The sequence below is a fragment of the Streptomyces sp. SYP-A7185 genome, from assembly GCF_046103685.1.
In the GTDB taxonomy this organism is placed as follows: Bacteria; Actinomycetota; Actinomycetes; order Streptomycetales; family Streptomycetaceae; genus Streptomyces.
The window spans coordinates 6,836,988-6,894,428 of sequence record NZ_CP122310.1 but is presented as its reverse complement, the minus strand read 5'-3'; the positions used below and the strand labels follow the sequence as shown (position 1 = coordinate 6,894,428).

Sequence of the window (57,441 nt, the reverse complement as noted above, 5' to 3'; positions counted from 1 at the left end):
CCAGTGGGACTCCTGGCGCCGTGACGACGGCACGTGGGAGGTCCTCCTCGTCTACCGCGTCGCGACCGAACCGCACTCCGCGAGCTGGACGTACGACCCGCCCAGGCGGCTCGTGCAGGCCGTGGACGACGAAGCCCGCTCGCTGATCGGCGAGACGGACGACATCGCCGCGCCCGAGCCCAGCTTCCCGTTCGTGCCGCGCATCGCCCGGCTGCCCCGGGACCGGCCCTCGCTCGACCGGCCGCTGGACCGCGCCCTGGACCGGCAGTTGGAGCGCCCGACCGCGCCGCTGCCCCCGGAGCCCTCGGAGGACGGCGTGTCCACCGCCGCGACCACCGCCGTCTCCGAGTCGGAGCGGGACTCGCTCACCAGCCTCCTGGAGGCGGTGCCGAGCTTCCGCGGCGACATGATCGTGCCGGAGCGCCCCGCGCTGCCGGCCACGGACCTGCCGCCCGCCGAGGATCCCGAGCAGGACCCGGAGGCCGAGGAGCCCCCCGCGGCTTCGGCCGGCGCGGGTGCCGCTTACGCGGACGTCCTGATGCCGCGCTCGGTGGCCAGCCACCGCGACCGTCTCGTCGGCACCACCGACCGCCAGGCGGAGGCCGACGGCGTCCGCCCCGGACGGCGCGCCGCGGTGCCCAGCTGGGACGAGATCGTCTTCGGCACGCGCCGCAAGAAGCAGGAGTAGTCCGGCCAAGAGCAGTTCACCGTCGTACGGCGTCGGGGCCCCGCACCGGGCAGGTGCGGGGCCCCGACGGCGTTCCGTCGGCTACTGCGGGTCCGGGCCCTTGGCCACCGGGCGGGAGGCGTCCGACGACCACTCCGACCACGAGCCGACGTACAGCGACGCCGGGATGCCCGCCACCGCGAGCGCCAGCACCTCGTGGGCGCCGGAGACGCCCGAGCCGCAGTAGACGCCGACCTCGGAGGTGTCGGCGGCGCCCAGGGAGTTGAAGCGGTCCGCGAGTTCGGCGGCCGGCTTGAAGGTGCCGTCCGCGGTGACGTTCTCCGTGGTCGGCGCCGAGACCGCGCCCGGGATGTGGCCGCCGACGCGGTCGATCGGCTCGACGTCACCGCGGTAGCGCTCGGCCGCGCGGGCGTCCAGGAGCAGCCCGGAGCGGGCGAGCGCGGCCGCCGCGTCGGCGTCCAGGAGGTCCGTGGTGTTCGCCCGGGGCACGAACGAGCCCTCGGCCGCCGGACGCTCGTCGCCCTGCTCCAGCGGGCCGCCCCAGGCCGCGAGCCCTCCGTCGAGCACCCGGACCGAGGGATGCCCCGTCCAGCGCAACAGCCACCAGGCGCGTGCGGCGGCCCAGCCTTGTCCGCCGTCGTACACGATCACGTCCCGGTCGGCCGAGACGCCGGCCGCCCGCATCACCGCACCGAAGTGCTCCAGATCCGGCAGCGGGTGCCGTCCGGCCGCTCCCGCGGAGCCCGCGAGGTCGGCGTCCAGGTCGACGAAGACCGCTCCCGGGATGTGCCCCTTCTCGTACGCGGCGCGCCCGTCGAAGGCGGGGGCGCCCGCCGCCTTGGCGGTGCTGAGCTGCCAGCGGATGTCCAGGAGCACTGGCGGGTTCTCGCCCGCCAGGTCGCTCGCGAGTTCGGATGCGGAGATGATGGCATTCATGGCCCCATCCTTGCGCACGGGGTGGCCGTGTCGGCCGGGTCCGGCTACCCTGCTCCGCCGTACGACCGACGAACACGTGGCGTACAGAACCGGGCACGCCGTGTACTGCCGAACGACACCACCGAGCAATCGCGCGTTAACGGATGAGAAACGGCAAACCGGGCATCCTCTGGGCGGAGCCGGGACGAGCGACGCGGCCGGGGCGCGCGGCGCCGCGGGTGGTGCGAGCATCTGCACGGGCGGGCAAACGCACGGCATAGGTACGTGTGTTCGAAAGCGGAGCCGAGCGGCCACCATGACGGGCCGAGGAGAGAGTGACGATGACGGAGGCACGGGGGTCGACGGGTCAGCGTGACGGCTCGGGGGCCGTCCGCCGCGCGCCCGGCACACCCACCTGGGTGAGCCTGATGGCGCATGGCCTGGCCACGACCCAGGAGTTCTACGGAGCGTTGTTCGGCTGGGAGTTCCGGCCTGGCCCGGAGCAGCTCGGGCCGTACGTGCGGGCGCTGCTCGACGGCCATGAGGTCGCCGGGATCGGGCAGCTGCCGCCCGACCACCACTTGCCGATCGCCTGGACGCCGTACCTGGCGTCGGACGACGTGAACGCGACCGCCGAAGCCGTGCGGCACTGCTGCGGCACGATCGGCGTCGGCCCGCTGGACGCGGGTCCGGCCGGGCGGATGGCCATCGCGGTGGACCCCGCGGGCGCGGTCTTCGGGATCTGGCAGGCGGCCGAGCACCTGGGCGCCTCCCTCGCCGGGGCGCCCGGCACCCCGGCCTGGAACGAACTGGTCACGCAGGAGACGGCAGGCGTCGTCAAGTTCTACCAAGCGGTCTTCGGCTACACCGAGGAGGCGGTCGTCTCGGCCGACTTCGACTACGTGACGCTCCAGGCCGACGGCCGGCCGGTGGCCTCGGTGCACGGCGTGGGCCAGGCGCTGCCGCGCGACCGCGGGGCGCACTGGATGACGTACTTCGAGGTCGCCGACGTGGACGAGTCGGTGGCGCGGGTCGTCGAACTGGGCGGGCACGTCGTGCGGCCCGCCCGGGCGGGCACCCATGGGCGGGTGGCCACGGTCGCCGATCCGGAGGGCGCGGTCTTCACCCTCGTGCGCTCGGAGAGCTGACTCAGACGCGGGACGCCGTGTCGACCGGCAGCACGTCGGGCGACAGGGCGCCCGCGCGCGAGGTCGCCGCCGTCATCCGGCGCCGGTGGTGACGACGGCACAGGACCTCGTAACCCACCTCGTCCGCCGCGTGGTTGACGTCGCCGACGACGACCTGGGCGCCTTCGACGACCATCGCGCCGTTGATGGTGCGGGCGTTGTGGGTGGCGCGGGCTCCGCACCAGCACAGCGCCTCGACCTGCAACACCTCGACGCGGTCGGCGAGTTCCACCAGGCGCTGCGAGCCCGGGAAGAGCTTGGAGCGGAAGTCCGTGGTGATGCCGAAGGCGAACACGTCGAGACCCAGGTCGTCCACGACGCGCGCCAGCTGGTCGATCTGCCCGGGAGCGAGGAACTGCGCCTCGTCCGCGATCACGTAGTCCGCGCGGCCGCCCTGCGAGAGGTGGTCGACCAGATGGGCGTAGAAGTCGAAGTCGTCGGCGGCCTCGATCGCGTCCGTGACGAGCCCGAGCCGCGAAGAGAGCTTGCCCTCGCCCGCGCGGTCGTCACGGGTGAAGATCATCCCCTTCAGACCGCGGGCCGAGCGGTTGTGCTCGATCTGCAGAGCCAGCGTGCTCTTTCCGCAGTCCATCGTTCCGGAGAAGAACACCAGCTCGGGCATGGGGGGTTGAGGCCTTTCGAGACGTACGAGGGGACGGGGTCGCCGGGCGTCCGGTCAGGAGCGTACTTCGACGAGCGGCACGAGCTGCTCGACGGGGGTCATGGAGCCGTGCATGCCGACCAGGGCCGACTCCTTCGGTTCCTTCTCCGTGGCGATGATCGCCACGTCGTCGTGGGCCGCCGCGATGACGTCGCCGAAGCGCGCGTACACCCGCTCGTCGACGGCGCCGGGCGGGCCGAACCAGCCCGCCGCGATGGCCTCGTCCCTGCTCGCCACCCAGAACTGCTCGCCGAGCACCTCGCGCCAGACGGTCAGGACGTCGTTCTCGGCGCCCGGCACCGCGTACACGTGGCGCGCGCGGCCCTCGCCGCCGAGGAGGGCGACGCCGGCACGCAGCTCCCAGTCCTCGTCGAAGTCGATGCGGGACCGCTCGTCGAAGGGGATGTCGAGCATGCCGTGGTCGGCGGTGACGTACAGGGCGCTGCGCGGCGGGAGCTGTTCGGCCAGGCGCTGGACCAGCCGGTCGACGTACATGAGCTGGCCGCGCCAGGCGTCGGAGTCGACGCCGAAGCGGTGGCCCTTGCCGTCCACCTCCGCGTAGTACGTGTAGACCAGCGAGCGGTCGCCCGCGCCCAGTTGCTCGGCCGCGAGGTCCATGCGGTCCTCGCCGGAGAGCTTGCCGCGGAAGCTGCCGCCGCTCAGCGCGATCTTGGTGAGCGGGGTGTTCTGGAAGGTCGGGGACGACACCTGGGCGGTGTGCACGCCGGCCGCGTGGGCCTGCTGGAAGACCGTGGGGTACGGCTGCCACGCGCGCGGGTCCGTCCAGGGCTGCCAGCGGAGCTGGTTCATCAGCTCGCCGGTGGCGGGGTTGCGCACGGTGTAGCCCGGCAGGCCGTGCGAGCCCGGGGGCAGGCCCGTGCCGACCGAGGCGAGGGAGGTCGCGGTGGTGGCCGGGAAGCCCGCGGTGATGGGACGCCCCGTGCCGCCGCGGGACGAGCCGATGAGCGAGGTCAGGAAGGGCGCCTCGTCGGGGTGGGCCCGCAGCTGCTCCCAGCCGAGGCCGTCGATCAGGAAGACGCAGTTCCGGTCGGCCGGCGCGAGTTCCGGGATGAGGGGCGAGAAGCCCTCGACGCCCTGGTGGGCGACGAGCGTGGGCAGCAGGTCGGCGAGCGAGCCCACGCCGTACTCGGGCACCGGCGCGGAGTCGAGGGAGAGCGGCTGTACGTCGTCCCAGGCGGGCAGGGACATCAGCGGGCGGTGTCCGCGGTCGCCTCGGACAGCGCCTGCGCGAAGGCCAGGGTCTGGCGCACGGTGTCCGGGCCGTCGCCGGCCTCGCTGACCCGGAGGCTGAGGTCGTCGGCGGTGGAGCTGCCGGTGTACCCGTGGTCCGCCTCGCAGTTGGGATCGCCGCAGGCGGCGGGCTCCAGGTCGATGCGCGACACGGCGCCCCAGCCGATGGTCAGGACGACCTCGCGGGGAAGCGAGCCCGGGACGTACTTCTCGGGGTTGGCGACGACGCGGCTGACGACGACCGATGAGATCCGGCCGATTTTGACCGACTCCGTGGAGGTCGTCGCGTACGGCGTCGGGGAGGTGCTGTCCGCCGCCTGCTCGTCCGTGTGGCTGACGATGAAGCGGGTGCCGGTCAGGACGAGGACCGTCACGTGCCGGCGCACTTCGTTCGCGTCGAACGTGGTCTCCTGGTGGACCAGGTAGGACCCGATGGGCTCGCCGCCGATCGCGGCCTCCACCGCCTCGGCCACGAGGGCCGGGTAGTAGCCGCTGCGCTCGATCGCGGCGCGCAGCCCCTGGGTCGTCGTACCGGTCTTTGCCATGGAGTCCATCCTACGACCCGACGGAGGGCGCACGGTGCCCCAGTGGCCGCCTCAGTACCCGGGCAGTGCCCGCGGGCCGAGGTCGTTGCGGGCCGGCGGCGGCGCGAGCCGCACGGAGGCGCCGAGGACGGACAGGCCCCGCTGGGCGACGACCACGGGCTCCAGGGACACGGCGACCACCTCGGGGTGATCGTCCACGAGGCGCGAGACCCGCTGGAGCAGCTCCTCGAGGGCGGGGGTGTCGACCGGTGCGGAACCGCGCCAGCCGAAGAGGAGCGGGGCGGTCCGGATGGACCGGACCAGGGAACCCGCGTCGCGCTCGGTGACGGGGATCAGCCGGTGCCCCGTGTCGCCGAGCAGCTCGGAAGGGGCGCCCGCGAGCCCGAAGGAGAGCACCGCTCCGGCCGCCGGGTCGATGACCGCCCGGACGACGGTGTCGACGCCGCGGGGCGCCATCGCCTGCACGACGGGCCGCAGCTCGGCGGGCTTGCCGAAGGCCAGGGTCAATTCGGCGTAGGCCCTGCGCAGTTGTTCCTCGTCCGCGAGATCGAGCCGTACGCCGCCGAGGTCGGCGCGGTGGCGCAGGTGCGGGGCCGTCGTCTTGAGCGCCACGGGGTAGCCGAGCGTGCGGGCCGCCGCCACCGCCGCGTCCGGGTCCGGCGCGGGCAGGGCGTCGCGTACGTCGATGCCGTACCGCCCGAGCAGTTCGCGGGCGTCGTCCTGGGCGAGGGTGGCGCCGCGGGGATCATCCTGCTCGGCGAGCAGCTCGTCGATCCGCCGGGCGGCCCCGCTCTCGTCGATGTCCTCGTACTCGTGGACCTTCCCGGGCTCCTTGGCCTCGCGCCGCCACTGGGCGTACTTCACGGCTTCGGCAAGCGCCCGGACGGCACGCTCGGCGGCGGGGTAGGCGGGGATGCGGTGGGGGTGGGCGGCGCCGCTCCCGGCTGCTTCAGCCTCGGGCAGGTGTTCCGCGGCGGGATCGGGGGCTCCCCCGCCCGTACGCGGTGGGGTGCTCGGGGAAGGGGCGGCACCGCGCTCGGCGCCGGGTGCCGAGGAGACCGGGGCCGGGGCGTCGGGGCGGGTCCGGCTGGCCGCGGCCAACGCTTCGGCGAGCCCGCCCAGTTCCACGTGCACCACGGCCACGGGCTTCGCGGGGCATCCGGCGGCCGCCGCCCGCAGCGCGGCGGCGAGGTCCTCGCCCTCGGGGGACGCGGTGGCCCCGTCCTCCCCCACCCAGGGGATCGCCGTGACGATCACCGCGTCGCAGGCGTCGTCCGACAGGGCGTCGGCCAGCGCGGCCCGGAAGTCCGCGGGCGTCGCCCCCGTGGTGAGGTCCCGCGGCGGGAGCGGCCGGAGCCCGTCGGCGACACACGCGTCGTACGTGAGGAGCCCGAGCGACTCGGAGTTCCCGAGGATGGCCACCCGCGGCCCGGCGGGCAGCGGCTGCCCCGCGAGGAGCAGCCCCGCGTCCACCATCTCGGTGACGGTGTCGACCCGGATGACCCCCGCCTGGCGCAGCAGCGCCGACACCGTGGCGTGCGGCAGGCGCGTGGCCTGCACGGCGTGCCCCGTGGGCGCGATCCCGCTGTGCCGGGCGCCCTGCACCACGACCAGCGGCTTGGCCGTCGCCGCGCGCCGGGCGAGCCGGGTGAACTTGCGCGGGTTGCCGATGGATTCGAGGTACATCAGGGCGACGTCGGTGTCCGGGTCCTCGTACCAGTACTGGAGGACGTCGTTGCCGGACACGTCCGCGCGGTTGCCCGCGCTCACGAAGGTCGACAGGCCCGCGCCCCGCCGGTGGAGCCCGGACAGGAGCGCGATGCCGATCGCACCGGACTGGGTGAAGAGGCCGATCCGGCCGCGCTCGGGGGGATGCGGGGCCAGCGAGGCGTTGAGCCGCACGTCCGGCGAGGTGTTGATGACGCCGAAGGCGTTCGGGCCGAGGATGCGCGTGCCGTACGACCTCGCCTGCCGCACCAGTTCGCGCTGGCGCTCCCGCCCCTCGGGGCCGCTCTCCGCGTATCCGGCGGAGATCACGACGAGCCCGAGCACCCCGCGCTCACCGCACTCGGCGACGGCCTGCGGCACCCGCTCGGCGGGCACGGTGACGACGGCGAGCTCGACGGTCTCGTCGATGTCGCGCACGGAGCGATGGGCGGGCACGCCGTCGACCTCGGTGCCCTCCTCGAACGCGCTGTTCACCGCGTACAGCTGGCCCGTGAAGCCCGCGCCCCGGAGATTGCGGAGCACGCTGCGCCCGACCCCGCCGGCCGTGCGCCCGACGCCGATCACGGCGACCGACTTCGGCGTGAGCAGCCGCTGCACCGAGCGCGCCTCGGCCCGCTGTTCACGGGCGCGCTGCACGGCGAGCGAGCGGTCGGTGGGCTCCAGATCGAATTCGAGCCGTACGACGCCGTCCTCGAAGCTGCGCTTCTGCTGGTACCCGGCATCGGTGAACACCTTGATCATCTTGGTGTTCGCGGGCAGCACCTCGGCGGCGAAGCGGCGGATGCCGCGCTCCCTGGCGACGGCGGCGATGTGTTCCAGGAGCGTGGAGGCGACCCCCCTGCCCTGGTGGGCGTCCTGCACGAGGAAGGCGACCTCGGCCTCGTCGGCGGGCGCACTGGCGGACATGCCGCGCTCGTCGATGCGGTCGAAGCGCACGGTGGCGATGAACTCGCCGCCGACGGTGGCCGCAAGACCCACCCGGTCCACCTGGTCGTGATGGGTGAAGCGGTGTACGTCCTTGGCGGACAGACGGGGGTAGGGGGCGAAGAAGCGGTAGTACTTCGATTCGTCCGAGACCTGCTCGTAGAAGCTGACCAGGCGGTCCGCGTCCTCGGCCGTGATCGGCCTGATGCGGGCGGTGCCTCCGTCACGCAGCACGACGTCGGCTTCCCAGTGGGAGGGGTATGCGTGCCGGTCCGACGGGGTCTGCATGGGCCCAGGGTACGGGTCGCGGGGGCGCTCCCGCCGGGGCAGGCTAGGAGACGTCGCGGGGCGGGACGAGGGTCCGTGGCACGAGGACGTACGGTCGACGGAGCACGGACCATCGGCCGGCGCCGTACGGACCAACGGCCGGTGGAGCACCCGCGACGGCATGAGACACTGGTCTAGACAAGTGCGAGACACCTGGAAGGGCAGCAACACATGGCTGAGCGCCGCGTCAACGTCGGCTGGGCCGAGGGCCTTCACGCCCGACCCGCCTCCATCTTCGTCCGCGCGGCCACCGCCGCCGGCGTCCCCGTGACGATCGCCAAGGCTGACGGCAACCCCGTGAACGCCGCCTCCATGCTCGCGGTGCTCGGTCTGGGCGCGCAGGGCGGCGAGGAGATCGTGCTCGCCTCCGACGCCGAGGGCGCGGACGCCGCTCTCGACCGTCTGGCGAAGCTGGTCGCGGACGGCCTCGAGGAACTCCCCGAGACCGTCTGACGACGACCGGCACGCATTCACGCGCATTCACCGAAGGGCCCGCCCGATACCGGGGCGGGCCCTTCGGCGTTTCCGCGCCCGCCGCCCACGAAATACTCAGGGGAATTGTTCTGCATTCGGGCAGCAGAATTCAACCGTCCGCCGCCCGGCCGAATAGCACTTATTTGTATACGGCGCTTCTGTTAATACCGGAGGCCCGTCGTGTTGACGGCGTGTTGCCAATGCCTCACACGATCACGGCACGCACGGCGTTCGCGGCACCTCTGGCATTCATGGCGCCAGCGGTGCTCGCGGCGCCCGCTGCGCGGGGAAAGCGCGGCCGGTGCGCGGCCGTCGACCGCTCCGCGTGCGACGCGGTGAGCGACCTGGCCCGCTCGGCGTCCCCGCGCGCCACCGCGTCGACGATCGCGGCGTGTTCGGCCCAGGCCTCCGCGGGGGCGGCCGACGTCTCCAGCACGTACATCCAGGCGATCTTGTGCCGGAGCTGCGTGAGCAGGGCCGTGAGGCCCGGGCTGCCGGACGCCTGGGCGAGCGTCTCGTGGAACCAGCCGCCCAGGGAGCGCAGATCCTCGCTCCGGCCGTGCCGCGACCGCTCCTGGCCGAGCCGCACGAGGCCGCGCAGGACCTTCAGATGGGCCTCCGTGCGGCGCTGGGCGGCGCGGGCGGCGCCCAGCGGCTCCAGGAGCGCGCGGATCTCCAGGAGGTCGGCCGCCTCCTGCTCGGTGGGCTCCGCGACGCACGCGCCCGCGTGCCGGCGCGTGACGACGAACCCCTCGGCCTCCAGGGTGCGCAGGGCCTCGCGCACGGGGACGCGGGAGACCCCGTAGCGGCGCGCGAGCAGTTCCTCGGTGAGCCGGCCGCCCCGTTCGTAGACACCGGAGACGATGTCGTCCCGGATGGCCGTGCATACCGAGTGCGCGGGAATGCGCATGACTGACCTCCGCCTTAATCCCCGCGAAACGCGGTCGATCGACGCCTGCTCCGCGACTCTATTGCAGAACGGCCGAATTTCCGACGGGCGGCCGAAATCCAGGGATACTTTTGGCCAAAGGAGATACGGGAACGGCGAAAGCCCCGGCTCTCGACGAGCCGGGGCTTTCGGTGAATCGGTGCTCTGCGGCGTCCGCCGGGATCAGTGCCGATCAGGCGTCGACCAGGCCTCTGTCAGGCCCGTCAGGCGTGGATCAGACGTTGACGCCGTGCGAGCGGAGGTACGAGATCGGGTCGATGTCCGTGCCGTAGTCCTCGCCGGTGCGGGCCTCGAAGTGGAGGTGCGGGCCGCTGGAGTTGCCCGTGGAGCCGGAGAGGCCGATCTGCTGGCCGGGGGTGACCGCCTGGCCGACCGTGACGCCGAGGGACGACATGTGGCCGTACTGGGTGTAGGTGCCGTCGTTCATCTTGATGACCACGTTGTTGCCGTAGGCGCCGCCCCAGCCGGCCTCGACGACGGTGCCGGAGCCCACCGCGTGGACCGAGCTGCCGGACGCGGCGTGGAAGTCGATGCCGGTGTGGCTGCCGGAGGACCACATGGCGCCGCCGGTCTGGTAGCCCGTGGAGACGTACGAGCCGGAGATCGGGGCGACGTAGGTGTTCAGGCGCTTGCGCTCGGCCTCGCGAGCGGCACGCTCCTTGGCCTCGCGCTCCTTCTTGGCCTTAGCCTTCGCCTCGGCCTCGGCCTTGCGCTTGGCCTCCTCGGCCTTCTTCTTGGCGGCCTCTTCGGCCTTCTTGGCGGCCGCGGCGGCGTCGGCGGCCTGCCGCTGGGCGGTGGCCTGCGCGTCGATGCTCTCGGCGAGCGAGTCGCCCACGGAGATGGCCTGGGTCAGACCGGTGTGTTCGAGGGCCGCCGCGTCGTCGGCGGCGAGCGCCGGAGCGGCCAGGCCTCCGATGACACCGGTGGTGGTGAGGGCTGCGACGCCCGCCACGTTCGCGGTCGTACGCGTGAGGCGGCTCGGGCGACGGTGCTTCCCGGTGGCACGGGTGAACGCCATGAAGCGGCTGATCCTTTCCTTCCTTCTCGCCTACCGGGTTAGCTGACGGGTTCGGAGCAGGAAGGTCTCCTACGGATCCCTCACCTCTCGGCAAGGTTCCCGATTCACCCCAAGGGGACATGTGGGTCCCCGGCTCCCCTGGCTCGCGCCGTACGGGGACTCGGCGATGACTGTCCGGTGCCGCGGGCGCGGCGTACTGCATGACGAACAGCCGGGATGACGCTAAGCGGGCCGTCTTTCAAACGACAAACGGATCAGAGCATTTGTAGCGCACGCCACAGGTCAGACACGCAATCTCCATAGCAATTCGGACATATGAGAACCCCAGGAGCAAAATCCAGCCACTGGGGTCCCCATATGTCCTGACTGACACTCAGCCGGTGACCACACTCACTTCACCGATGCCGAGCGCCCTGACGGGCTCCTCGATCCGCGCGGCGTCACCGACGAGCACCGTCACGAGACGGTCCACGGGGAAAGCGCTCACCACGGCGGCGGTGGCCTCCACGGTGCCGGTCGCAGCCAGCCTGCGGTACAGCTGGGCCTGGAAGTCGTCCGGCAGGTGCTGCTCGACCTGGTCGGCGAGGGTGGCCGCGACGGACGCCGCCATCTCGTACTTGAGCGGGGCGACGCCCACCAGGTTCTGCACGGCCACGTCGCGCTCGGCGTCCGTGAGGCCGTCGGCGGCGAGGGTGCGCAGGACCTTCCACAGGTCGTCGAGCGCCGGGCCCGTGGACTCGGTGTCCACGGAGCCGCTGATGGCCAGCATCGCGGCGCCGGTGCCCTCCGGGGTGGAGCGCAGGACCTGGGCGAACGACCGTACGCCGTAGGTGTATCCCTTCTCCTCGCGCAGGACGCGGTCCAGGCGCGAGGTGAGGGTGCCGCCGAGGCAGTACGTGCCGAGCACCTGCGCGGGCCAGACGCGGTCGTGGCGGTCCGGTCCCACGCGGCCGATGAGCAGCTGCGTCTGGACGGCTCCGGGGCGGTCCACGATGACGACACGCCCGGTGTCATCCGCCGTCACCGGAGGCACCGGACGCGGCTCGGCGGTGCCGCCCGTCCAGGCGCCGACGGTGTCGGCGAGGACGGCGTCCAGGTCGATGCCGGTCAGGTCGCCCACGACGACGGCCGTCGCCGTGGCGGGCCGCACGTGCTTCTCGTAGAAGGTGCGCACCGCCGCCGAGTCGATGGCCGTGACCGTCTCCTCGGTGCCCTGGCGCGGGCGCGACATGCGCGAGGTCGCCGGGAAGAGCTGGCGCGAGAGCTCCTTGGCGGCGCGGCGGCCCGGGTTGGCGGCCTCGTGCGGGATCTCGTCCAGGCGGTTGCGCACGAGGCGCTCGATCTCGCCGTCCGCGAAGGCGGGGGCGCGCAGGGCGTCGGAGAGCAGGCCCATCGCCTTCGGCAGCCGGGAGACCGGCACCTCCAAAGAGACACGGACGCCGGGGTGGTCGGCGTGCGCGTCCATGGTGGCGCCGCAGCGGTCGAGTTCGGCGGCGAAGTCCTCGGCGGAGTGCTTGTCCGTGCCTTCGTTGAAGGCCCTCGCCATGATCGTGGCGACGCCGTCGAGGCCCTTGGGCTCCGCGTCGAGCGGCGCCTCGATGTGGATCTCCACGGCGACGACCTGCTGGCCGGGGCGGTGGCAGCGCAGCACCGTGAGGCCGTTGTCCAGGGTGGCGCGCTCGGGCGCGGGGAACGCCCACGGCCGTGCGGTGCCCGCCTGGGGCTGCGGGTGGAACTGCATCGTTGCGGCCTCGCTCACTTCGCCGCCTCCTCTTCGTCCTCGTCGGTGGCTTCGCCGGCCTCGGCGGCCGCGTTGCCCTCCACGGGCTCGTACACGAGCACCGCGCGGTTGTCGGGGCGCAGACGGGCCGCCGCGGCCGCCTTGACCTCGTCCGCGGTGACGTCGAGGACGCGCCCGACGGCGGTCAGGGCGAGCTGCGGGTCGCCGAACAGGACGGCGTACCGGCACAGTTCGTCCGCGCGGCCCGCCACCGTGGCGAGCCGGTCGAGCCACTCGCGCTCCAGCTGTGCCTGGGCGCGCTCCATCTCCTCCTCGGTGGGGCCCTCTTCCGCGAAGCGGGCGAGCTCCTCGTCCACGGCGGCCTCGATGACCGGGACCTCGACGTCGCCGGACGTCTTCACGTCGAGCCAACCCAGCGAGGGGGCGCCGGCGAGCCGCAGCAGGCCGAAGCCGGCCGCCACGGCGGTGCGGTCGCGGCGCACGAGGCGGTTGTAGAGCCGGGAGGACTCGCCGCTGCCGAGGACCGTGAGCGCCAGGTCGGCCGCGTCGCACGCGCGCGTGCCGTCCTCGGGCAGGCGGTAGGCGGCCATCAGGGCGCGGGCCGGGACCTCCTCCTCGACGACCTCGCGCAGCTCCTTGCCGATGATGTCCGGCAGCGAGCCGTCGCGCGGCGGCTGCTTGCCGTCGTGCGAGGGGATCGACCCGAAGTACTTCTCGACCCAGGCCAGGGTCTGCTCCGGGTCGATGTCGCCGACGACGGACAGGACGGCGTTGTTGGGCGCGTAGTACGTGCGGAAGAAGTGCCGCGCGTCCTCCAGCGTCGCCGCGTCCAGGTCGGCCATGGAGCCGATGGGGGTGTGGTGGTAGGGGTGGCCCTCGGGGTACGAGAGGGCGGTCAGCTTCTCGAAGGCGGTGCCGTAGGGAACGTTGTCGTAGCGCTGGCGGCGCTCGTTCTTCACGACGTCGCGCTGGTTCTCCATGGATTCTTCGTCGAGCGCGGAGAGCAGCGAGCCCATGCGGTCGGCTTCGAGCCACAGGGCCAGCTCCAGCTGGTGTGTGGGCATGGTCTCGAAGTAGTTGGTGCGCTCGAAGCTCGTGGTGCCGTTGAGCGACCCGCCCGCTCCCTGGACCAGTTCGAAGTGGCCGTTGCCGTGCACCTGCTTCGAGCCCTGGAACATGAGGTGCTCGAAGAGGTGGGCGAGGCCCGTACGCCCCTTGACCTCGTGGCGCGAGCCGACGTCGTACCAGAGGCAGACCGCGGCGACCGGGGTCAGGTGGTCCTCGGAGAGCACCACGCGCAGGCCGTTGGCCAGCCGGTGCTCGGTCGCTGTCAGGCCGCCGGAGCCGGCCTCGGCTGTGGCCGTGTGACCCATGGGCATGTACGTCCCTTCGATCGCGAAAAACTGGAAATTCTGCCAGTCCTGCCACTGTATGCAAGCGTGCCGACAACCTGTGAAGTTCCCGCTCCGCGCTCGGCGTAGTCGGCCCCGAAGTCCGGGTCGTGGTCGGCGTTGTCAGTGGGACAGTCCACAATGGTCGGCGTCAGATCCCGTTGAAGCCCTGGCAGACACCGTGAAGGAGCCGCAGCAGCGATGGCCCGCCGCAGCACGAAGACCCCGCCGCCCGACGAGTCGTTCGAGGAGAAGATCCTCGACATCGACGTCGTCGACGAGATGCAGGGCTCCTTCCTCGAGTACGCGTATTCGGTCATCTACTCGCGCGCCCTGCCGGACGCCCGCGACGGCATGAAGCCGGTGCACCGCCGCATCGTCTACCAGATGAACGAGATGGGCCTGCGCCCCGACCGGGGGTACGTGAAGTGCGCCCGTGTCGTCGGCGAGGTCATGGGTAAGTTGCACCCGCACGGCGACGCGTCGATCTACGACGCCCTGGTCCGTATGGCCCAGCCCTTCTCCATGCGCCTGCCGCTGGTGGACGGCCACGGCAACTTCGGCTCGCTGGGCAACGACGACCCGCCGGCCGCCATGCGGTACACCGAGTGCAAGATGGCCGACGCCACGTCCCTGATGACGGAGTCGATCGACGAGAACACCGTCGACTTCGAGTCGAACTACGACGGCCAGGAGCAGGAGCCGGTCACCCTCCCGGCGGCCTACCCGAACCTCCTGGTGAACGGCGCGTCGGGCATCGCCGTCGGCATGGCGACGAACATGCCCCCGCACAACCTCGGCGAGGTCATCGCCGCCGCCCGCCACCTGATCAAGCACCCCGGGGCCGACCTGGAGACGCTGATGCGTTTCGTGCCGGGCCCGGACCTGCCCACGGGCGGCCGGATCGTCGGCCTGACCGGGGTCAAGGACGCGTACGAGTCGGGGCGCGGCACCTTCAAGATCCGCGCCACGGTGGCCGTGGAGAACGTGACCGCGCGCCGCAAGGGCCTGGTCGTCACCGAACTGCCCTTCTCGGTGGGCCCCGAGAAGGTCATCTCGAAGATCAAGGACCTGGTCGGCTCGAAGAAGCTCCAGGGCATCGCCGACGTCAAGGACCTCACGGACCGCTCGCACGGCCTGCGCCTGGTCATCGAGATCAAGAACGGCTTCGTCCCCGAGGCCGTCCTGGAGCAGCTCTACAAACTGACGCCGATGGAGGAGTCCTTCGGCATCAACAACGTCGCCCTGGTCGACGGCCAGCCGCTCACCCTCGGCCTCAAGGAGCTCCTCGAGGTCTATCTCGACCACCGCTTCACCGTCGTGCGCCGCCGCAGCGAGTTCCGCCGCGGCAAGAAGCAGGCCCGGCTGCACCTGGTCGAGGGCCTGCTGGTCGCCCTTCTGGACATCGACGAGGTCATCCGCCTCATCCGCTCCAGCGACAACTCCGCCCAGGCCAAGGACCGCCTGATGGAGCGCTTCTCGCTGAGCGAGGTCCAGACGCAGTACATCCTCGACACGCCGCTGCGCCGCCTCACCAAGTTCGACCGCATCGAGCTGGAGTCCGAGCGCGACAAGCTCAACGCGGAGATCGAGGAGCTGACCCGGATCCTGGAGTCGGACGCGGAGCTGCGCAAGCTGGTCTCGGGCGAACTGGCCGCGGTGGCGAAGAAGTTCGGCACGGACCGGCGCACGGTCCTCCTGGAGTCCTCGGGCACCCCGGCGCCCACGGTGTCGTTGCAGGTCGCGGACGACCCGTGCCGCGTGCTCCTGTCCTCGACCGGCCTCCTGGCCCGCACGGCGAACGGCGAGCCGTTCGCCGAGAGCGACACCAAGCGCGTCAAGCACGACGTGATCGTCTCCGCCGTCCCCGCGACCGCGCGGGGCGAGGTGGGCGCGGTGACGTCCGCCGGGCGGCTCCTGCGCCTGTCCGTGGTGGACCTGCCGCAGCTCCCGGAGACGCACGCGGCACCGAACCTCTCCGGAGGCGCGCCGATCTCGGAGCTGCTCTCCCTGGAGGCGGACGAGAAGCTGATCTGCCTGATGACGCTGGACGAGTCCTCACCGGGCCTCGCCCTCGGCACCGAGCAGGGCGTGGTCAAGCGGGTGGTCCCGGACTATCCGTCGAACAAGGACGAGCTGGAGGTCATCACCCTCAAGGACGGTGACCGGATCGTCGGCGCGGCCGAGCTGCGCACCGGCGAGGAGGACCTGGTCTTCATCACGGACGACGCCCAGCTCCTGCGCTATCAGGCGTCGCAGGTCCGCCCGCAGGGCCGCCCCGCGGGCGGCATGACCGGCATCAAGCTCGCGGACGGGGTCAAGGTCATCTCCTTCGTGGCGGTGGACCCGGCCGTGGACGCCGTGGTCTTCACGGTGGCGGGCTCGCGCGGCACGCTCGACGACTCGGTGCAGACGACGGCCAAGGTGACGCCGTTCGACCAGTACCCCCGCAAGGGCCGCGCCACGGGCGGTGTGCGCGTCCAGCGCTTCCTGAAGGGCGAGGACTGCCTGAGCTTCGCGTGGGCGGGCCCAACACCGCCGCTCGCCGCCCAGCGCAGCGGCCTGCCGGCGGAGCTGCCGGAGATCGACCCGCGCCGCGACGGCTCGGGGGTCTCGCTGTCGAAGCCGGTGGCGGCGGTGGCGGGCCCGGCCTAGGCCCTACTCCGCGGGCTCCGGTTCCTGCACGTACCGCAGTACGCCCCACATGCTGTGCTCATCGGCATCAGCGTGCGGGGCGTACGCGCGTGATGCCTCCAGCTCCTTCTCCAGGCCCGGTACGTCGACGCCTGACCCGATGAGGACGAGCTGGGTGAGCCGGGGCTCGCCCGGGGCCCACGGCTCGGGGTAGAAGCGCAGGAACCGCCCCACGGCGTGCACGGCGTACTTGTTGCGCGGATCGGCGGCGCCGAAATCGACGTACCCCTTGATGCGGTAGAGCCCGGCGGGCCGGCTGTCGAGGAGGGCCATGAACGGGCGGGGCGCCATCGGCACTTCGGAGGAGAAGGAGAGGCTCTCGTAGGCGGAGTGCAGGTGGTCGTGATGCCCGCCGCCCTCCTCCTCCTTCTCCTCCTTCTCCTCGTGATCGTGCAGGTCGTCGAAGGACAGTTGCCCGGTCCTCTCCCCCACGGGCTTCCGGTCGAGAAGCAGCTCCACGTCGACACGCCCGTACGAGGCGGGGACGACGGCCGCCCGGTCGGTGAGCCCGCGGACGAGGGCGAGGACGCGCTCCCGCTCCTCCTCGGGCACGCGGTCGGTCTTGTTGACCACGACGAGGTCGGCGATCCCCAGATGCCGGTCGACCTCGGGGTGGCGCTGCCGGGTGGCGTCGAACTCGACGGCGTCGACGACCTCGACCAGCCCTCCGTACACGACGTGCGGGTTCTCGCTGGCCAGGACCATCTTCACGAGCTCCTGCGGCTCGGCGAGCCCGCTGGCCTCGATGACGATGACGTCGATGCGGGCGGAGGGCCGGGCGAGCCGCTCCAGGTACGCGTCGAGCTCACTGACGTCCACGGCACAGCACAGACATCCGTTGCCCAGCGAGACGGTGGAGTCCCCGAGCTGCCCGGCGACGGCCATGGCGTCGATCTCGATGGACCCGAAGTCGTTGACGACGGCGCCGATCCGGGTGCCGCCGCTGCGGTGCAGCAGATGGTTGAGGAGGGTCGTCTTGCCCGACCCCAGGAAGCCGGCGAGGACGACGACCGGGATCTGCCCGGCACACGGCTGAGTCAACGTGCGACCCCTTTCACACGGACGCGTGCACCGGCGCGAGCACCGGCTCTCGTACGAAGAATGAATTCCGCCCCAGGATACGAGCGCGCGGAAACACCGCGAAGTGAACGATTGTTAGCGGCGCAGGCGGGGCACACATCTGGCACGGCGTCGGGACATGCGACCACAGCTGCCTTCCGTGCGCCTCCTCTCCGCCTCCCCGCCGATCAGAGCCGCTCGGCATCCTGGAAGGCGGCAAGCGCACCGCCCATCGCTCGCCGGTCCTCACCCTGTCGACCCGCACCGACGACCGGCGGGCGGTCGCTGATCCGGGGGATGACATGGCCACACAGACTTTTGGAATACGCGCGATGAGTTCCGCCGTCGGGGCGGGACTCGCCTTCGCGTTCGGGGCCTTCGCCCTGCTCGCCGCACAACAGCGGCGTTACGCCGAACTCCGGCTACAGGTCGACAAGGCCGAGCAGGCCGACCGGCGCCGCACCATGATGGCCGAGCAGCACGAACTGCAGCTCTATCTTCTGCGCAAGGCGATCGACGATCCGGACCTGGCTGCCGTGTTCAGCATCGCCGAGGCGGAGTCTCCCGCTCAACAGCGGCAGTTCCTCTTCGCCAACGCGCTCTACACGAACGCCCTGCTGGCCTACCGCATCGGCGTGGTCAATTGGGAAGAACTGCACGGGCATGTGCGCGTGATGTGCGCGAACCCCATCTTCCGCCAGTACTGGCAGGCGACACGCCATCAGCGGGCCAGCCTGAAGGACTCCTCGGACGAGGCCCGGGTGGGATACATGACGGACATCCTCATCCGTGAGCTGGAGGAATCCGAGTCCGACGAGTGGTGGGTGGTGGGGGAGCCACCGGCCGAGGACCAACCACCGGCCAAGGAGCGGCCGCCATCCGAGGGTCAACCACCCGGCGGGTAGCGGGAAGTTGGTCGCGGCGCGCGGAGATTCGGGCTAACGGGAGGCTACCCTTACCCCGCTAAGACCCTCTTCAATCCTAAGGACCGGGATCCTCTTGAAGATCGTGCGCCGCATCGGTGCGTCTCCACGCCAACGTGGCAGTCTCACCGGCGACACCTGCCCCGACATTTTCGAGCTCAGCGACGGCAACTTCGCCGTCATCGGGACAGAGGCCACAGCATCTCTCGACAGCGAGCTGCCCTCGGACGCCGCTCGCGCGGACTACGAGCGCATCGTGATCATCAGCAGGGAGACACTCATCCGCGCAAAAGCGGACATCCCCAGCGTCTGAGGCGGGGGCGCAGTGCTGAGACAGGCACCCGCCCTGGCCTGCCCGTCGAGGTCGGTGCCCCGGTCACCCCGTTGAGGCCCATCTCCGGAAAGCACGGCCCGCCTTTCGCGCAGAGGGGGTCTCACCCTTCCCTCTCTCCGCCCATATTCGCCACGTGAGGTCCGGCGCCAGACCGGTGCCGGACTCCGCGCGCGTGAGGGGCCCCTCGTGCGTGTCAGCCCTCGTGCACGTCAGCCCCCGTGCACGTCAGTCCCCGTGCACGTCAGCCCCCGTGCATGTCAGACCGGCACCGGCACCGGCGGCACCGCCCCCACGTAGCGGGCCGCGGGGCGGATGATTTTTGAGTCTTCCGCCTGTTCCAGGACGTTGGCTCCCCAGCCCACCACCCTCGCCGCGGCGAACGTCGGCGTGAACATCTCGCGCGGCAGACCGCACAGCTCCATGACGACGCCCGCGTAGAACTCCACGTTGGTGTGCAGCTCGCGCCCCGGCTTCAGCTCGGCCAGGATCGCCTCCACCTGCCGCTCCACCTCGACGGCGAACTCCACCATCGGCCCACCGAATTGCTGGGCGATCCCCCGCAGCATGCGCGAGCGCGGATCCTCCGTGCGGTAGACGGGGTGGCCGAAGCCCATGATCCGGTCCCCCGCGAGCACCCGCTCGCGGATCCACCCGTCGATCCGGTCGGGCGTCCCGATCGCGTCGAGCGTGTCGAGCGCACGGCTCGGCGCCCCACCGTGCAGCGGACCCGACAGCGCTCCCACGGCCCCCACCAGACAGGCCGCGACATCCGCACCGGTCGAGGTGATCACCCTGGCCGTGAACGTCGACGCGTTGAAGCCATGGTCAATGGTTGAGATCAAGTACTGCTCGATGGCCCTCGCCCGCTCCGGCTCGGGCTCCGAACCCGTCAGCATGTAGAGGTAGTTGGCCGCGTACGACAAGTCGTCGCGCGGCTCCACGGGTTCGAGCCCCTGCCCCAGCCGGTACAGCGCCGTGAGCAGCGTGGGCACCACGGCGGTCGCGGCGAGGGCATCGGCACGGCGCCGGTCGGCGTCGATGTCGTACACCGGGCGAAAACCCTTCGCCGCGCCGAAGAGCGACAGCGCCGTCCGCAGTCCGGAGAGCGGCCCCGACAGGGCGCTGGCGCGGGCCACCGCCGGCAGCGCGGCACGCACCTCCTCCGGCAGCCGGCGCAGGGCAGCGGTCCGCGCGGTGAAGGCGGCCCGCTGCCCGGCGTCCGGCAGCTCGCCGTGGAACATCAGGTGCCAGACATCCTCGAAGCCGCGGGTTCGCGCGAGCTCGACCGCCGAGTACTGGCGGTAGTGGTAGAAGCCCTCGTGTCCCCTGACGTCCCCGAGCCGGGTCTCGGTCACGACGACGCCCGCGAGCCCGCGGGGAACCTCCACGGGGCCGGTGGGGGTGGTGGTGGAGCCATTGATCGGCATGTTTCTCCCTCGACTTCCTTCCACGACGTACTTCCTGCACTTACTCCCTGGATTTACTCCCTGGACTTGATTTGACTGTCCATGCTTGACTCAATACCTGTCAATATTGATCCAATCAATGTAGGCCCAGAGTGGATACGGTGACGCCCATGACGGATCAAGAGGCCACCCCGAAGGAAGGCCGGCGCCTGAGCACCCGGGAAGCCGCGGAACTGCTCGGCGTGAAGCCGGAGACCGTGTACGCCTACGTGAGCCGCGGCCAACTCAGCAGCCGCCGCGGCCCCGGCTCCCGGGGCAGCACCTTCGACGCCAAAGAGGTCGAGTCGCTCTCCCGCAAGAACCGCCGGGAGCCCGCCGCCACCTCCGCGAGCGGCGAACTCTCGGTCCGCACGCGCATCACGCTCATCGACAAGGACCGCTACTACTACCGCGGCGTCGACGCGACGGAGCTGAGCCTGGCCCACTCGTACGAAGAGGTCGCCGAGTGGCTGTGGACCGGCGTCCTGCGCCCCGGAATCCGCTTCACCGCCCCGGAGGAGACCACCCGCGCCGCCCGCCGCGCCGTCGACGCGCTCCCCGAGCACAGCGGCCCCACCGACCGCCTGCGCGTGGCCGCCATCGCGGCCGCCGCAGCCGACCCGCTCCGCTTCGACCTCGCCGAGGAAGCCGTCGTCGGCACCGCACGCACCCTCATCCCCACCCTCGTCGCGGCGCTGCCCCCGGTCACCCGCGACCACCGGGACGAGGGCCCGCTCGCCCGGCGGCTCTGGGCGCGCCTCAGCGGCCGGGCGCCTCACGAGGCCTCCCTGCACGCCCTGGACACCGCGCTCGCCCTGCTCGTCGACCACGACCTGGCCGCGTCGACGCTCGCCGTCCGCGTGGCCGCCTCCGCCCGCGCCCATCCGTACGCCGCGGTGTCGGCCGGTCTCGGCGTCCTGGAGGGCCCCCTGCACGGCGCGGCCAGCGGCCTCGCGCACCGCATGCTCCTGGACGTCCTGGACCGGGGCAGCGCGGCCCCCGTGGTGGCCGACGAGCTCCGCGCGGGCCGCCGCGTCCCCGGTCTCGGCCACCGGCTCTACCCCGGCGACGACCCGCGCGCGGAGGCCCTGTTCGCCCTCCTGGAAGTCATCCCCGAGGCGGGGCCCGCCCTGGCGGCGGCCCGCGACGTGGTGGCCACCACGGCCCGCCACACGGATCTGCACGCCAACGTCGACCTGGCCCTCGCCGTCCTGACCGCCTCGTCCGGGATGCCCGCCGAGGCAGGCGAGACGATCTTCGCCGTGGCGCGCACGGCCGGGTGGATCGCCCACGCCCTGGAGGAGTACGAGGAATGCCCGCTGCGCATGCGCCCCAGCGGGCAGTACGTGGGACTGCGCCCGCCCCAGCCCCTGCCCGTGCCCACGCCCACGCCACCCCAGGGAGGATGAATCACCCCCGGAGGTGAGGCAGGTTAGGCTCACCTCTGTGAGTAAGTGCGCCACCGCTTCGCGGGATCTCGACGAGCCTCTCGCGGGGACCGCCGCCACCGCGAAGACCTGGCTGCTGCTGGAGCAGCCGGGCCCGTGGGGCGCCAAAGCGCTCACGGCGAGCCACCTGGATCCGGAGGTCGGCCGCGCCCTGGAGGCCGCCGCCGAGGGAACAGGCGTACGGGTCGCGCTCATCCGCCGCCCCGGCCGCCACGCCGACAGCCACCCCTCGGCACGCCGCCGGGTGTATGTGGCCCACACCGTGCCCGGCAACACCTGGCTGCGCGGTCATGTCACGGACCGGCCGCAGGAGTTGCTCGACCTCGACTTCGCGGCGCTCGGCGCGGGTGACCACGGCGGATTCGGCACCCCGCACACGGGCGACCCGCTCGCCCTGGTCTGCACGAACGGCAAGCGTGACCGCTGTTGCGCGCTCCTGGGCAGGCCGCTCGCCGCCGAACTCGCCGCGTCCGGTGAAACCGGCGCCTGGGAAGTCACTCATCTGGGTGGTCATCGCTTCTCCCCCACGCTACTGGTCCTGCCTTACGGCTATGCGTACGGCCGCGCCGGGCAGGCCGCCGTCAAGGAGATCCTCGACGGGGTGCGGACGGGCCGCGTCGTGACCGAGGGCTGCCGGGGCAGCTCCGCCTGGGACCGCCCCGGACAAGCCGCCGAGCTCGCGGTGCGCACCGCGACGGGCGAGGACGCCGCAGGCGCGCTGAGCGTCGTCGGGACCGACGGCACGGCCCCGCGCTGGGACGTGACGGTGGCCCACGGCGACGGACGCCGCTGGCGCGTGACGGTCACCCAGGGGGCAGCGCTGCCGCCCCGGCCCGAGAGCTGTGGCGCGGCACTGGCCACCCCGGCGCGCATGGACGTGGTGGCGGTACGGCCGATCACGCGGGGAGCCGTACAGGAGATCCCCGCCACAGTGACTTCGGAGTAGCCCTCCGCTCGCCGTACCGTTCGTACACATGAGCCCGACCTCCCCTGCCCGACGACTGCGCCTCGGTCTGCCGCGGCGCGTCTTCTCGCAGGTGCTGCTCATGCAGCTGGCGATCGCCGCCGGGGTCGCCGTGCTCGCCACCGGGCTCTTCCTCGCGCCGCTCAGCGACCAGCTGGACGACCAGGCGATGCGCCGCGCGCTCGCCATCGCGCAGACCACGGCGGCCCAGCCGCAGATCGCCGAGGACCTGCGCGCCTCGAAGCCTTCCGTCGGCGGGCCCGTGCAGGCGGAGGCGGAACGGATCCGGCGCGCCAGCGGCGCCGAGTACGTCGTGATCATGAACAAGGACGGCGTGCGCTGGTCCCACACCGACCAGGACCAGATCGGCCAGGTCGTCTCCACCGACCCCAGCGACGCGCTCGCCGGAGACGAGGTCATGGAGATCGACGACGGCACCCTGGGCCGCTCGGCCCGCGGCAAGGTGCCGCTGCGGGACCTCGACGGGAAGATCGTGGGGGCCGTCTCGGTGGGCATCGAGTACGACAGCGTCCGCGCCCGGCTGATCCATTCGATCCCCGGGCTCTTCGCCTACGCGGGCGGGGCGCTCGCCGTCGGCGCCCTCGCCGCCTATCTGATCTCGCGCAGGGTGCAGCGGCAGACCCGTGACCTGGCCTTCTCCGACATCTCGGCGCTCCTGGCGGAACGCGAGGCCATGCTGCACAGCATCCGGGAAGGCGTGGTGGCCCTGGACCGCGCCGGCCGCGTGCGCCTCCTGAACGACGAGGCCCAGCGCCTCCTCGGCCTCGGCACGGAAGCCATCGGGCAACCGCTCGACAGCGCGCTCGGCCCGGGCCGTACGACCGACGTCCTCGCCGGCCGGGTCACCGGCACCGACCTGCTGACCGTGCGCGGGCAGCGCGTCCTGGTCGCCAACCGCATGCCCACGGACGACGGGGGCGCCGTCGCCACCCTGCGCGACCGCACCGAGCTGGAGCAGCTGGGCCGCGAACTGGACTCCACCCGCGGTCTCATCGACGCCCTGCGCGCCCAGGACCACGAACACGCCAACCGCATGCACACCCTGCTCGGCCTCCTGGAGCTGGAGATGTACGAGGAGGCGGCGGAGTTCGTCGGCGAGGTGGCGGGCGCGCACCGGGTGACCGCCGAGCAGATCACGGAGAAGATCGGCGATCCGCTGCTGGCCGCGCTCCTGGTGGGCAAGGCCACGGTCGCCGCCGAGCGCGGGGTCGTTCTCGCCGTCCCGCGCGACACCGCGCTGCCCGACCGGCTGATCGACCCGGGAGGCCTGGTCACCATCGTCGGCAATCTCGTCGACAACGCGCTCGACGCGGCGGCGGGCAGCCTCCACGCGCGCGTGGAGGTCGATGTAGGCACCGAGGGGCGCGCCGTCGTCCTGCGGGTGAGCGACACGGGCCCCGGGGTGCCGCCCGAACGACGCGAGACGATCTTCACGGAAGGCTGGTCCACCAAGGAGCCTCCGGCGCACGGCAAGCGCGGCATCGGGCTCGCCCTGGTCCGCAGGCTCGCCGAGCGGCAGGGCGGCAGCGCACGGGCCGACGCGTCGCCCGACGGAGGCGCCGAGTTCACCGTGGTCCTGCCCGAAGCCCTCGCCCAGTCCGAACTGGCCCCCGCGACCGGACCAGCTTCCACGTCCGAGCAGAGCCCCACGGAGGAGACACGATGATCGAGGTGCTCGTCGTGGACGACGACGTGCGCGTCGCGGACGTCAACGCCGCCTACGTGGCGAAGGTCCCCGGCTTCCGGGTGGCCGCCAAGGCCCACAGCGCCGCCGAGGCACTGCGTCTCGTCGGGGAACTCCCCGTCGACCTGGTGCTCCTCGACCACTATCTGCCGGACGAGACCGGCCTGGCGGTGGTCCGTACGCTGCGGGAGCGCGGCCACCAGACCGACGTGATCATGGTGACCGCCGCGCGCGACGTGGCCACCGTGCAGGCCGCGATGCGCCACGGCGCCCTCCAGTACCTGGTCAAGCCGTTCGCCTACGCGGGACTTCGCGCCAAACTCGACGCGTACGCGACCCTGCGCCGCACGCTCGACGGCGGGGGCGAGGCCGAACAGGCCGAGGTCGACCGCATCTTCGGCGCACTCTCGGCCACTCCGGCACCGGAGCTGCCCAAAGGCCACTCCCCCACCACGGCCGAACTGGTGCGCAGGGCCCTGATGGGCGCGGAAGGCCCGCTGTCCGCACAGGAGCTTGCGGACCGCACCCGGCTGAGCCGCCAGACCGCCCAGCGCTATCTGAAGCTCCTGGAGCGCTCCGGCCGGGTCCGGCTCAGCCTCAAGTACGGCGACACGGGCCGCCCGGAGCATCGCTACGAGTGGGCCTCCAGCGCCTCCTAGGCTCCCGCCTTCTCGGCCCCCCTGCGGGCAGGGGGCGTCACGCGGCGCCGGCCCCGGTGAGGGAGCGCACCTCGGTCTCCGCGTGCTTGGCCTCGTCGGCGGGCTCCGCCGAGGTGACGGTGCCCAGCCATCCGGCGAGGAAGCCCAGCGGGATGGAGACGAGCCCCGGGTTCTCCAGCGGGAAGTACTGGAAGTCCATCCCCGGGAAGAGCGAACTCGGCTCTCCGGACACCACGGGTGACAGCACGACGAGCACCAGGGAGGGCACCAGGCCCCCGTAGACGGACCAGACCGCGCCGCGCGTGGTGAAGTTCCGCCAGAACAGCGAGTAGAGCAGCACGGGCAGATTCGCGGACGCGGCGACCGCGAACGCGAGGCCCACCAGGAACGCCACGTTGAGGTCCCGGGCGAGCAGACCCAAACCGATCGCAACCACCCCGATCCCGGCGGCCGCCAGGCGCGCCACCGCCACCTCGCTGCGCGGCTTCGCGTGCTTGCGCCGCAGCGACGCGTACAGGTCGTGGGCCACGGACGCCGAGGAGGCGAGCGTGATCCCGGCGACGACGGCGAGGATGGTGGCGAAGGCGATCGCGGCGACGACGGCAAAGAGAACCGTTCCGCCAGTGGAGTCCGCTCCGCCGCCCAGATCGAGCGCGAGCAGCGGCACCGCCGTGTTCCCCGCGGCATTCGATCCGCGCACGGCGTCGGAACCCACGATCGCGGCGGCACCGAAGCCGAGCACGATCGTCATCAGGTAGAAACTGCCGATGAGCCCGATGGACCAGACGACGGACCGGCGGGCGGCCCGCGCGGTCGGCACCGTGTAGAAGCGGGACAGGATGTGCGGGAGCCCGGCCGTGCCGAGGACGAGCGCGAGCCCGAGGCTGATGAAGTCCAGGCGCGAGGTCCAGTCGCCGCCGTACTTCAACCCGGGGGCGAGGAACTGGCTGCCGTGCCCGCTGCGGTCGGCCGCGGTCCGCAGCAACTGGTCGAAGTCGCCGTGGAAGCGCACCAGCACGAGCACGGTCAGCGCGATCGCCCCGCACATCAGCAGGACCGCCTTGACGATCTGGATCCAGGTGGTGGCCCGCATCCCTCCCAGCGACACATAGACGACCATGAGCGCGCCGACGCCGATCACCGTCCAGGACTGCGCCGCCCCGCTCGTCCCGCCGAGGAGCAGCGCCACCAGAGAGCCCGCCCCCACCATCTGCGCCACCAGATAGAGAACGGACACGGTCACCGAGGACGTGCCCGACGCGATGCGCACGGGCCGCTCCCTCATCCGGGAGGCCACGACGTCGGCGAGCGTGAACCTGCCGCAGTTGCGCACCAGTTCGGCCACCAGGAACAGCACGACCAGCCACGCGACGAGAAAACCCACCGAGTACAGCAGCCCGTCGTACCCGAAGAGCGCGATCAGTCCGGAGATGCCGAGGAAGGACGCGGCCGACATGTAGTCGCCCGCGATGGCGAATCCATTCTCCATCGGCGAGAAGAGCCGCCCTCCGGCGTAGAACTCCTCCGCCGAGCCGTGCCGGTTGCGGCTCACCCAGGTCGTGATGGCGAGCGTGACGGCCACGAACACGCCGAAGAGCAGCAGCGCGAGCGTCTGGTGGTTCCCGGTCATCGCTCGCTCCCCCGGGCCGTCTCCTGCTCGGTCCGCCGGTCGTGTTCCCGCTGCTCCAGGACCCGTTTCTGGTCCTGCTCGCGCTTCTGCTCGAAGACGGCCCAGCGCAGATCGAGCGCCGCGCGATCCCTCCTGAGCCGGGCGTGCCGGGCATACGCCCACGTCAGCAGAAAGGTGGAGAGGAACTGCCCGAGTCCGGCGAGCATCGCGACGTTCACCGCTCCGGCCACGGGCCGCGCCATCAGCCCCGGCGCGGTCGTCGCCGTCACGACATACGCGACGTACCAGGTGAAGAAGACGGCCACCCCGGGGACGACGAACCGGCGGTACCGCCCGCGCACCTCCTGGAAGGCAGCACTGCGCTGGACCTCCAGATAGATGTCGGCCGCGGTCGCGATCCGCTCCGGCGCGGCTCGGGGCGGCACCACGGGCGCCGGCGCCCCCGTGCCGTCCAACTCGCCCCAGCCGGACGCAAGCGCGTCGTACCAGGGATCCCTCGGATCACCGGTCCGCGCCTGCCCCGCATCGCGTCCGTCGTGCTTGTCCACCGAACTCTCCTTGTCCGCAGCCTTGTTCGGCCGCGTGCCCAAGGATGGACAGAACGGGAAGATCCCTGACTCTTCTCTCCCAGCTCTTCACCCCATCAGGTGAAGGACCGACCCAAACACCCCCACAAGACCCCCACTCACCCAGGCTTCGCCGTCGGCGGCTTGGCGAGTCCGTGCCCATAGGCGTAACGGACCGCCTGCGCACGGTCCTTGAGACCCGTCTTGGCGAACAGATTGTTGATGTGTGTCTTCACCGTCGCGGTGGAGACGTGCATGGCGCGGGCGATTTCCTGGTTCGTCATCCCCTCGGCGATCAGGACGAGCACCTCGGTCTCGCGCGTGGTGAGACCGTCGGGCGGTTCCGGTGCGGGCGCGGGCTGCTCGGGCTCCGCAAACCGCTCCAACAGCCGCCGCTGGATCCGCGGCGAGAGCCCCGCGTCCCCCGACAGCACGTCCTCGACGGCACGCACGATCTCGTCCCCGCCCGCGTCCTTGGTCAGATAGCCGCGCGCACCGGCTCGCAGCGCGGGGAAGAGCGAGTCGTCGTCCGCGAAGGTCGTCAGCACCACGACCTGCGTCCCGGGGTACTCCGCACGGATGCGCCGGGTGGCCTCCGCGCCGTCGACCCGCGGCATGCGCAGGTCCATCAGGACCACGTCAGGGGCCAGCTCCGCAACGAGCCGCACGGCCTCCTCGCCGTCACCCCCGGAGCCCACAACCTCGATGCCGGGCAACAGCCCCAACAGCATCACGATGCCCTCGCGCACCACCGTCTGATCGTCGACCACGACCACCCGCGCCGGCGCCTTGGCACGGCCCTCCGGCATGCCGTCCCCCGCCGTCATGTGGGCACCTTCAGCGTCACGATGAACCCCTCCTCACCAGGACCCGCCGCCAGTGAACCGCCCAGCAGCTCGGCCCGCTCCCGCATTCCGATCAGACCGTATCCGGCCCCGGACGCCGCCAGTTCGCCCGGCGTCCCGCCGGAATCCCGTACGTCCAGGGTCACTTCTCCCTCTTCGTACGCCAGTCGCACGAACACCTCCGCGCCCGGAGCGTGCTTGCGGACGTTCGTCAGGGCCTCCTGCGCGACGCGGCGCACCGCCTGTGAGGCCTCGGCGGGCAGCGCGCGCCGCTCCCCCGTCACGGACACCGAAGCCTTGTCCGAGAAGACCAGCTCCCGCAGGAAGTCCTCGACGGGCGTCATCTCGCCGCGCAGGGCGGAGAGCGCCTGCCGGGTCTCCGCGAGCCCTTCGCGGGCCATGGACCGCGCCGCCACCACGCGCTCGAGTATCTGGTCGCGCGACGCGTCACCCTCGATCAGCAGCCGCGCCGCCTCCAGATGGACGAGCTGTGCGGAGAGGCTGTGCGCGAGCACGTCGTGGATCTCCCGGGCGATGCGGGCCCGCTCGGCCAGGGCGGCCGTCTCGGCCTCCGCGGCGCGGGCGGCCCGCTCCTGGGCGAGCAGCCGCCGGGCGTTGCCCCGGGCGTCGGCGTCGAGCCGCAGCGTGTAACCGGCCAGTGCGAGCCCGACGACGATCAGGGCTGTGGTCAGCCAGCCGTCGTCGTTGTGCACCGCGAACGCGGCCAGCGCCACGGGCATACAGACCCCGGCCACCACCAGCGGCAGCCGCTCCAGGGCCAGGAACGCCGAGCCGCACCAGAGGACGAGCGCCAGCACGCTCCAGTCGCCCGCCTGAGCGGCGTACCCCGCCCCCATCAGCAGAGCCAGCAGAGTGACCGAAGGCCACAGCCGACGGGCGAACGACATCCGCAGAAACGCCCACACCAGCCCGCCGCACAGCACGACCAGGCCGACCCCGGCCACCAGACGCCAGCCTCGGTCGTCACGGAAGGCGTTCCACAGCAGGCTGCCGCCGATCACCACCCTCAGGACCCTGACGAACCACAGCCGGGCGGCGCTGAGTCCTTCCCGCGTGAGCCCTTCCCGGGAGGGCCAACTCATCCACCGGTCCGAGATCACACGGGTCCACCGGTCCGAGATCACACGGGGTCCTTCCGCATCGGCTGGTACGCCGCGTCCGCAACACCGTACGCCGGGCGCAGCAGGCCGGCCCGCTGCGCCAACAGGCCGCTGCGCACCAGGAGCGTGGCCGCGAGCGCCAGCATCAGCGCGGCGCCGCCCTGCCGCACCCCCAGCAGCGCGCCGATGCCGAACAGAGCGAGCCGCAGCGCGATCCCGGCGCCCCATACGACGGCGGTGGCCTTGGTCCCCTTGCCCCACACGGCGCCGTCCGGGGCCGCCCACACATGCGTGGTCCGCGCCCAGCCGAAACCGATGGCCAGACCGACGAGAAGTTCCACGGCGAGCAGGGCGCCGGCCGTGGCTCGGTGGTGAGGATCGAGCAGATCGGGCTCGCGCACGGCCAAGAAGACCAGCACGGCTGGTATGACCCACCAGCGCCCGTCCGCGGTGATCTGCTGCGCCTTGAACTGGCGCGCGATCACCCACGCGACGACGGCGCAGACCACCAGAACATTGGTGAGCCCAGACATGTCGGCCTCCGAGGGGCGAAGAAGAGCGGAGCCGATCCAACGAGGATCGACGCCTTCGACGCTACGGAAATGGCCTGGTCAGGACATCGGAGCAGGGGTGGAACGTGGGTGGAGCCACGGGCTCCACCCACGGGTGGAGTGCGGCCCGTGACCAGACCGATGGGGGCAGCCCGTGGGCCAGGACGGACGAGCTTGCCCCGCAGGGGCCGGCGCGTCCCGCGAGGCTGGCGCGTCCCGATCGAACGGAACGCCCCGGCCCCGCGAGAGCAGAGCGCTACGCGTCGATGCGCGAACGGTCCAGCGTCGCCGCGGAACTCGTGATGAATTCCTTGCGGGGCGCCACGTCGTTGCCCATCAGCAGATCGAAGACCTGCTCGGCGGCGTCCAGGTCGCCGATGTTGACCCGCCGCAGCGTGCGGTAGCGGGGGTCCATGGTGGTCTCCGCGAGCTGGTCCGCGTCCATCTCGCCGAGGCCCTTGTAGCGCTGGATGGAGTCCTTGAACCGGATCCCCTTGCGCTGGTACTCCAGGAGCGTCTCGCGCAGCTCGTTGTCCGAGTACGTGTAGACGTACTTGTCCTGGCCCTTCTTCGGCTGCACCAGCTCGATCCGGTGCAGCGGCGGCACGGCGGCGAAGACCCGGCCCGCCTCCACCATCGGTCGCATGTACCGCTGGAAGAGCGTGAGCAGCAGGATCCGGATGTGCGCGCCGTCGACATCGGCGTCGACGAGCAGAATGATCTTCCCGTAGCGCGCCGCGTCGATGTCGAAGGTCCGACCGGACCCCGCCCCTATGACCTGGATGATCGCGCCGCACTCGGCGTTCTTCAGCATGTCCGTCACGGACGCCTTCTGAACGTTGAGGATCTTGCCGCGGATCGGCAGGAGGGCCTGGAACTCGGAGTTCCGTGCCAGCTTGGCGGTGCCGAGCGCCGAGTCGCCCTCGACGATGAAGAGCTCGCTGCGCTCCACGTCGTCGCTGCGGCAGTCGGCGAGCTTCGCGGGCAGCGAGGAGGACTCCAGGGCCGTCTTCCGGCGCTGGGCGTCCTTGTGCTGCCGGGCCGCGATGCGCGTGCGGGCCGCGGCGACGGCCTTGTCCATCACGGCGCGGGCCTGCGCCTTGGCGTCCCGCTTGGTGGACGTCAGGAACGCCTTGAGCTCCTTGGCGATGACGTTGGCGACGATGCGGTTGGCCGCCGAGGTGCCGAGCACCTCCTTGGTCTGGCCCTCGAACTGCGGTTCGGCGAGACGGACCGTGACGACCGCCGTGAGTCCCTCCAAGGCGTCGTCCTTGACGATGTCGTCCTCGGCGACCCGCAGCACCTTCTGGGTGCGCATCACCTCGTTCATCGTTTTGGTGAGGGAGCGCTCGAAGCCCGTCACGTGGGTGCCGCCCTTGGGGGTGGCGATGATGTTGACGAAGGACCGCAGCGTGGTGTCGTAGCCCGTGCCCCAGCGCATGGCGACGTCCACGGTGAGCTCACGGGTGACCTCGGTGGGCGTCATCTGGCCGTGGTCGTCGAGGACCGGGACGGTCTCCTTGAAGGTGCCCTGCCCGGTGAGGCGCAGGACGTCGCAGACGGCCTTGTCCTGGGCGAGGTACTCGCAGAACTCGCTGATGCCGCCGTCGAAGCGGAAGGACTCCTCGCCCTTGGAGCCGCCCTCGCCGAGACCGTACTCGTCGCGGACGACGATGGTCAGGCCCGGGACCAGGAAGGCGGTCTGCCGGGCACGCTGGTGCAGCGTGTCGAGGTTGAGCTTGGCGTCCTTGAGGAAGATCTGGCGGTCGGCCCAGTAGCGCACGCGCGTGCCGGTGCGCGTCTTGGGGATCTTCTTGGCCTTGCGCAGCTTGGCCGACGAGTCGAAGTCGGCGTCGGGGCCGGGCTTGGCGAAGGCGCCGGGCACCCCGCGGCGGAAGCTGATCGCGTGGGTGTGCCCCGCGCGGTCCACCTCTACGTCGAGGCGCGCGGACAGGGCGTTCACCACGGAGGCACCCACTCCGTGCAGGCCGCCGGAGGCGGCGTACGAGCCACCGCCGAACTTGCCGCCCGCGTGGAGCTTCGTCATGACGACCTCGACCCCGGAAAGGCCGGTCTTGGGCTCGACATCCACGGGGATGCCGCGGCCGTTGTCCCGGACCTCTACGGAGGCGTCGTCGTGGAGGATGACTTCGATGTGGTCGCAGTAGCCGCCCAGGGCCTCGTCGACGGAGTTGTCGATGATCTCCCAGAGGCAGTGCAGCAGGCCACGGCTGTCCGTCGACCCGATGTACATGCCTGGACGCTTGCGAACGGCCTCGAGCCCCTCCAGGACGAGCAGGTGCCGCGCGGTGTAGTTGGAACCGTCCCGGTCTGCTCCGGTCAGCAACGCTGTGGACGGCACGGACGTCTCGGCGGTCACGCGGTTCGCTCCTCGCTGAATTTCAAAAGGGGCCCTTTGGGGTAAGGCCCCGGCTTCGGTTGCCGCTCAGAGGGTACCGAGGCCTGGTAGAGCCGTTGTAACGCCACCCTCGTCACAACTCACACTAGTCCAGGGCCGCACGCATGTTCGATCCCTCGATTGAGTGAAGTACACGTCACGTTCCCTTCCAGGCATGAACCATTTAGGCTCCGGGCACGTCCTCATGAACAACCGGCAACCCAGCCGGCGGACGACCGACCTGACAGACAGCGCGAAACCGTACGACACGTAAGAGACGTAATACGGCACATTCGCCGCCAACCGGCAGCAGACAGCCGCCTCGGAAAAAACATTCGAGGAAAAGCCACGAGCGGGAACGTTTTCGGCCTGGTTGGATGTTGACCCTGGTACGACAGCTCGTCGAGCTAGAGAAGAGGCGACGTGACTACTGTTCTGACCCCCGCGAGCCCCCTGACGGCCGCTGATCGCTGCGACCGCTGCGGCGCCCAGGCATACCTGCGCGTCGTCCTGTTGAGCGGCGGTGAACTGCTCTTCTGCGCCCACCACGGCCGCAAGTTCGAGCCGGAACTCAAGAAGATCGCCGCTGAGATACAGGACGAGACGGAGCGGCTGACGGCCGTCCCGGAGACCAACGACGAGGATCGCTGACACCTCGCACCCACGACGAGCGATCCGGCGCACGCCAGGCCGGTGACCGGGCGGCCGCCCCTGCCAACCCCAGGGACGGTCGCCCGCTCGCGTGAGAGGGGCGCCCAGGCACCTTCTCGGCGGTCCCTGGCGACGCCCCACCCTCCCCATCGGACGACTCCCGCGCTTTCAGCCGCGCAGAGGCATGTCCTGCGCGACACCCGAGATCCTCGTGTAGACCCCGGGACTCCCGGCCTGACCGCAGCCACTCCCCCAGGAGACGAGGCCGATCAGCCGCCCGCGTGCGACGAGCGGACCGCCGCTGTCCCCCTGGCAGGCGTCCCGCCCGCCCTCAAGTTCCCCCGCACACAGCATGGATTCGGCCGTATACGTTCCGTCAGAATTGCCCGGGTACGCCGTCTTGCAGGTCGAATCGGGCAGGACGCGCACCTGCGCGGAGTGCAACGCCCGCGCGTAGTCACCCGACCCCGTCGTGTCACCCCACCCGTAGACCGCCGCGCGCGTGCCGGGCTCGTACGCCGGATCACCCGCACCGGCCATGGCGAGCACGGAACCCTGCGGAAGCGGGCTCGCCAGCGTCAGCACCGCCACGTCACCGGAATTCGAGAAGCTGTCGTACTCCGGATTGACCTCCGCCTTGCTCACCGCGATCTCACGGCCTTGCGAGGTGCCGAGATCATCCCGGCCGACGATCACCTTCAGGTCGCTCATCTGGTTCAGCCGTACTCCGAGGACTTCCTCCCCCAGGCAGTGCGCCGCGGTGAGGACCGTCGAGCGCCCGACCACCACGCCTCCGCAGAACTGTCCCGAGCGCGTACCCCCGAACCGGTCACGGCTGGACAGCGCCACCACCCAGGGGCTGTCGGCCACCCGGACCGTACTGCCGCCGATGACGATGCTGTCGGCCGCCGCCGGGGCCGGAGAGGCCAGCGGCAGCGCCACCACGGGGGCGACAAGGGCCAGCGCCGCCGTGAATGTCCGTGCGAAAGGACGAGGCATGCGATCTCCTCACTCTGGGTTGTCGTGAAACACCCACAGTGATCCAGTGCGTCACGCCCCGCACCCCGCCACGCGCGTCCGCGGCAGGGCGGACACACGTCGGACAAACGGAAAGACCCGGGGCTTCGGATGAGGCCTCGGGTCTTTCCGTGTGGAGCGCCTGTGACTAGTCGAGGTAGTCGCGCAGGACCTGCGAACGCGACGGGTGACGCAGCTTCGACATCGTCTTCGACTCGATCTGGCGGATGCGCTCACGCGTCACTCCGTAGACCTTGCCGATCTCGTCGAGGGTCTTCGGCTGGCCGTCCGTGAGACCGAAGCGCATGGAGACCACGCCCGCCTCACGCTCGGACAGGGTGTCGAGCACCGAGTGCAGCTGCTCCTGGAGGAGCGTGAAGCTGACCGCGTCGGCCGGAACGACCGCCTCGGAGTCCTCGATGAGGTCACCGAACTCGCTGTCGCCGTCCTCACCCAGAGGGGTGTGGAGGGAGATCGGCTCGCGGCCGTACTTCTGGACCTCGATGACCTTCTCGGGGGTCATGTCGAGTTCCTTGGCCAGCTCCTCCGGGGTGGGCTCACGGCCCAGGTCCTGGAGCATCTGGCGCTGGACACGGGCCAGCTTGTTGATGACCTCGACCATGTGCACCGGGATACGGATGGTGCGGGCCTGGTCGGCCATCGCGCGGGTGATCGCCTGACGGATCCACCAGGTGGCGTACGTGGAGAACTTGTAGCCCTTGGTGTAGTCGAACTTCTCGACCGCGCGGATCAGACCGAGGTTGCCCTCCTGGATGAGGTCCAGGAACAGCATGCCGCGGCCGGTGTAGCGCTTGGCCAGGGAGACCACCAGACGGAGGTTGGCCTCCAGGAGGTGGTTCTTGGCGCGGCGCCCGTCCTCGGCGATGATCTCCAGCTCGCGCTTGAGCTTCGGGGCGAGCTTGTCGGCGTTGGCCAGCTTGTCCTCGGCGAACAGACCGGCCTCGATGCGCTTGGCGAGCTCGACCTCCTGCTCGGCGTTGAGCAGCGGGACCTTGCCGATCTGCTTCAGGTAGTCCTTGACGGGGTCGGCGGTGGCACCGGCCGCGGCGACCTGCTGGGCCGGGGCGTCGTCCTCGTCCTCGTCGGACAGCACGAAGCCCTGGGCGCCCTCTTCCGCGGGCTCACCCTCACCGGGCTTGCCCTTCGCGGGCGTCTCCTCGGTGGCCTCGTCGTCCAGGATCTCGTCGTCCTGCTTGGTCTTCTTCGCCGTCGCCTTCTTCGCGACGGTCTTCTTGGCGACGGCCTTCTTCGCCGTCGTCTTCTTGGCTGCGACCTTCTTCGCGGGCGCGTCCTCAGCGGCGACGTCCACGGCCGACGCCTCGGGGGCGGCGGTCGCGGTGGCCTGCTTCGCCGTGGCCGTCTTGGCCGCGACGGTCTTGGTCGCGGTGCGCTTGGCCGGGCTCTTCGCTGCGACGCTCTTGCGGGGGCGTTTCGGCTCCGCGGCACTGACCATCAGCGTCACACCCTCTTCCTCGAGGATCTGGTTGAGGCTGCGCAGAACGTTCTTCCACTGAGTGGCCGGAATCTGGTCAGCTTCGAAGGCACGACGCACGTCATCGCCGGCGATCTGCCCATCAGCCTTTCCCCGCTCGATGAGCGCCATGACAGAGACGGATTCGGCGATCTCCGGCGGGAGCGTACGGGATGTGCTGGCCGACACGAACAACCTCTCGGAACGTTGGAAAACGGCTTCCGGCCCCGTCCATTGTGGACCAGGACCGACGACCGACGACTGGGGATGGGCCGACGGCGCAGGCGGGGCCGGGGAGCTACACAGCGTCGCGGACGACTGCTGTATTCCTTCCTCGGCTATCACCTCTTAGGTCATCGCGCTGCCCCGACGAGTGTTACGCCCAATCTACGTGGCCCGAGTCACACCCCGTAAGCGCTCAAAAGCGGCCAGATACGGTCAGAGGTGTCCAGACCCGAGCGCTGACGGCCCTCCGGACGGCAACGGCCGCGTCGCCGAGTCCCTGTCGGATCCCCGAGGAACCCGCAGAGGCCCGGCGACGCCGCCGTGCCGACGGAGTGCTGGGGTCGGGCCGCGAGGCGCATGAGCCGGCCGTACGGACGCAGACCCGGCCGTCAGTGCTCGCGAGGGGCGGGCACGACGCGCTCCACCTCCGGGTGGACTGTGAGCAGCTGCCGCATGGCGGCCTCCGCGCCGGGTCCGTCGCCCGCGCCGAGGGCGTCGACGATCCGCGAGTGGTGCACCAAAGAGGCCTCGGTGGGCCGGTCGCAGCCGACGACCGGGCCGCCCGACACCTGGAGCGCGGCCGAGACGATGCCCGACAGGTGCTCCAGCATGCGGTTGCTCGCGAGCTGGATGAGCAGCGAGTGGAACTCCGCGTCGGCGCGAGAGAAGGTGATCCCGTCACCCTGGCTCAGGGAGTGGCCCATGATCTCGACCATGTCGGCGAGCCGCTGCTGCACCTCCTCGCGGCCGTGGCCCGCGGCGAGCCGGGCGGCGAGGGGCTCGATCGTCCAGCGCAGCTCGCTCAGCTCACGGCGCTGGTCGTCGCGCTGCGGGCCGAAGGCGCGCCACTCGATGATGTCGGGGTCAAGGAGGTTCCAGTCACTGACGGGCCGCACGCGCGTGCCCACGTTCGGCCTGGCGCTGACCAGGCCCTTGGCTTCGAGCACGCGCAGCGATTCACGGACGACGGTGCGGGAGACCTCGAAACGCTGGCCGATCTCCTCGGGGACCAGCGGCCGGTCGGCTCCCAGGTCACCGGAGACAATCATCTGTCCGAGCTGCTGGACGAGTTGGCCGTGCAGCCCACGGCCGCGGCTGCCTGCGGTGCGTCGTCCCACGCGGCCGAGGTCCTGGTCGGCGCTGTCCCACGAGGGTGCGACGACGCGGTCGGCACCCGGGGCCTCGGCGTAGGGGTAGCGGTCGAGTTCGCCCGGGCCGGCGAGGCCGGAGTCTGCGGAGCGGGCGGCGGTCATCATGGTGTGCGCAAGGGTACTCACGGAACCTTTGTCGGCGTTGCTCCCAAGTCCCTTGAGGTCTTTGGTGAAAAGCACACGAAAGGGTGATCGCTTACCCTGCCGCAATTGACGCCTTATCGGAAAGAAACGGGTGTTCTACGGGGAGTTGTGCGCAGCATGGGAACGGAAGCGACGAACGGCCGTTATCGAGCCCTGCCGCGCACCCCTGTGAGCAGATAAGCGCAGAGCAGAGCGGTCAGCGACAACATCAGTGCACTACCCACGGGTTGAGCGACCATCCGGACTCCGCCCGCCAGATATCGCTCGACTCCGAACGGCCATTGCACCAGCGCGAGGTCGCGCAGCCTCCCGGGAAGCCCGGCCGCCGATCGCACAGACGGTCCCTCCAAGGCCTTTTGTACGAGCGGTACGACGAGGATGGGCACCGCGAGGACCGCGGCGAGCCCGGCGGTCGTGGACCGGAAGACGCCTCCGGCGAGCACTCCCGCCCAGGCGCATCCCGCCACCAGGGCGAACCAACTCGCGCTCAGCGAGAGCCAGTCGGAGGGAACTTTCGCGACCTCCTCGCCGTATACCAAGTGCAGGAGCGCGGCGTCGGAGCCCAGGACCAGCAGGCCCAGCAGGAGCGCGGTGGCGGCCGCGACGACCAACTTGGCGCCGAGCAGACCCAGGCGGCGAGGGACGGTGCCCCGGTCGGCGGCCAGGGCGGGGTGGCGGAACTCCTCGCCGAAGGCGAGGGCGCCGAGCAGTCCGGCGCCGAGGGCCGCGGGCGGCAGGGGAAGTTCCTGCGGCCAGGCGGCCAGCAGGTACGGCTGCGGCGTGTGCCCGCTCCGGGCGAGGAAGACGCACAGGACGGTGGAGACGGCGAGCACGGCGGCCGTGGTGAGGTACGCGGTGCTCACACCCGTGGCGCGGCGCAGCTCGTAGCGCAGGGGGCGGAGAGGACCGCGGGCGGGCCGGATGTAGATGGGCGGCGGCAAGGGGGACGGCTCTACGGGGGCCTGCCGGCTGAGGGCGGTGGCGGGGACGGGGTCCGTGCTGGGGACGGGGTCCGTGCTGGGGGCAGAGTCCGAGGTGCGGGCGGAGTCCGTGGTGGCGAGAGGGATGAGGTTCTTGACTGCGGGGGCGGGCTCATCCTCGGGTGAGGGCGTGGTCGGGGCTGGGGGCGACGTCGGGGTTGAGGGTGGCGTCTCGGCTGAGGTCGGCGTCGCGACTGAGGGCGACATCTCGGCTGAGGTCGGCGCCGCGGCTGAGGCTGAGGACGGGGTCAGGGGCGCTGCACCGGCTTGCATGCCGACCGCCGTCACCGCCACGGTGGGCGCCTCGGTCGCGTCCACGGCCTCCCTCGCCCGAGATGCGGGCGTCGGCTCCGTGGCCGGCACGGCAGGCTCGGCAGTGGGGCCCGCGTCGCCGATCTCGTCGGCGAGTTGGTGGACGAGGATGCCGTGCCGGAAGGCGGTCTCTCCGATGTCGGCGCAGTTGCTGCCGTACACCGAGAGCCGGTTGCCGTCCTCCGTCACCACCTCGATGGTGCGCTGACCGGCGCGGGCCTCCTTGGACAGCAGGGCGCCGAGCCGTGCCGCGTGCGGACTGCGCACCGCGACGCGGGGGCGCAGCCGGGTGCGGGCGAAGTCTCCGGCGTCCTGGTCGGCGACCAGCCGGCCCGCTTCGAGCGTGACGACGCGATCGGCGGTCCGCGCCGCTTCCTTGGCGTCGGCCGTGGAGAACAGGACGGTCCCGCCCTGGGCTGCGTGCGCGCGCAGAATGCCGTGCAGCCAACCGCCCTCCCTGGCCGAGAGCCCGTCGGCAGGCCCGTCGAGGACCAGCGTGTGGGGGTCGGCGAGCAGCGCACAGGCCAGCCCGAGGCGGCGGTCCATGCCGCGCGAGAGCGTGCCGAGCCGCTGATCCCGCAGGCTGACGAGTCCCACGACTTCGAGTACGTCGTCGGCGCGCTCCACGGGCACACCGGCGGCCGCGCACAGCATGCGCAGCTGGCCGCGGACCGTGCGTCCGGGGTGTCCCGGCACCTCGCCGAGCAGGACACCCACCTCACGCGACGGATGGGCGATGCGGTGCAGCGGTCGCCCTCTGAAGTAGGTGACTCCTCGGCCCTGTTGGATCTCGAGCATGAGCCTCAGCGCCGTCGTCTTGCCCGCGCCCTGCGCGCCGAGCAGCGCCGTAACACGGCCTGTCCGCGCCTCGAAGGACACGTCGTCGACGGCGGGCGGCAGCTCCTGACGGGGATTGCTTGTCAGTCCGATGGCCTGGATCATCGCTTCTCTCGCAGGATGTGCGACCGCTCGGCGGCCAGAGTTCGTCCGCCGGGTCGGGGACGGACGAACCCCGTGGGTACTTCAGCAAGATAACGCGATATTTCCGGCATTTCAGTCAGGGTGTGGGTCGCGGGTGTCCCTCACGCGGCCGGGCAGACACCCAGACCGACAGGTGACCAGCGGAGCGACCCTTCGCGCCTGCCTCAGACCTCGGGCCGCAGCATCGGCGGGTTGAGCAGCGTCGCGCCGCCCGCGCGGAAGAGCTGGGCGGGACGACCGCCCTGGCGGGTGGTGGTGCCACCGGTGGGCACGAGGAAGCCCGGCGTGCCCGTCACCTTGCGGTGGAAGTTGCGCGGGTCGAGCACGACACCCCACACGGCTTCGTACACACGTCGCAGCTCGCCCACGGTGAACTCCGGCGGACAGAAGGCCGTCGCCAGGGACGAGTACTCGATCTTCGAACGCGCGCGCTCCACGCCGTCCGCGAGAATCTGCGTGTGGTCGAAGGCGAGCGGCGCCGCCTGCTCGCCCTCGCGGCCGTATCCACCCTGGTTGAGCAGCGCCTCGACCGGCGCCCAGCGCGCGCTGTTCGCGTCGCCGCCGGCCCGCGGTGCGGGGAGGTCGGGGGCGAGCGCCAGATGGGCGACGCTGACGACGCGCATCCGCGGATCGCGCTTGGGATCGCCGTACGTGGCGAGCTGCTCCAGGTGCGCGCCGTTCGCCTGAGCCGGCGAGTCGGGGTCGTGGGCACACAAGCCCGTCTCCTCGACCAGCTCCCGCGCGGCGGCGGCCGACAAGTCCTCGTCGTCACGCACGAATCCGCCGGGGAGCGCCCAACGGCCCTGGAACGGTGACTCACCCCGACGCACGGCAAGCGCGCAGAGCGCGTGACGACGCACGGTCAGCACGACCAGATCGACGGTGACAGCAAAGGGCGGGAAGGCCGACGGGTCGTAGGGCGACATGCCGCGATCATAGTCGTCTGCCTGACGATAAACAGCTCCTCCGGCATCCGATCCAGGTCGGATTCACCGGGCGTCTCGTCGGATTCCGGCCACACCCGCCGCAGGCGAGCCGCTCTCCTCGCACTCTCCGCAGATCCTCCCTCTGCCGGTCGCACCCCTGGCTCCAGTCACACCCCCAGCTGTAGTCCGTCGGCCGCTTCCTCCACCATCGCGAGGCCGAGCCTGCTCACCCGCACGGAGAACGGGCCACCCGCGACGCGCAGCCCCGTCAGCTCCAGCTCACCCAGGGGCGCGCTACGGACCGGACTCAGCGTCACCGTCCCCGACGGGGCGTCGGGCCGGATCCCGGCGAGCGCCGCGAGGAGCTGCACCCCGGCCGCCGCAGCGGTGGCGGCAGGGCGGCACGCGGCGGGGTGCGGCACCGGCGCGCTGCCTTCCGTGCGCTGCTCCCCCGCGTACATTTCCGGCAGCCGAAACCCGAACGTCTCGGCCGCCGCCATCACACCCCGCAGCAGCGCGCTCGCCTCCTTCTCGTAGCCCGCGGCGGCCAGACCCGAGACGGCGACCGCGGTCTCATGCACACGCACCGCCCCGCCACGGTGTCCGAAAGGGTTGTACGCGGCTTCCTTGGCGCCCAGGCTCCGCAACCCCCATCCCGAGTCCATGGCGGGCCCGCCCAGCAGCCGGGCGAGCTGTTCGGTCCGCACCTTGTCCAGGAGTCCCGGCGCGAGCGCACCCGATCCGAGCAGACCCGTGTCGAGGAGGTGCGCGGCTGCCCCCGTCAGGTGGGACACCGGGCGGCCGTCGGGCAGGCAGGCCGCGGCGGGCCGGCCCCCCGCCCGATCCGGCACCCAGAAGTCCTCCCGGAACACACCTCTCAGCCGCTCCGCCCACTCCCGCAGCTCGCCTCCGCCCGGTCGGCCGTGCGCGTCGAGCAGGTCGGCGCCGAGCAGCGCGGCCCGGTGGGCATGGGCCTGGGTCTCGCACCGCGCGGGCCCACCGGGGTACGGGTCCGGCAGGCGCCCGCCGTCGCTCGCCATGGCGAGCAGCCACCGCAGGCACCGCTCGGCCGCCGGAAGCAGCTCCTCCATCTCCTGCGCCGGCAGCCCCCATCGCCACGCCTCCGCCAACAGCGCCGGGAAGAGCAGCGTGGCCTCGACCCCCGTGCACCCGGGCGGCAGATGCGGCCCCGCGTTGCGCAGGGGCCCAGGGATCATTCCCACCCTGGGCCCCTTGCCCGTCAGTTGGCGGCGGGCCAGCGTGCGCAGGGTTCCCACGGCGATCCGCGTACCGAGCGGCAGGACCATCCTCGCGGCCGCCAGCGCCTCGGCCGGTGCGAGACCGCAGCGCCATGGCGCCCCTGCCGCGAGGTGGGGGTCGGTCGGATGCTCGGGGTCTCTCAGCAGCAATGCCTGGAGATCCTCCACGGATCGGTCCAGCAGGGTCCGGGCCCTGGGGTCCTCGCCCGCGGCCCGCGCGGCGGCCAGGGAGCGCGACGTCCCGTGACCACCCGCTCGCACCGGGCCCGCTCCCTCCGGCCGTACCCGCAGTTCCAGACTCCACGTGCCGCCCGGCGGCAACTCCACCTCCCAGCGCAACAGCCCCGCCGAGGCCAGCGCGTCCGCCGGCGTCGGGTGCGCGGTGACCACACAGGTGCCCGCCGGTGACGCCCACCGCATCCCGGAGTCGTGAACACTGGGCGGCAGTTCGGGTCCGGTATTGCCGGAAGCGATCCCTCCGAGCTCCGCCAGATCCGTGCCGAGCGACACCTCCACGGGGAGCCGCAGGTGCCGTCCCGCGACACTGCGCAGGATGATCCGCTCCGTGCCGTCCGCGTACCGGGTCCGCTCGACCGTCACTTCCGGATCCGGACCGCCGTCCGCGGAGGGACGCAGCGTCGCCATGAAGCGTGCCTGGTCGGCCGAGAGCATCCGCGCCTGCACGGCGATCGGCTCGCGCCCCGCCACACGCAGCTGGCAGCGGGACAGGAGCCTGCGCCCCGAGCGGTAGAACCCTTCGAGTCCGTTGCCGGTCAACTGCCCCTGGTCCGTCGAGATCGCGAGGGCGGGCATGGCGACACAGATCAACGTGGCGTGCGCGGGCGGCAGCTGCGCCGGGCGACGCGGCGCGTTGACCCGCGGGGGCACGCCGGGAGGGAACGGTGAACCCGGCGCGGGCCTCCGCGACCCCTCTCTGCCGGAGAGACCAGGGATACCTGAGATTCCGGAGCCGGAGACGCCAGAGACGCCGGACACCCTGGGGACGCCGGAGACGCCGGAGGTCCCGGAAGCGCTGGCCGGGGCGGAAAGACCGGGGACGGCAGAGGCTCCGGAAGCGTCGGAGACACCGCCTGAGGCAGGAGGCTGGGCGGGCAGGGGCATGAGATGGCCTCTTCTGCGCTGTCCGCGCTACGGGAAGTCGAGGGTCGTTCGGCGGGTCGATGCGGGCGCAGGTACCGCCACCCAGGTGAACGGACCCGCCCTGCCCCAAGTCACGCCCACGGGGCGGGAAGCCACTCCCACGGCCCCGGACCCGACCCCGGTCCAGGGACCGGCCCCGGCCCTGATCCTGGCCAGCCACGTACGGCAGCCCAGGCAGCACCCCTCTACCCCTTGTCCCCCGGCGCCGGAAGACTCCCGCGGTCATGTGTCGTTCCTCGTCGTGCGCCGGATGGTGCGACGGCGGTTCCGGGGTCCGGTCCTCGGCCTGTCGGTGGCCTGCGAACCAGCGCCGCCCTTGGGCCGCGTCGTTGGGCGGCGGCGCCGCGGGGCGACGCCCACCGGCTCATCGGTGCCGTCCGAAGGCTTCGCGGAAAGCGGCAGTTCGGCCTGGACCCCCTCTTGGCCGCTCTGTTCCTGGCGACTCTCTTCCCTACCGCTCTCCTCCCGGTCGGTCTGCTCCCAGCCGCCCTCCTCCCGGCCGGCCTGCTCCCAGCCCCCCTCCTCCCGGCCGTCCTGTTCCCGGCCGTTCTTCTCCTGTTGGCTCTCCGTGTCGCGGTCGGTTCGCTCCCTGCGCAAGCAGCGGCGGATCGGCTCAGGGTCCAGGTCTCCGGTGCAGGCGTGGTGCAGAAGCTTCGCGAAGGTGTACGTCGGATCGGCGCACAGCGCCATGTCCAGGGCTTCCTGGCCCTCCGTGGTGTCACCGAGAGACCAGGCGACCCAGCCCGCGAGTGACAGCGGTGCCGCCGCGTGCTCCGCGTAGGCCCCGACGCAGCGACGGGCAAGCGCCCTCCAGAGACGAAGCGCCGGGGCGGCGGTGTCGCCCTCCATCCACTCGGCGGCTCGATCGCGTGTCGTGCGGTCCTGGAGGCCGAGGATCAGTGCGGCGGCCTCGTCGTGCGCGAGGAGTTCGTCGTCTTGGAGGTCCGACTCCAGCCTGTCCCTGACCGGGGGCGCGTCAACGATGCGCGCCATGATCCTGCGGGCCAGGTCAAGGGTGTCTGCGGCAACCTCGGTGTGCCCGTCCTCCTCCAGGATCCGGTGCACGATGGCCAGGCCCGCCGTGTCGAGCGCCGCCTCCTGCGCCGCCGCTGCGACGGATTCCCACGGAGAGAGCCGTGCCCTGATCTCTCGTGGCGTGACGCCCACTTGGCGGCCGGCATAAGCCGTGGCCGCCGCAAGGACCGAGGTGCCGGGCCGCATCAGGGGCACTCCTTCCGGCGGGCAGCACTGCTTGTTCGGACAGCAGTAGGTCCAGAAACTGCCGGCCGAGATGCACACGACCTCGAACACCGGGACGTCTAGCTTTCCGCAGGCCGTGCGGAGCACCTGCGCCAGCGGTCGCAGCCGCTCCATGACCTGCCGTCCGGATTCGGCGTCGTCCGGTTCCGCGCAGATGAAGGCGACGATGCCGTCGGGCCGGGCGCCGCGCCGCTCGCAGCCGCCCACCAGACACTGGGCCAACTGCTCCGCGATGGGCGGCCAGTCCTCCTCTCGCCCGGGAATGCCGAGACGCACCCGGCCGCCGAACCGTCCCCGCTCGCCGTGCAGGGCGATGAGGACCACGCTCTCCTCGGGCCTGAACCCGAGCAGGTACGGCAGAGAATCCGCGAGCTCGGCCGGGCTGCGCAGGGTGACCGTCGTCTCGTCGATGGAGCCGGTGGGGCCGCTGGTGAGACCGGTGAGATCGACCCGGTCCACCGGGTCAGCGGAGTCGCTCCGGCCCATCGGACTGCTGGAATCACCTCGGCCCATCGGACCACCGGAGTGATCCCGGCCGATCGAACCGCCGGAGTGATCCTGCGTGATCGGGACGCCGGAGTGATCCCGGTCGACAGACTCGGTCAGGTCAGCCGGTACGGCCGAGTCAGTCGGGACGTCCGCATTGGTCGAGCTGGTCGAGCTGGTCGAGTTGCTCAAGTCGGTCGAGTTGCTCGAGTTGATCGGTTCGTTCTGTTCGCTGTGGTTCGCCATGCGCCGACTCTCCCGCGGATCGCCAGCTTCCGGTTTACCCTGTGGATAAGTACGGTCAGGGGCACGCCAAGAGTTATCCACAGCTCGGTGGACTCGTTCGCGCAATGTCAGACCCATCGGGTTGCATGGGGGCATGAGCAACGAAGATCTGCGCACGGCGGCCGATGCCGTACTCGCCCGTCTCGTCCGCGGCCCCGCGTCCGCGAGCGACGAGGCGCCGCCGTCCGACGGCCCACGGCTGCGTGAGGACCAGTGGCGCGCGATCGAAGCGCTCGTCGCCGACAAGCGACGGGCTCTGGTCGTGCAGCGCACCGGCTGGGGAAAATCCGCCGTGTACTTCGTCGCGACGGCCCTGCTGCGGGAGCGGGGCAGCGGCCCCACCGTGATCGTCTCCCCGCTGCTCGCGCTCATGCGCAACCAGGTGGAGTCCGCGGCCCGAGCCGGGATTCGCGCCCGCACGATCAACTCCTCCAACACGGAGGAGTGGGAGACCATCCAGGCCGAGGTCGCCTCGGGCGACGTGGACGTCCTGCTCGTCAGCCCGGAGCGGCTGAACAACCCGGACTTCCGCGACCAGGTCCTGCCCAAGCTCGCCGCGGCGACCGGCCTCCTCGTGGTAGACGAGGCGCACTGCATCTCGGACTGGGGGCATGATTTCCGGCCGGACTACCGACGACTGCGCACGATGCTCGCCGACCTGCCGCCGGGTGTCCCCGTCCTCGCCACCACCGCGACGGCCAACGCCCGCGTGACGGCAGACGTGGCCGAGCAGCTGGGCACCGGCGGCACGTCGGACGCCCTCGTGCTGCGCGGCCCCCTCGATCGGGAGAGCCTGAGCCTCAGCGTCCTCGAACTTCCCAACGCCGCACACCGATTGGCCTGGCTCGCCGACCACCTGGACGAGCTGCCGGGCTCGGGGATCATCTATACGCTCACGGTCGCCGCCGCCGAGGAGATCACCGCCTTCCTGCGGCAGTGCGGGCACACCGTCACCTCGTACACCGGAAAGACGGAGAACGCGGATCGTCAGCAGGCCGAAGAGGATCTGCTCGCCAACCGCGTAAAGGCCCTGGTCGCCACCTCCGCCCTGGGGATGGGCTTCGACAAGCCCGACCTCGGTTTCGTGGTGCACCTCGGCTCCCCCTCCTCCCCGATCGCGTACTACCAGCAGGTCGGCCGTGCGGGCCGCGGTGTCGATCACGCGGAGGTGCTGCTTCTTCCGGGCAAGGAGGACGAGGCGATCTGGAACTACTTCGCCTCCCTCGCCTTTCCGCCCGAGGAGCAGGTCCGGCGCACGCTGGACGTTCTGGCGCAGGCGGGCCGACCGCTGTCGCTGCCCGCCCTGGAGCCTCTGGTCGAGCTGCGCCGGTCGCGGCTGGAGACGATGCTCAAGGTCCTCGACGTGGACGGCGCGGTCCGGCGCGTCAAGGGCGGCTGGACCTCCACGGGGATGCCGTGGGCGTACGACGCCGAGCGGTACGCGTGGGTCGCCAAGCAGCGGCAGACGGAACAGCAGGCGATGCGCGACTACGCCACGACCACCGGCTGCCGGATGGAGTTCCTGCGGCGACAGCTGGACGACGAGGCGGCCGCTCCCTGCGGTCGCTGTGACAACTGCGCGGGAGCCCGCTTCACCGACGCGGTGTCTTCCGGGGCGCTCGACACGGCGCGGGGCGAGCTGGTCCGCGCGGGCGTGGACGTGGAGCCCCGGAGGATGTGGCCGACCGGGCTCGCCGCGGTCGGCGTCGACCTCAAGGGGCGAATTCCGGTCGGGGAGCAGGCCTTCCAGGGCCGTGCGTTGGGCCGGCTCTCGGACATCGGGTGGGGCAACCGGCTCCGGCCGATGCTGGCTCCGCAGGCCCCTGACGGACCGGTGCCCGACGACGTGGCGAAGGCCGTGGTCGGGGTCCTGGCCGACTGGGCCAAAGGCCCTGGGGGCTGGGCCTCGGGCAGCGTCGACGCACAGCCTCGACCGGCGGGCGTCGTGACCATGTCCTCGCACACCAGGCCCCAGTTGATCCAGTCACTCGGCGCCCGGATCGCGGAGATCGGCCGCCTGCCGCTCCTCGGCTCCATCGAGTACGCCGCCGGAGCCGACACGGCCCATGTGCCGAGGAGCAACAGCGCCCAGCGGCTGCGCGCCCTCGACGGCACTCTGACCGTGCCCCCGGAGCTCGCCGCGGCGCTCCAGGAGGCGGACGGCCCGGTGCTGCTCGTGGACGATCTGACCGACAGCGGCTGGACTCTGGCGGTGGCCGCGCGCATGCTCCGCCGGGCCGGAGCCAAGGGGGTGTTGCCGCTGGTCCTGGCCGTGCAAGGCTGACGCAAGCGTCGATGTGGGGCGCCTTGGGCAGGGATATAGAAGGCGCATCACCAGATACCGGTCGGCGGTCCCAATTGCTCGTTGCCGCAGGGCAGTCGGACGGGAAGAATTGGTATCGCTCCCCGCGCGGCTCCCCGTGGCCCGGCAGGACTGTGCCGCGGTGCGCTCCCCAGCCCGACCCCGCCCTCTGGGCGCGTAGCCGAAGGGAGGACCGTGACCTTCGGATTCGCTCCGTCCGCTGCGGCATCGATGTCGGAGTTCTCGACGTCGGCTGAGATGTCCGCCGATTCCGCCAACCGACTGGCCCGGATGCTCGAGCCCGCGGAGTGGTCAGCCGCGGGGATCCCGCTGCTGCGCAATCCGCGTGAGGTCGTCAGCGGGCTGCACGCCCGGCACCGTCCGACGCCCGCGACGGCCGTCGTCGCCGTCCTCGATCCCGAGGAGCGACTCCGGGCCAGCGCTTCGTTCACCCGGCGGCCGAGTGCCGCGGACGGCTGGGTGTTCCGCAACGCGCTGCTCGCGCAGCTGCGCCGGGTGATCCCGCACGATCTGCGGCGCCGCACTCCGGTGCGTACGGCCGTCCTGCTCTACTGCCGTGACGGTGACGCGCGTTGGACGCCGGAAGACGGGGCGTGGATGTGGGGGCTGCGGGACGCCTGCACGCTGCACGGCCTGCGGTGCGGTGCGTACATCACGCTGACCCGTGACGGTTGGCAGGTGCTCGGCGAGGGGCGCGGCGGGCGCCGGCCCAGCTCGGACTCACGCCCGGAGGCCTTCGCCGAAACGGATCCGCCACCACCGATACGCACCGGTGGCGCCGCTTCCGACGTACTGCGCCGAGCGGCGGCACGCTGAGGCGCCCTCCGCACCACGTGAGGCGCCCTCCGCACCATCCCGCCGCGAGACGGGCCACCGACGCAGGGCCGATCACCGAAACAGGACGGGCCGCTGGCTCAGGGCACGGAGCGCCGGCTCAGGGCTGGTCACCGCTGCAAGGCGAGCCACCGACGCAGAGCCGATCACCGACACCTGGCCGATCACCGACGCATGGGCCGATCACCGACACACGGCGGATCACCGACACAGAGCCAGTCACCGCTGCAAGGCGAACCACCCACGCGAAGCCGCCCACCAGCTCACGGCCGATAACCGAATCAAGGCGGGCCACCGACGCAAGGCCAGCCACCGACCCACGGCGGGCCACCGACATACGGCGGGCCATCGGCCCACGGTCGGTCCCCGGCACGGACCGGTGCGTGACCAACGCGGCTGCGGCACGCCGTACGCGGCGCACACAACTGCGAGGCTCACTCGGCCGTTCATCCGGCCATGCCCCGGACGCCGGCCGCTCCACGCCCGGCTCCGTCCGCCCGGACCCGAAGGTCAGGCGGTCGGAACCGGAGCCCGGAACGCGGCGTGCCGGACGGCGAACGTCAGACGCCCGCGCCCAGCATCGCGTTGATCCGCTGCGGGTCGCCGCAGACGATCAGCAGGGCTCCGGCCCGGGTGAGCGCCGTCGGCAGGGCGCCGACCGCGATCTGCTCGCTGCCGCCGTTGATGGCGACGACGACCACGGGACGGGACGCGGCACGGTCCAGGGCGGCGGCGTCAGCGTAGAAGACGTCGTCGCCCGCGTCGTGCTGGGCCCAGTAGGAGGCCTCGCCGAACGACAGCTCGTGCGTGGCCCACGGGTGCGGGTCGCCGGTGGTGATCACCAGGACCTCACCCGGAGCACGGCCGGAGTCGAGCAGCAGGTCAACGGCTTCCTCGGCGGCGTCGAGCGCCCCCTCGACGGAAGCCGGGATCAGCTGGATCTGCGGTACGGAAGCACCGGCGTCCGTGGCGGAGCCCGCGGGGGAACCAGCGGGAGCCATGGGAGCGGCGGAGGATCCGGAAGCTGCCGGGGCGGACGGCCCGGGCTTGGCGGCCGGCTCACGCGACGTGCGCTGCGCCGGCGGCGTCGGCCGGGCGGGGCCCGGTCGGCCAGGACGCGGCGCGGCCGCGGGACGCGGGCCGGGTACGGGACGGGGGGACGGCGTGACACGGCCACTGGCCGGGGTCACGCGGGCACCCTGGGCACTCTCGGGAATCTGAGGCTCCTCGGGACTGAGAGGCATGCGTTGTTATTTATCAAACGCCGGTGCGAGTGGCATCGGCGGGGGGCACTTGAGTGCGAGTGGAACTGCCGAAAGAGTCAGAAGTCGAAGCCGAGCTGGCCCTCGATTTCCGGAACGCTTCCATCCGCCCAGCTGCGGGCCTTCTTGAGGTGCCGCCACTGGGGCAGCGCATCAAGATACGCCCACGACATCCGGTGGTACGGGGTGGGCCCCCGCTCCGCCAGAGCGGCCTTGTGCACCGGCGACGGATAGCCGGCGTTGGCCGCAAAACCGAAGTCTGCATGTTCGATACCCAGTTCGGCCATCATTTTGTCGCGCCGAACCTTCGCGATCACCGACGCCGCCGCGACGGCCACACAGGATTGATCGCCCTTGATAACCGTGCGGACCTGCCAGGGATTCCCGAGATAGTCGTGCTTCCCGTCGAGGATCACCGCTTCCGGACGCACCGGAAGCTCCTCCAGAGCGCGCACCGCGGCGAGCCGCAGCGCGGCGGTCATCCCCATCTCGTCGATCTCCTCGGGCGAGGAGTGGCCCAGGGCGTAGGCGGTGACCCAGCTCTCCAGCTCCCCGGCGAGCGTCGTGCGCCGCTTGGGAGTGATCAGCTTGGAGTCGGTGAGCCCTTCGGGCGGCCTGCGCAGGCCCGTGATCGCCGCGCATACGGTGACCGGTCCCGCCCACGCTCCGCGCCCGACTTCGTCGACCCCGGCAACGATCTTCGCTCCGGTGGTAGCGCGAAGGGAGCGCTCGACGGTGTGGGTGGGTGGTTCGTACGGCATGGCGCCAGACAGCGTACGCCGCCGCGCACCGCCCGCGACACCCAGGTCTGCCCACAGGTCTCCCCACAGGTCTGCCGACGGGGCTGTTGATGGGGCTGCCGACAGGTTTACCGACGGATCTACCGAGAGCGCTGCCGACAGCCCTACCGGCGGAGCATCGGGACCATGACCTGATCGATCAGCTCCGTGAACTCCTCGTCCCCCCATTCGCTCCCGCACACCTTGGAGCGGTACATCATCATCGCCGGAATGACGTCGCACACGTAGGAGTTCATGGCCTCCGCGCGCACCTCTCCGCGCTCGACCCCACGGCGTACGACTTCTTTGACGAGGCCCACGCTCGGCTCGATGACCCCGTCGAAGATCACTCCGTGGAAGCGCTCGGCCGCCACCGTGTCGCACTCGTGAAGCACGGCCCGGAGCGCGAAGCCGGGCCGCGAGAACATCGCCTCCCGCATCTGCCTGCACAGCTGAAGGAGGTCCTCCCTGACACCGCCGCAGTCCGGCGCGGAGTCGAGCTTCGGGAGGCCCGCCCGCAGCGCGTCCACGACGAGGTCCTCCTTCGAGGGCCAGCGGCGGTAGACGGCGGCCTTGCCGGTCTGCGCGCCCGCGGCCACACCCTCCATCGTCAGGCCGTTCCAGCCGACGGTGCTGAGCTGCTCGAGCGTGGCCTCGAGGATCGCCCGTTCCAGCACGGGGCCCCGGCGGCGCAGGGAGGCCGTTTGAGCGGCTGCGGCGCTCCAGCGCGAAGTAACCATCGATATCTCTCCGTTGAAGTACGAGGCAGTGTCAGTGAACGGTTGCGTTCACTGATGGGGAGTCACTACCGTTGACGCGACAGTGAACGGGTGCGTTCACTAACGCTCTTGTGGGGGACCCATAGTGACAACCTCTCAGTTAGCCAAAGATCAAAAGCCCGGCGCCGCCCGCCGAGAAGGCCGGCCCGGCATCGCCCTGACCGTCATCGCGGCCTGCCAACTCATGGTGGTCCTCGACGCGACGATTGTGAACATCGCGCTCCCGCACATTCAGGACGCGCTCAAATTCTCCACCACTGACCTCACTTGGGTCGTCAGCGCGTACACCCTCACGTTCGGTGGCCTGCTGCTTCTCGGCGGCAGGGCCGGTGACATCCTGGGCCGCCGCCGGGTCTTCATGACCGGAATCCTGGTCTTCACCCTCGCCTCGCTCCTGGGTGGATTCGCTCAGGAGCCCTGGCAGTTGCTGGCCGCGCGCGCCCTGCAAGGCGTAGGTGGCGCGATCGCGTCACCCACCTCCCTGGCCCTGATCACCACGACGTTCCCCGAAGGCCCCGAGCGCAACCGCGCGTTCGGCGTCTTCGCGGCCGTCTCGGCCGGCGGCGGCGCCATCGGCCTGCTGGCCGGCGGCATGCTCACGGAGTGGCTCGACTGGCGCTGGGTGCTGTTCGTGAACGTGCCCATCGGCATCCTGATCGCCTTCCTCACCCCGCTCTACATCAGCGAGTCCGAGCGCCATCCGGGCCGCTTCGACATCGCGGGGGCCCTCACCTCGACCCTCGGCATGGCCTCCCTGGTCTACGGCTTCATCCGGGCCTCCGAGGACGGCTGGCGCGACAGCCTCACCCTGGGCTCGTTCGGCGCGGCGATCGTGCTGCTCCTCGCCTTCGCCCTGATCGAGAGCCGGGCGAAGGAACCGATCACTCCGCTGAAGATGTTCGCCGACCGCAACCGCTCCGGCTCGTACGTGATCATGCTGAGCCTGGCCGCGGCGATGTTCGGGATGTTCTTCTTCATCGTGCTCTTCGTCCAGAACGTCCTGGGCTACACACCGATCGAGGCGGGCCTCGCCTTCCTGCCGGTCACGGTCGCGATCGTGGCGGGCGCGGGCATCTCCCAGCGGCTGCTCCCGGTCCTCGGCCCCAAGCCGTTCATGGTGACCGGTTCCGCCCTCGTCGCCCTAGGGCTCGGCTGGCAGACGTTCATCAGCCCGGACAGCTCGTACGTGAGCGGAGTGCTCGGCCCGATGCTGCTGTTCGGCTTCGGCATGGGTCTGAACTTCGTGACCCTTACATTGACGGCCGTCTCCGGAGTGGCCCCGCACGAGGCGGGCGCCGCGTCGGGCCTGCTCAATGCGACGCAACAGGTGGGCGGTTCGCTCGGTCTCTCCATCCTGACCACGGTGTTCGGCACCGCGAGCCGCGAGGAGGGCAAGGATCAGGTGGCGGACTTCATGGCGAACGCCTCGCCGGAACAGAAGGCCGCCTTCGCCAAGACCGGCGAGCTGCCCGCCCCCTGGGGACACGAAGTGCTGTCCCAGGGGATCTCGACGGCCTTCATCCCTGCCGTCGCCATGGCCGTGCTCGCCCTGCTCACCGCCTTGGTGGTGGTCCGGGTGCGCAAGAGCGACATGGAGGCGCTGTCCGGCACCGCGAGCGCGGCGGGGCCTGCGGGCGGCTGACGGGGGCGTCCGCACCAGGCCGGGTCGCCCAGGGCGGCGAGGGGGCGACCCGGCAGCCGCTCGCCGCCGTGAGCCGTCGCGAGCCGTCATGAGCCGCAGCGAGCCGCACCGAGCCGCACCGAGCCGCCGTGAGCTTCCGCGGAGCCAGACCGGCCACCGCACGGGCCGCCTCGGGCCATCACAGGCCACTACGGCCCGCCACGGAACACCACAAGCCACCACACGCCACCGCAGGCCACCGCAGACCACCCCAGACCACCGACTCAGCGGTACGAGGCCGTCCCCTCGTCGACGCCCATGCAGTCCTCGTCGGACGCCGTGGGCGGGTGGTCCTCGATGATGTCCCTGGCCCGCGCCTCCCCCAGGCTGGTGGCGTACCAAGGCCCGGTCTCGGACCCGAGGCCGTTGGCGATGCCCTCCAGGGCGCAGGAGCGCAGCGGCTCCGGGAGCCCGTCGATGGCCGGAGCGGCATCGGCTGACAGCCCCTGGGCGTACTCCAGGTCGAACTTCCCGGTGTCCTCGTACCGCTGGACGTTGCGCTCTGCGATGAGGCCGTCGGGCGACAGGAGCCCGAAGGCCAGCACACCGGCCGCGGCACTGGCGGCGACGGCGCGCGGCAGCCATCGGGCGCCCCACAGACCGGCCGCCATGATCAATACGATGACCAGGCCGAGCCAGAGCTCGACGGCCATGACCGACACCCTCAGCCGGGTCAGGCCGTACGCGTCGACGTACATGTCCATGCGCCGTACCGCCGACGCGACCACGACGAGCGTGAGGGCGCAGAGCGTCCCGAGCACGCCCCGCACCAGGTTCCGGTCGCCCGCCCCGTCCCTCGGCGCCCAGCGCAGAGCGAGGACGATGACGACGAGGGTGAGCAGCGTGGCCAGGAGCAGCTGCCAGAAGCCCTGGCGCGCATACGCGGCGTACGAGAGGTCGGTCTTCTCGAGGACCGCGTCGTAGCCGCCGAAGAGCACGGCGAGCTGCACCACGTTGAACGCGGCGAACAGCAGGTTCAGGACGATCAGCGGCAACGCCCATTCGACGCGCCCCCGCTCCCGGCCGGGACCGACGACGAGCCGGTCCCAGCGGACGGGCGCGGCAGCGGTGTGCGCCGCGGCGAGCGCTCCGACGACGCCGAGCACGAAGAGCAGCAGACGCCACGGCCCCTCGCCCACGGAGGCGTCGGGCATCAGATCGCCCAGGAGTCCCGCGAAGGCGGCGTCGGCCCCGGCGAAGAGCGCCCCGAAGACCACCAGCAGCAGGGCGGTGACCCCGGCCGCCCGCAGCACGGGGCCGCTCCGGGATCCGCTCGCCCGGCCCCGCACCCCGCGCCAGCCCCAGCCGAGACCGGAGAGCACCGCTTCGAACAGACCGACCGGGGCAAGCAGCACCCCGGGCCAGGTGCGGCAGCCGTGCAGCGCGAGCGAGCCGAGGGCGACGGCGGAGACGATGGCGAGGAACGAGGGCCAGCCCGCGTCCCGCAGCGCGGGCACGGCGAGCAGCCCGAGGCCACCGATCGCCCAGGCCAGCGTCCATGGGCGCGGCATGCGGCCGGCCTGCTCGGCGGCGAAGTACGCGGCGAGCGCGGCCGGCAGCGCGACGATCAGCAGGTTGATCGCGAGCCCGTCGCCGAGCAGCAGCATGCTCAGAAGGCCGGTCGCGAGCACCGCGCCCAGTGTGGCCGTCCGTACCGGGGCGGGCGGCTCGGCCCGCAGGTCGGCGAGCAGAGGCTCGGGCTTGTACCCGCCTGGCGGGTACGCCCAGTCAGGATGAGGCCCCGGACTGCCCGGCGCGGCGCGCGGCGGGGGCACGGCGTCCTGAGGCTCATCGAACGGCTCGTACGCCTCATACGCCTCGTACGCCTCGCTGTCGCCGGCGTCGCCATGGTCACCGTCACCGCGGTCGGCGTCGCCATGGTCACCGTCGCCACGCTCGGCCCCGCCACGGTCGCCGTCGCCACCCGCGCTACGAGCGCCGGCACCGTCTCCTCGCGGACGCCTTGGCTGCCCTCCTGTCGCATCTCGCGCAGGGCGGACTGGTTGATCTTCCACGTCTGAAGGCTCAGGCGTGGATGGTGCATCGTCGGACACGGGACCCCCTCCCGGCCGGTCCGCGCGCGGGCGGCGTGCGGCACGCACGCGTGCAGGGCCGCCGGGGCGACCGGCATCTCGTTGAGGACACGCGAGTCATGATCAACTCGCGGCCTGCCCGAAAGATTAGCCGCGCGACCGCCGACAGCACCGGCATCGGCCACGCTGTGGCATGACCGTGACAGTAGGCCGGGAACCACCGGGGCAAGAGGCCCGAACCCACGACACCAGGAGATCCCGAAGCGAACGTCAGCGGAGCGAACAGTCAGCGGAGCGACGAGAAGTCAGCGGAGCGAACAGTCAGCCACCCGATCAGTCAGCCCGAAGCGCCTGGCATCGGCACCCAGTCCGGCAGCGGCTCCGTCTGCTCCAGCCAGGCCTCGGGCGGCGCCCCGCCCTCGCCTGAAGCGACCACTCCACCCACGATGGCGCAGGTCGTGTCCATGTCTCCGCCCACCTGGGCGGTGGACCAGATGGCCCGCTCGTAATCGCCGAGGCCCCGAGCGGCCGACCACAGCGCGAACGGCACCGTGTCATGAGCCGTCGTGCGGCGACCGCAGCCGAGGACCGCGGCGACCGTCGTAGCGTCCCCGTAGTCGAGCATGTCCCGTGCGCGGCGCAGCCCCGCTCCCACGGCGCTGCGCGGCACCAGGTCGATGACCCCGTCGAGCAGTGCCTTCGGAGCGGGCGGCCCCGCGGGATCGGCCACCAGCGCCGCCGCGGCGGCCACCGCCATGGCGCCCACGACCGCCTCACGGTGCTGGTGCGTGGGGTACGCGGAGATCTCCGCTTGGTGCGTCGCCTGCTCCGGGTCGTCCGCGTACCAGGCGCCGAGCGGCGCGATCCGCATGGCCGCGCCATTGCCCCAGGAACCCATGCCCTTGAACAGCGCGGAGGCCAGCTCCCGCCAGTCCCCGCCCTCCCGGACCTGCCTGAGCAGCCGGTTCACGGCGGGGCCGTACCCGCGGTCGAAGTCATGGTGCTCGGCGAAGGACAGCGCGAGCGCGTCCTGGTCGATCCGGTCGTGCCGGACCAGGACGGCGAACACGGAGCAGGCCATCTCGGTGTCGTCGGTCCACTGCCAGGGGCCTGGGGGCGCTTCCCCGCGCTTGAGCAGCGGGTAGTTCGCGGGCACGAAGAACTGAGAGCCCAGCGCGTCCCCCACCGCCAGTCCACGCAGGCTGGCCAGAGCGCGGGCCAGGCGCCGGTCGGGAGAGGAGTCAGCGGTCATCGCCCTGCCACTCTATCCGGTGACACCGTACGGTTCGGGTTCGCGCCAGCGTTCGAACGGCCGGTCAAGGGTGTACTTGCCGTCGTCGCCGAGCACCAGCGTCCGCATCTCGCCGTTCCCGGGGTTGGACAGCGATTCGAATTCCGCAACCGACCAGTGGAACCAGCGCATGCAGAACAGCCGCATGGTCAGGCCGTGGGTGACGAGGAGGACGTTCGGCGGATGGTCCGGGGCCTCGAAGCTGCGGTAGAGGCTCTCCAGGAACGCGCCCACCCTGTCGTACACGTCGGCCCCCGACTCGCCCTGGGCGAAGCGGTAGAAGAAATGGCCGTACGCGTCGCGGTACGCCTTCTGCAACCTGACGTCGTCCCTGTCCTGCCAGTTTCCCCAGTCCTGCTCCCGCAGCCGCGGCTCCTCGCGGATCCGCACCCGCTCGGGGTCGAGGCGCAGGGCACGGAAGGTCTCGTGGGTGCGGCGGTAGGGCGAGACGTACACGCTCACCCGCTCCAGGCCGACGGCCTCCCGTAGCTGCTCACCCGTCTCGTCCGCCTGCCGCCACCCCTTCTCGGTGAGCGCCAGCGCGTGGTCGGGCTCGCGTTCGTACACGGTGTCGTCGGCGTTTCCGGCCGACTCGCCGTGCCGGACAAGGAAGATGCGCTGCGGACGTGCCATACGGAAACCCTAGATCGGGCCCTCCCCGATGGCTCAACCGGTCGGCCGTCCGGGCCCTCTCCGGGCGCCATCCGGCGTATGCGAGGTATGCGCGCTATGCGTCGTACGCGACCTATAGGGCGTACGGAGCGCGCGGTTAGGGCGTACGGGGCGCGCGTGGCGCCACACCACCTAGGACGATTCACGTGGCGCCACACCATCCAGCACGGTTCGCGGGGCGCCGCACCACCCAGGACGGCTCGCGTGGCGTCACACCGTCCAGGACGGTTCCAGTTCCACGATGTCACCGGCCAGTGCCGCGACGTCGGCCTCCGTCTGGGCCCGCAGCGAGAGGCGCTCCACCCGCTCCCTGCGGTACTTCCCGTGCTCGGCGGCGGACAGCCACATGGAGAGGACGAGGAACTCGTGTCCGGGCGCCTCGCCGAAGAGTCCGCGCACCATGCCCGGGGAGCCCGCCATCGCGGGATTCCAGACCTTCTCCTGCATGAGCGCGAAGTGCTCCACGCGCGCCTCATGGACCCGGCAGTGCGCCACCCGCACCACGTCGGCGTCGGCGAAGCGCGGCTCGAAGCCCGTCTTCACGTCGAAGCGGTGGTCGAAGAGCTTGCTCTGGATGTCCTTGAAGGTGCCCGCCTGCGTGGCGGCGAGCCGGTCGTGCGAGCGCGCCATGAAGGAGTCGTAGAAGGCACGGCTCTCCCAGAAGCCGAAGACGTGCGCCACACCCGGCCGTTCCCGGCTCCACCCCCCGCCCTGTCCCCGGAACCCCGGCTCCCCCAGAAGCCCCGCCCACTTCCGCTGTCCCCGCTCGAACCCCCGTCGGTCCACCACGGTGCAGCGAATCCACTTGACCAGCACCGCGCCATCGTACGGCGCGGAGCGTGGCCCGGGTCACGCTCCGGCGTAGTGCGCCCGGATCAGCTGGGCGCGATCATCGGCGCTCAGTTCGATACCGAACTCGTGGTCGAGGACTTCCCCCAACTCCCGGGCGGATACGTCACGTTCGTCCGAAGTACCGTCGGGACGCGTCACCGTCAGATGGGCACCGACCAAACTGCGTCGCACCTCCGGAGCGGCCCTCTGGATCACCGGGCGGCGGATGAACGACGACATGGGGTGGGTCGACGTGTAGTGGTTCATCACCACGTAGTCGGCGGGGATCCGTTCTTCCAGCGTGTACTCGTAGAGGTCGGCCCAGCCGTCCGCTTGCGCGGTCCGCAACACTCGCGCACCGTTTGATTCCTGGACGATCCCGAACCGCCACTCTCCTTGTCGCACGTCCTGCCGTACGTCGCCCTCGTCCCCCAGAAGGATCGGTTCGAGCAGCCCCAGACCGCCGAAACCGACGTCACAGTGCC

At 71.4% G+C, this 57,441-nt stretch carries 47 protein-coding genes and 1 riboswitch (2 of these 48 running past the window's edge); of the genes, 15 read left to right on the top strand and 32 right to left on the bottom strand.

Features of this window, described 5'->3' with window-relative positions:
• Nucleotides 1-688: the 3' portion of a septation protein SepH gene (sepH, locus tag QBL25_RS30325; RefSeq protein ID WP_409060119.1), read on the top strand. The gene continues 410 nt to the left of window position 1, outside the view; the window shows 688 of its 1,098 coding nt (coding positions 411-1,098); the start codon falls outside the window, past its left edge; it ends in the stop codon at nt 686-688.
• Between the two features lie 81 nt (nt 689-769).
• Here sepH and QBL25_RS30320 read toward each other — a convergent pair whose 3' ends face one another.
• On the bottom strand, nt 770-1,624 hold the full coding sequence (locus QBL25_RS30320) for a sulfurtransferase (RefSeq protein WP_409060118.1): 855 nt from the start codon (nt 1,622-1,624) through the stop codon (nt 770-772).
• A 320-nt stretch (nt 1,625-1,944) separates the two neighbouring features.
• On the opposite strand from QBL25_RS30320, the gene QBL25_RS30315 reads away from it, so the two are divergent.
• Nucleotides 1,945-2,751 (top strand): VOC family protein, encoded by an 807-nt coding sequence (locus tag QBL25_RS30315; RefSeq protein WP_409060117.1) that lies wholly within the window; start codon nt 1,945-1,947, stop codon nt 2,749-2,751.
• A 1-nt stretch (nt 2,752) separates the two neighbouring features.
• Here QBL25_RS30315 and QBL25_RS30310 read toward each other — a convergent pair whose 3' ends face one another.
• Genes QBL25_RS30310 through QBL25_RS30295 form a run of 4 tightly spaced genes read right to left on the bottom strand, consistent with a single transcriptional unit; the run spans nt 2,753 to nt 8,187 of the window.
• Nucleotides 2,753-3,412 (bottom strand): thymidine kinase, encoded by a 660-nt coding sequence (locus QBL25_RS30310; RefSeq protein WP_409060116.1) that lies wholly within the window; start codon nt 3,410-3,412, stop codon nt 2,753-2,755.
• Between the two features lie 54 nt (nt 3,413-3,466).
• A complete protein-coding gene (locus QBL25_RS30305; RefSeq protein ID WP_409060115.1) occupies nt 3,467-4,660 on the bottom strand; it encodes an alkaline phosphatase family protein in 1,194 nt (397 codons plus the stop codon).
• On the bottom strand, nt 4,660-5,256 hold the full coding sequence (locus tag QBL25_RS30300) for a DUF5998 family protein (protein WP_409060114.1): 597 nt from the start codon (nt 5,254-5,256) through the stop codon (nt 4,660-4,662). Before QBL25_RS30300 ends, QBL25_RS30305 begins: the two co-directional genes overlap by 1 nt.
• Nucleotides 5,257-5,298: 42 nt before the next feature.
• Nucleotides 5,299-8,187, bottom strand: a complete 2,889-nt coding sequence (locus QBL25_RS30295) for a GNAT family N-acetyltransferase (RefSeq protein WP_409060113.1) — start codon at nt 8,185-8,187, stop codon at nt 5,299-5,301.
• 210 nt (nt 8,188-8,397) lie between these two features.
• Between QBL25_RS30295 and QBL25_RS30290 the strand changes: the two genes are divergently transcribed.
• Nucleotides 8,398-8,679 (top strand): HPr family phosphocarrier protein, encoded by a 282-nt coding sequence (locus QBL25_RS30290; RefSeq protein ID WP_190085156.1) that lies wholly within the window; start codon nt 8,398-8,400, stop codon nt 8,677-8,679.
• 226 nt (nt 8,680-8,905) lie between these two features.
• On the opposite strand, the gene QBL25_RS30285 is transcribed toward QBL25_RS30290, so the two are convergent.
• From QBL25_RS30285 to QBL25_RS30270, 4 genes are all read right to left on the bottom strand, one after another.
• A complete protein-coding gene (locus QBL25_RS30285; RefSeq protein WP_409060112.1) occupies nt 8,906-9,610 on the bottom strand; it encodes a GntR family transcriptional regulator in 705 nt (234 codons plus the stop codon).
• Between the two features lie 253 nt (nt 9,611-9,863).
• Nucleotides 9,864-10,667 (bottom strand): M23 family metallopeptidase, encoded by an 804-nt coding sequence (locus QBL25_RS30280; protein ID WP_409060111.1) that lies wholly within the window; start codon nt 10,665-10,667, stop codon nt 9,864-9,866.
• A gap of 12 nt (nt 10,668-10,679) precedes the next feature.
• Nucleotides 10,680-10,843: riboswitch (cyclic di-AMP (ydaO/yuaA leader) on the bottom strand.
• A 197-nt stretch (nt 10,844-11,040) separates the two neighbouring features.
• A complete protein-coding gene (locus QBL25_RS30275; RefSeq protein ID WP_409060110.1) occupies nt 11,041-12,426 on the bottom strand; it encodes a M16 family metallopeptidase in 1,386 nt (461 codons plus the stop codon).
• Nucleotides 12,423-13,787 (bottom strand): M16 family metallopeptidase, encoded by a 1,365-nt coding sequence (locus tag QBL25_RS30270; RefSeq protein WP_409060109.1) that lies wholly within the window; start codon nt 13,785-13,787, stop codon nt 12,423-12,425. Before QBL25_RS30270 ends, QBL25_RS30275 begins: the two co-directional genes overlap by 4 nt.
• 213 nt (nt 13,788-14,000) lie before the next feature.
• On the opposite strand from QBL25_RS30270, the gene QBL25_RS30265 reads away from it, so the two are divergent.
• The gene (locus tag QBL25_RS30265) at nt 14,001-16,454 is read left to right on the top strand and encodes a DNA topoisomerase (ATP-hydrolyzing) subunit A (protein ID WP_409060108.1); all 2,454 of its coding nucleotides are present in this window, start codon (nt 14,001-14,003) and stop codon (nt 16,452-16,454) included.
• A 3-nt stretch (nt 16,455-16,457) separates the two neighbouring features.
• Here the strand turns inward: QBL25_RS30265 and QBL25_RS30260 are convergent, their stop codons facing one another.
• Entirely contained in the window at nt 16,458-17,534 is a 1,077-nt protein-coding gene (locus QBL25_RS30260) for a CobW family GTP-binding protein (RefSeq protein ID WP_409060107.1), read from the bottom strand.
• Between the two features lie 350 nt (nt 17,535-17,884).
• On the opposite strand from QBL25_RS30260, the gene QBL25_RS30255 reads away from it, so the two are divergent.
• Nucleotides 17,885-18,457: a DUF6082 family protein gene (locus QBL25_RS30255; RefSeq protein ID WP_409060106.1), complete on the top strand. Its 573-nt coding sequence runs from the start codon at nt 17,885-17,887 to the stop codon at nt 18,455-18,457.
• 94 nt (nt 18,458-18,551) lie between these two features.
• Nucleotides 18,552-18,788 carry a hypothetical protein gene (locus QBL25_RS30250; protein WP_409060105.1) on the top strand — a complete coding sequence of 79 codons (237 nt, stop codon included), beginning with the start codon at nt 18,552-18,554 and terminating at the stop codon, nt 18,786-18,788.
• Nucleotides 18,789-19,066: 278 nt separating this feature from the next.
• Here QBL25_RS30250 and QBL25_RS30245 read toward each other — a convergent pair whose 3' ends face one another.
• A complete protein-coding gene (locus tag QBL25_RS30245; RefSeq protein WP_409060104.1) occupies nt 19,067-20,236 on the bottom strand; it encodes a citrate synthase/methylcitrate synthase in 1,170 nt (389 codons plus the stop codon).
• A gap of 149 nt (nt 20,237-20,385) precedes the next feature.
• Between QBL25_RS30245 and QBL25_RS30240 the strand changes: the two genes are divergently transcribed.
• The 4 genes from QBL25_RS30240 to QBL25_RS30225 are packed head-to-tail and all read left to right on the top strand — an operon-like array spanning nt 20,386 to nt 25,030.
• Complete coding sequence (locus QBL25_RS30240; protein WP_409060103.1) at nt 20,386-21,663, top strand: citrate synthase family protein; 1,278 nt, start codon at nt 20,386-20,388, stop codon at nt 21,661-21,663.
• A 37-nt stretch (nt 21,664-21,700) separates the two neighbouring features.
• Entirely contained in the window at nt 21,701-22,648 is a 948-nt protein-coding gene (locus QBL25_RS30235) for a sucrase ferredoxin (RefSeq protein ID WP_409060102.1), read from the top strand.
• 28 nt (nt 22,649-22,676) lie between these two features.
• A complete protein-coding gene (locus QBL25_RS30230) occupies nt 22,677-24,353 on the top strand; it encodes an ATP-binding protein (RefSeq protein ID WP_409060101.1) in 1,677 nt (558 codons plus the stop codon).
• Nucleotides 24,350-25,030, top strand: a complete 681-nt coding sequence (locus QBL25_RS30225) for a response regulator (protein ID WP_409060100.1) — start codon at nt 24,350-24,352, stop codon at nt 25,028-25,030. Before QBL25_RS30230 ends, QBL25_RS30225 begins: the two co-directional genes overlap by 4 nt.
• 37 nt (nt 25,031-25,067) lie before the next feature.
• Here the strand turns inward: QBL25_RS30225 and QBL25_RS30220 are convergent, their stop codons facing one another.
• From QBL25_RS30220 to QBL25_RS30195, 6 genes are all read right to left on the bottom strand, one after another.
• Nucleotides 25,068-26,660 carry a cation acetate symporter gene (locus QBL25_RS30220; RefSeq protein WP_409060099.1) on the bottom strand — a complete coding sequence of 531 codons (1,593 nt, stop codon included), beginning with the start codon at nt 26,658-26,660 and terminating at the stop codon, nt 25,068-25,070.
• A complete protein-coding gene (locus QBL25_RS30215) occupies nt 26,657-27,208 on the bottom strand; it encodes a DUF485 domain-containing protein (RefSeq protein WP_409060098.1) in 552 nt (183 codons plus the stop codon). The genes QBL25_RS30220 and QBL25_RS30215 overlap by 4 nt, the downstream gene beginning before the upstream one ends.
• A 137-nt stretch (nt 27,209-27,345) precedes the next feature.
• Nucleotides 27,346-28,053 (bottom strand): response regulator, encoded by a 708-nt coding sequence (locus QBL25_RS30210; RefSeq protein WP_409060097.1) that lies wholly within the window; start codon nt 28,051-28,053, stop codon nt 27,346-27,348.
• Nucleotides 28,050-29,192, bottom strand: coding sequence for a sensor histidine kinase (locus QBL25_RS30205; RefSeq protein ID WP_409062825.1), 1,143 nt, complete (start codon nt 29,190-29,192; stop codon nt 28,050-28,052). Before QBL25_RS30205 ends, QBL25_RS30210 begins: the two co-directional genes overlap by 4 nt.
• Before the next feature lie 20 nt (nt 29,193-29,212).
• The gene (locus tag QBL25_RS30200; protein ID WP_409060096.1) at nt 29,213-29,725 is read right to left on the bottom strand and encodes a DUF1453 domain-containing protein; all 513 of its coding nucleotides are present in this window, start codon (nt 29,723-29,725) and stop codon (nt 29,213-29,215) included.
• 274 nt (nt 29,726-29,999) lie between these two features.
• A complete protein-coding gene (locus QBL25_RS30195) occupies nt 30,000-32,123 on the bottom strand; it encodes a type IIA DNA topoisomerase subunit B (protein WP_409060095.1) in 2,124 nt (707 codons plus the stop codon).
• A 441-nt stretch (nt 32,124-32,564) separates the two neighbouring features.
• Between QBL25_RS30195 and QBL25_RS30190 the strand changes: the two genes are divergently transcribed.
• Nucleotides 32,565-32,792 (top strand): hypothetical protein, encoded by a 228-nt coding sequence (locus QBL25_RS30190; protein WP_160507629.1) that lies wholly within the window; start codon nt 32,565-32,567, stop codon nt 32,790-32,792.
• Nucleotides 32,793-32,960: 168 nt separating this feature from the next.
• Here the strand turns inward: QBL25_RS30190 and QBL25_RS30185 are convergent, their stop codons facing one another.
• From QBL25_RS30185 to QBL25_RS30155, 7 genes are all read right to left on the bottom strand, one after another.
• Nucleotides 32,961-33,791 carry a S1 family peptidase gene (locus QBL25_RS30185; RefSeq protein WP_409060094.1) on the bottom strand — a complete coding sequence of 277 codons (831 nt, stop codon included), beginning with the start codon at nt 33,789-33,791 and terminating at the stop codon, nt 32,961-32,963.
• A 166-nt stretch (nt 33,792-33,957) separates the two neighbouring features.
• On the bottom strand, nt 33,958-35,496 hold the full coding sequence (locus tag QBL25_RS30180) for an RNA polymerase sigma factor (protein ID WP_409060093.1): 1,539 nt from the start codon (nt 35,494-35,496) through the stop codon (nt 33,958-33,960).
• Nucleotides 35,497-35,915: 419 nt separating this feature from the next.
• On the bottom strand, nt 35,916-36,803 hold the full coding sequence (locus QBL25_RS30175) for a FadR/GntR family transcriptional regulator (RefSeq protein ID WP_409060092.1): 888 nt from the start codon (nt 36,801-36,803) through the stop codon (nt 35,916-35,918).
• Between the two features lie 161 nt (nt 36,804-36,964).
• Nucleotides 36,965-39,055, bottom strand: coding sequence for an ATP-binding cassette domain-containing protein (locus QBL25_RS30170; protein ID WP_409060091.1), 2,091 nt, complete (start codon nt 39,053-39,055; stop codon nt 36,965-36,967).
• A gap of 203 nt (nt 39,056-39,258) precedes the next feature.
• Entirely contained in the window at nt 39,259-40,020 is a 762-nt protein-coding gene (locus tag QBL25_RS30165; RefSeq protein WP_361843067.1) for an NUDIX domain-containing protein, read from the bottom strand.
• 167 nt (nt 40,021-40,187) lie between these two features.
• Nucleotides 40,188-42,092: a glycogen debranching N-terminal domain-containing protein gene (locus QBL25_RS30160; RefSeq protein ID WP_409062824.1), complete on the bottom strand. Its 1,905-nt coding sequence runs from the start codon at nt 42,090-42,092 to the stop codon at nt 40,188-40,190.
• Nucleotides 42,093-42,662: 570 nt separating this feature from the next.
• The gene (locus tag QBL25_RS30155; RefSeq protein WP_409060090.1) at nt 42,663-44,159 is read right to left on the bottom strand and encodes a DUF4192 domain-containing protein; all 1,497 of its coding nucleotides are present in this window, start codon (nt 44,157-44,159) and stop codon (nt 42,663-42,665) included.
• A gap of 406 nt (nt 44,160-44,565) precedes the next feature.
• On the opposite strand from QBL25_RS30155, the gene QBL25_RS30150 reads away from it, so the two are divergent.
• The gene (locus QBL25_RS30150) at nt 44,566-46,755 is read left to right on the top strand and encodes a RecQ family ATP-dependent DNA helicase (RefSeq protein ID WP_409060089.1); all 2,190 of its coding nucleotides are present in this window, start codon (nt 44,566-44,568) and stop codon (nt 46,753-46,755) included.
• A 213-nt stretch (nt 46,756-46,968) separates the two neighbouring features.
• The gene (locus QBL25_RS30145; protein ID WP_409060088.1) at nt 46,969-47,610 is read left to right on the top strand and encodes a hypothetical protein; all 642 of its coding nucleotides are present in this window, start codon (nt 46,969-46,971) and stop codon (nt 47,608-47,610) included.
• Between the two features lie 578 nt (nt 47,611-48,188).
• Here the strand turns inward: QBL25_RS30145 and QBL25_RS30140 are convergent.
• From QBL25_RS30140 to QBL25_RS30130, 3 genes are all read right to left on the bottom strand, one after another.
• Nucleotides 48,189-48,872, bottom strand: a complete 684-nt coding sequence (locus QBL25_RS30140; RefSeq protein ID WP_409060087.1) for a hypothetical protein — start codon at nt 48,870-48,872, stop codon at nt 48,189-48,191.
• A 77-nt stretch (nt 48,873-48,949) separates the two neighbouring features.
• Nucleotides 48,950-49,651 carry a ribonuclease HII gene (locus QBL25_RS30135; protein WP_409060086.1) on the bottom strand — a complete coding sequence of 234 codons (702 nt, stop codon included), beginning with the start codon at nt 49,649-49,651 and terminating at the stop codon, nt 48,950-48,952.
• A gap of 143 nt (nt 49,652-49,794) precedes the next feature.
• Nucleotides 49,795-50,409 (bottom strand): TetR/AcrR family transcriptional regulator, encoded by a 615-nt coding sequence (locus QBL25_RS30130; RefSeq protein ID WP_409060085.1) that lies wholly within the window; start codon nt 50,407-50,409, stop codon nt 49,795-49,797.
• A gap of 124 nt (nt 50,410-50,533) precedes the next feature.
• On the opposite strand from QBL25_RS30130, the gene QBL25_RS30125 reads away from it, so the two are divergent.
• Nucleotides 50,534-52,090, top strand: coding sequence for an MFS transporter (locus tag QBL25_RS30125; RefSeq protein ID WP_409060084.1), 1,557 nt, complete (start codon nt 50,534-50,536; stop codon nt 52,088-52,090).
• A gap of 263 nt (nt 52,091-52,353) precedes the next feature.
• Here the strand turns inward: QBL25_RS30125 and QBL25_RS30120 are convergent, their stop codons facing one another.
• Entirely contained in the window at nt 52,354-53,820 is a 1,467-nt protein-coding gene (locus tag QBL25_RS30120; RefSeq protein ID WP_409062823.1) for a DUF4153 domain-containing protein, read from the bottom strand.
• A 42-nt stretch (nt 53,821-53,862) separates the two neighbouring features.
• Here QBL25_RS30120 and QBL25_RS30115 point away from each other — a divergent pair, with 42 nt between their 5' ends.
• On the top strand, nt 53,863-54,150 hold the full coding sequence (locus tag QBL25_RS30115; protein WP_409060083.1) for a hypothetical protein: 288 nt from the start codon (nt 53,863-53,865) through the stop codon (nt 54,148-54,150).
• Nucleotides 54,151-54,499: 349 nt separating this feature from the next.
• On the opposite strand, the gene QBL25_RS30110 is transcribed toward QBL25_RS30115, so the two are convergent.
• The 4 genes from QBL25_RS30110 to QBL25_RS30095 form a co-directional block, all read right to left on the bottom strand.
• Nucleotides 54,500-55,414 (bottom strand): ADP-ribosylglycohydrolase family protein, encoded by a 915-nt coding sequence (locus QBL25_RS30110; protein ID WP_409060082.1) that lies wholly within the window; start codon nt 55,412-55,414, stop codon nt 54,500-54,502.
• Between the two features lie 12 nt (nt 55,415-55,426).
• Nucleotides 55,427-56,086, bottom strand: coding sequence for a histidine phosphatase family protein (locus tag QBL25_RS30105; RefSeq protein WP_409060081.1), 660 nt, complete (start codon nt 56,084-56,086; stop codon nt 55,427-55,429).
• A 249-nt stretch (nt 56,087-56,335) separates the two neighbouring features.
• Entirely contained in the window at nt 56,336-56,941 is a 606-nt protein-coding gene (locus QBL25_RS30100) for a YdbC family protein (protein WP_409060080.1), read from the bottom strand.
• 33 nt (nt 56,942-56,974) lie between these two features.
• Nucleotides 56,975-57,441 carry the 3' portion of an arylamine N-acetyltransferase family protein gene (locus QBL25_RS30095; RefSeq protein ID WP_409060079.1) on the bottom strand. Its footprint extends 367 nt past the window's final position, so only the last 467 of its 834 coding nucleotides appear in the window; its start codon lies beyond the right edge, outside the window — the gene reads right to left on this strand; it ends in the stop codon at nt 56,975-56,977.

What these genes read in the sequence shown, in the direction of transcription:
- QBL25_RS30165 (WP_361843067.1), bottom strand. Translation starts at nt 40,020, where the DNA reads ATGTCGCCCTACGACCCGTCGGCCTTCCCGCCCTTTGCTGTCACCGTC.
- QBL25_RS30230 (WP_409060101.1), top strand. Translation starts at nt 22,677, where the DNA reads ATGAGCCCGACCTCCCCTGCCCGACGACTGCGCCTCGGTCTGCCGCGG.
- QBL25_RS30160 (WP_409062824.1), bottom strand. Translation starts at nt 42,092, where the DNA reads ATGCCCGCCCTCGCGATCTCGACGGACCAGGGGCAGTTGACCGGCAAC.
- QBL25_RS30290 (WP_190085156.1), top strand. Translation starts at nt 8,398, where the DNA reads ATGGCTGAGCGCCGCGTCAACGTCGGCTGGGCCGAGGGCCTTCACGCC.
- QBL25_RS30200 (WP_409060096.1), bottom strand. Translation starts at nt 29,725, where the DNA reads ATGTCTGGGCTCACCAATGTTCTGGTGGTCTGCGCCGTCGTCGCGTGG.
- QBL25_RS30105 (WP_409060081.1), bottom strand. Translation starts at nt 56,086, where the DNA reads ATGGCACGTCCGCAGCGCATCTTCCTTGTCCGGCACGGCGAGTCGGCC.
- QBL25_RS30315 (WP_409060117.1), top strand. Translation starts at nt 1,945, where the DNA reads ATGACGGAGGCACGGGGGTCGACGGGTCAGCGTGACGGCTCGGGGGCC.
- QBL25_RS30225 (WP_409060100.1), top strand. Translation starts at nt 24,350, where the DNA reads ATGATCGAGGTGCTCGTCGTGGACGACGACGTGCGCGTCGCGGACGTC.
- QBL25_RS30210 (WP_409060097.1), bottom strand. Translation starts at nt 28,053, where the DNA reads ATGACGGCGGGGGACGGCATGCCGGAGGGCCGTGCCAAGGCGCCGGCG.
- QBL25_RS30245 (WP_409060104.1), bottom strand. Translation starts at nt 20,236, where the DNA reads ATGCCGATCAATGGCTCCACCACCACCCCCACCGGCCCCGTGGAGGTT.
- QBL25_RS30255 (WP_409060106.1), top strand. Translation starts at nt 17,885, where the DNA reads ATGAGTTCCGCCGTCGGGGCGGGACTCGCCTTCGCGTTCGGGGCCTTC.
- QBL25_RS30300 (WP_409060114.1), bottom strand. Translation starts at nt 5,256, where the DNA reads ATGGACTCCATGGCAAAGACCGGTACGACGACCCAGGGGCTGCGCGCC.
- QBL25_RS30310 (WP_409060116.1), bottom strand. Translation starts at nt 3,412, where the DNA reads ATGCCCGAGCTGGTGTTCTTCTCCGGAACGATGGACTGCGGAAAGAGC.
- QBL25_RS30320 (WP_409060118.1), bottom strand. Translation starts at nt 1,624, where the DNA reads ATGAATGCCATCATCTCCGCATCCGAACTCGCGAGCGACCTGGCGGGC.
- QBL25_RS30110 (WP_409060082.1), bottom strand. Translation starts at nt 55,414, where the DNA reads ATGACCGCTGACTCCTCTCCCGACCGGCGCCTGGCCCGCGCTCTGGCC.
- QBL25_RS30280 (WP_409060111.1), bottom strand. Translation starts at nt 10,667, where the DNA reads ATGGCGTTCACCCGTGCCACCGGGAAGCACCGTCGCCCGAGCCGCCTC.
- QBL25_RS30135 (WP_409060086.1), bottom strand. Translation starts at nt 49,651, where the DNA reads ATGCCGTACGAACCACCCACCCACACCGTCGAGCGCTCCCTTCGCGCT.
- QBL25_RS30270 (WP_409060109.1), bottom strand. Translation starts at nt 13,787, where the DNA reads ATGCCCATGGGTCACACGGCCACAGCCGAGGCCGGCTCCGGCGGCCTG.
- QBL25_RS30150 (WP_409060089.1), top strand. Translation starts at nt 44,566, where the DNA reads ATGAGCAACGAAGATCTGCGCACGGCGGCCGATGCCGTACTCGCCCGT.
- QBL25_RS30295 (WP_409060113.1), bottom strand. Translation starts at nt 8,187, where the DNA reads ATGCAGACCCCGTCGGACCGGCACGCATACCCCTCCCACTGGGAAGCC.
- QBL25_RS30140 (WP_409060087.1), bottom strand. Translation starts at nt 48,872, where the DNA reads ATGCCTCTCAGTCCCGAGGAGCCTCAGATTCCCGAGAGTGCCCAGGGT.
- QBL25_RS30130 (WP_409060085.1), bottom strand. Translation starts at nt 50,409, where the DNA reads ATGGTTACTTCGCGCTGGAGCGCCGCAGCCGCTCAAACGGCCTCCCTG.
- QBL25_RS30265 (WP_409060108.1), top strand. Translation starts at nt 14,001, where the DNA reads ATGGCCCGCCGCAGCACGAAGACCCCGCCGCCCGACGAGTCGTTCGAG.
- QBL25_RS30115 (WP_409060083.1), top strand. Translation starts at nt 53,863, where the DNA reads ATGAGGCCCCGGACTGCCCGGCGCGGCGCGCGGCGGGGGCACGGCGTC.
- QBL25_RS30185 (WP_409060094.1), bottom strand. Translation starts at nt 33,791, where the DNA reads ATGCCTCGTCCTTTCGCACGGACATTCACGGCGGCGCTGGCCCTTGTC.
- QBL25_RS30240 (WP_409060103.1), top strand. Translation starts at nt 20,386, where the DNA reads ATGACGGATCAAGAGGCCACCCCGAAGGAAGGCCGGCGCCTGAGCACC.
- QBL25_RS30285 (WP_409060112.1), bottom strand. Translation starts at nt 9,610, where the DNA reads ATGCGCATTCCCGCGCACTCGGTATGCACGGCCATCCGGGACGACATC.
- QBL25_RS30305 (WP_409060115.1), bottom strand. Translation starts at nt 4,660, where the DNA reads ATGTCCCTGCCCGCCTGGGACGACGTACAGCCGCTCTCCCTCGACTCC.
- QBL25_RS30170 (WP_409060091.1), bottom strand. Translation starts at nt 39,055, where the DNA reads ATGATCCAGGCCATCGGACTGACAAGCAATCCCCGTCAGGAGCTGCCG.
- QBL25_RS30220 (WP_409060099.1), bottom strand. Translation starts at nt 26,660, where the DNA reads ATGACCGGGAACCACCAGACGCTCGCGCTGCTGCTCTTCGGCGTGTTC.